The organism is Methylobacterium sp. ARG-1 (assembly GCF_001262595.1).
GTDB classification, from domain to species: Bacteria; Pseudomonadota; Alphaproteobacteria; order Rhizobiales; family Beijerinckiaceae; genus Methylobacterium; species Methylobacterium brachiatum.
In genome coordinates this window covers 55608-109876 of the sequence record NZ_LHCD01000017.1, presented here as the reverse complement: position 1 = coordinate 109876, position 54269 = coordinate 55608, and the positions used below count along the sequence as shown (strand labels likewise).

The following is a 54269-nucleotide window of genomic DNA, read 5'->3' as shown; positions in this document are numbered from 1 at the left end:
AGGGGAGGGGAACGGCCAGGCGGTCGATCATCGTTTTCGGACTTGGCCTTCTGACATCGGGAGCGACGTGCCGCTCGGGCCAGGATATGGAGAGCGAAACCGGCGCTTCTGCGGATGGCTCCGCGAACGGGTTGGTTCGCCGCGGTTCGCTCCGGGTTACGCCGGACTGGTTGACCTCGCCGCCCCGGTGCCGAGATAGCCGATGGACGGACACCGGATGGATCCCATGCAGTACCGCAATCTCGGCCGCTCCGGCCTCAAGGTCTCGCCGATCTGCCTCGGCACGATGATGTTCGGCGGGCCCACCGACGAGGCCACGGCCGGCCGCATCGTCGGGAGTGCCCGGGAGGCGGGCATCAACTTCATCGACACGGCCAATGTCTACACCGAGGGCCGCTCGGAGGAGATCACCGGCCGGGCGATCAAGGGCGACCGCGCCGCCTGGATCCTCGCCACCAAGGTCGCCAACCCGACCGGCCTGGGCGTCAACGACCGCGGCCTCTCGCGCGTCCACGTCATGAAGGCCGCCGAGGACAGCCTGCGCCGGCTCGGCACGGATGTCATCGACATCTACTACCTCCACAGGGAGGACCACGACACGCCCCTGGCCGAGACCGTGCGGGCGATGGCCGACCTCGTGCGGGCGGGCAAGATCCGCCATTTCGGCGTCTCGAACCACCGATCTTGGCGGGTCGCCGAGATCTGCCGGCTCTGCGACGAGATCGGCATCGACCGGCCGGTGGTGAGCCAGCCCTATTACAACGCCTTCAACCGCATGCCCGAGACCGAGCACCTGCCGGCCTGCGCCCATTACGGGCTCGGCGTCGTCCCGTACTCGCCGCTCGCCCGCGGGGTTCTGACCGGCAAGTACGACCCGGACGCCCCGCCGCCGGCCGAATCCCGTGCTGGCCGTCAGGACACCCGGATGATGCAGACCGAGTGGCGTCCGGAGTCCCTGCGCATCGCCCGGACCCTGAAGGAGCATGCCGAGGCCCGCGGCATCACGGCCGGGCAATTCGCCACCGCCTGGGTGCTGAACAACCGCTTGATCACCGGCGTCATCGCCGGGCCGCGCACCGAGGCGCAGTGGCAGGAATATCTCGGCGCCCTCGACTACGCCTTCACTCCGGAGGACGAGACCCTGGTGGACGGCTTCGTGGCCGCCGGGCACCCGACCACCCCGGGCTACAACGATCCGGCCTATCCGCTGGAGGGGCGGATCCCGCGGAACGTCTGACCGGGGAGGGTGATGGAACCCGGCCGGCGCTCACCCGGGCCGCGATCGCAGCCTCTCCCACCCAGCCCTCTCATCCTGAGATGCCCGCGCCAGCGGGCCTCGAAGAGCCCTATAGGGATCGCGCGGCCGGCTGGCGTGCTCTTTTCGAGGGCTCCGCTTCGCCGCACCATCTCGGGATGGGGGCGAGCGTGGTACAACCGGCCCAACAGGTTCTCACGAGGTCGTTCCTGGCACGCGGGTCGAGCGTGAGTTCAGCTTGCCCAGGCTGGCGGCCAACTCGGTCGACGCCTCGGAGACGGCCTTCGCGACGGTGACGAAGCCGCGCTCGTTCAGCGCCTGCGCCAAGTCCGCGAGTTCGATCTCGAGCTGGCGGGTGAGCACGTGCTCGCCGAGGCTCGACAGGGTGCGGTTGGCGACATCGGCGAGCCTGTCCGCCGTCGGCTGCCCGACATGACGGAGTAGGATCGCCAGGGTCTTCACCGCCTCCGTGAGGGTCTGGGACTGGATCGACTCGGAGGCCACCACGATCACGGCTTCGAGGGCGTCGGTCGCGATGATCGGCGCGGCATCCGCGTAGACGATGCAGGATGTCGGATCTTCGAGCGGCCGGGTCTCGTCCGCGCTCCAGTGCGCGATGATGTCCCGCAGGGCCTGGATGACCGAGAGGCCGGGGCTGGGATTGGATTTCGACGTCGAGACCGAGGTCCAGGCGATGGTCGAGAGCTGGTGCAGGCCGTAGGCGGCATCGTGCTGCAGGTCGCGTCCGTCGTCGTAGCTGAGCGCGGCCAGCGTCTCTCCGATGAGGCGCTCGCGCGCTGCCGCGTCGAGCGTCGTGCCGGGCCTGCATCGCAGCCGGAACAGGGGATCGTCGACGGCGCGATACGTCCCGACCGGGATGACGCATTCGACCTCGACCGCCTCGCAGCCATGCCGCTTCACGGCCTCTTCGATGCGCGGGAGGTCGAGGCTGACCACGTAGCCGCTCTCCCGCGAGCGGATCAGCGCGGCCACGGGCCAATCCTGCCGCGCCGTCCTCCGGGTGGCCGCAAGCGTCCGGAGATCGTCGTCGCGGGCCTCCAGAACCCGGTCGTGGATGAACTGGATGATCTGCGCCGGCCGCATCTGATCGATCGTGTTGTAGATCATCACGATGATGAGGCAGAGGGCCGAGGTGGTCAGCAGCAGGGCCAGCGTGGTCCCGAAAACGGGCCGGTGAAAGCCGGTGTTCGTCACCAGCGTCATCAGGACGAAGACCGACAGGCCGACGAAATACCCGAAATAGAACTGGTTCGTGCGCCGGGCCATGAACTGGTCGGTGACCTGCGCGGTCAGGGCGGCCGCCCCCTGTTGGACGGCGAGGAGCAGGAGCGAGAAGGTGATCGAGGTGACGGTGATGATGCTCGATGCCACCGTCGTCAGGAGGCTTCCCAGGGCCGCCCTGTCGCCGAGCAATTCCCCGAGCCAGCGGAAGCCCGCCGGCGCATCGCCCCCAGACCAGGACCGATCCGCCAGATAGACCAGGGCGTTCAGGCCCACAAAGCCGATGACGGTCGCGAGCGGCAGGGCAAGGAACTGCCGGAAGGACCGCCTTACAGCGCTGACGAAGCGGCCCGGGACCGACTTGATCGTCTTCATGCTGCGCTATCACCCGGGATCGATTGCTGTCCGGGTGATGTATAGCAAACTTGACCGAGCCATCGCGCCGGCATCGACCCGGGACGGGCCCCAACCTATCGCATGGTCTCCGGCAGGTGCTGGATCGGGTTCGTGCGCGCGGGCGCACCCTGGCCCTGCACCGTTCCGTCCGATTGCATCACGTCGGTCGAGGATTGGATCGCGCTCGGTGGGGAGACCTGGCTGCTCCCGCGGGCTGCGCCATCACGCTCCGATGCCGGCGGCAGCGTTGCCGGTGTCGGTTGGTCGATCCGGCTGGAGGCCGACTGAGACAGGGCCGGAGCGGTCAAGGCGAAGCTCCCGGACACGGCACCCAGGACGAGGGCCCGCCCGATCCAACGAGCGTACGGTCCGGGAGAGGGGGTTCGGGTCGTCATCGCTCGATCCATCCGTTCGAAGCAGCGCGCCGGCGCCTTTACGTTCGGTCGGAAATGCACCTACGCCACGGGCGTTCCCCCGCCTCGCCGCAACTCCGAGACACCGGAGCCTGAAGCGGCGAAGCGGGTCGTGCGAGCGTCTGTGTGCCACGTTTCCGGCTTGCCGGCGGCGCGTCACAATTCTCCGTGCCGGACATCCGCACGGTCGAGATCTGCGCGTTTGGGACCTCGCCCCAACTGACCCGCCGAGGCGAATGCGGAAGGGTCGCGCGTCCCGGCTCGTCAAGCACAGGTGCACGAGAGCCGGCATTGCGCGATGGCCGCCGAATGCAGCCACGTTCACGCGCCGACCCGACAGATCGCTGATCTACCTTGCGCTCGGGACTGACCGCGGCTATCTATCCATCCAACAGTTCTGATGGCAGTCGAGAGGCTGCGGTTCGGGAGTGGGCCCCACCGGGTCCGCTCTTTTTTTTCGCCGCGTCAGGTTTGATCGCGCGGGGACCGCAGGCCGGGACGTGCCGCCCAGGACGCCGCAAGGGTTGCGCGCTGATATCCATGTCGTCCGAGATCGAAGCGGATCTGTCCGAGAAGCGCCTCGTCCGCGAGAGCGGCGTCGCCGCTCGCGTGGTGCAGGTGATCGAGGGGCCGGTCCAGGGCCTCGGCTTCCGGCTGGTCCGCGTGAAGGTGACCAACACCAATGGCTGCACCGTCCAGATCATGGCGGAGCGGCCGGATGGCACCTTCACGATCGACGATTGCGAGGCGGTGAGCCGGGCGATCTCGCCGGTGCTCGACGTCGACGATCCGGTGGGCACCGCCTACAACCTCGAGATCTCCTCCCCGGGGATCGACCGGCCGCTGGTGCGGGTCTCGGACTTCGCCCGTTGGGCCGGCTACGAGGCCAAGGTTGAGCTGAGCCCGCCGCTCGACGGCCGCAAGCGGTTTCGCGGCATCCTGGGTGCGCCGGACACCGAGAAGCTGACCGTCCCGATCGACCTGCCCGACGTGAAGGAAGGACTGCCGAGCCGGATCGACCTGCCGCTTCGGGATCTCGCCGAGGCGCATCTCGTCCTCACCGACGAGCTGATCCGCGAATCCCTGCGTCGCGGCGGCCCGCCGGCCGACGATGCGGACGAACTGGACGAGGATGACGAGGCCGAGGACGACGCGCCGGCGGCCCCCGCCCGGCCCGCGCCGAAGCCGCAGGGGCCGAAGGGCAAGGCCGCCAAGGCCGACTCGAAGGCCCCGAAAGAGAAGAAACCGCCCCGCACCGGCCCCAAGAAGCCGGTCGTGTCCAAGGCGTCCCGGCTCAAGAGCCGCGACGACCTGCATTGAATTGAGATTTGGGCTTGGCCGCCCGCGGGCGGCCGGCACGAAGACTTGACGGAAGAGAAGGACCGACACCGATGGCCGTCGTCAGCGCCAACAGGCTCGAACTCCTCCAGATCGCCGACGCGGTCGCCCGCGAGAAGGTGATCGACCGCTCCATCGTGATCGACGCGATGGAGGAGGCGATCGCCAAGGCGGCGCGCTCCCGCTACGGCGCGGAGACCGACGTTCACGCCGAGATCGACAACAAGACCGGGGCCCTCCGCCTGTCGCGGCACCTGCTGGTGGTCGATCAGGTGGAGAACGACGCCCGCGAGATCACCCTGGATCAGGCCCGCCGCTACAACCCGGGCGCACTGGTCGGCGACGTGATCTCCGACACCCTGCCGCCCTTCGATTTCGGCCGCGTCGCCGCCCAGTCGGCCAAGCAGGTCATCGTCCAGAAGGTCCGCGACGCCGAGCGCGCCCGCCAGTTCGATGAGTACAAGGACCGCATCGGCGAGATCCTCAACGGCATCGTCAAGCGGGTCGAGTACGGCAACGTCATCGTCGATCTAGGCCGGGGCGAGGGCATCGTCCGCCGGGACGAGATGATCCCGCGCGAGACCTTCCGTCCGGGCGACCGCATCCGCTCCTACCTGTTCGACGTACGCTCGGAGGTCCGCGGCCCGCAGATCTTCCTGTCGCGCTCGCACCCGCAGTTCATGGCCAAGCTGTTCGGCCAGGAAGTGCCCGAGATCTACGACGGCATCGTCGAGGTGAAGGCGGTGGCCCGTGATCCGGGCTCCCGCGCCAAGATCGCGGTGATCTCCCGCGACGGCAGCATCGACCCCGTGGGCGCCTGCGTCGGCATGCGCGGCTCGCGCGTGCAGGCTGTCGTCGGCGAGCTCCAGGGCGAGAAGATCGACATCATCCCGTGGTCCGAGGACGAGGCGACCTTCATCGTCAACGCCCTCCAGCCGGCCGAGGTGGTGAAGGTCGTGCTCGACGAGGAGGCCGACCGCATCGAGGTGGTGGTGCCGGACGACCAGCTGTCGCTGGCCATCGGCCGCCGGGGCCAGAACGTGCGCCTGGCCTCGCAGCTCACCGGCTGGGACATCGACATCCTGACCGAGGCCGAGGAATCCGAGCGCCGCCAGAAGGAATTCGCCGAGCGGACCCAGGTGTTCATGGAGGCGCTCGACGTCGACGAGACCGTCGGCCAGCTGCTGGCGGCGGAAGGCTTCCGCAACGTCGAGGAGATCGCCTACGTCGACATCCAGGAGCTGTCCGGCATCCAGGGTCTCGACGAGGAGACCGGCGCCGAGATCCAGGCCCGCGCCCAGGATCACCTCGCCCGGATCGAGCAGGAGCACGATGCCCGTCGCACCGAGCTCGGCGTCGCCGACGAGCTGCGCGAGATCGAGGGCATCACCACGCCCATGATGGTCGCGCTCGGCGAGAACGACGTGAAGACCGTCGAGGACCTGGCGGGCTGCGCCACCGACGACCTCGTCGGCTACACCGAGGGCCGCGGCCCGGACGCCGTGCGCCACGCCGGCTATCTCGACGGGTTCGAGCTGTCGCGGGCCGAGGCCGAGGGCCTGATCATGGCCGCCCGCCTCAAGGCCGGCTGGATCGAGGCGCTGCCCGAGCCGGAGGCCGAGGAGGGTGCCGAGACCGCCGAAGGGGAGGAGACCGCCGAGCCGACGGCGGCCACCCCGGCCGAGGCCTGAGCGGGAGGCTGCGGCGGACGCGCTCATGGCCGAGGTCGACACGACCCCGCCCGATGAGGGGCAGGATCCGGGACTCGATCCCGGGGGGCTCGACAGCGGCCCCGGCCGGCGCGTGCCGCAGCGGACCTGCATCGTCACGCGCGTCGTCCAGCCGCCCGAGGCGATGATTCGGTTCGTGCGCGGCCCGGACGGCAGCGTCGTGCCGGACCTGCGCGCCAAGCTGCCCGGCCGCGGCGCCTGGATCAGCGCCCGGCGCGACGCGGTCGCCACGGCGGTGCGCAAGAACCTGTTCCCGCGGGCGTTCAAGGGACCGGCCCAGGCCGGCCCCGACCTGCCCGACCGGATCGTCGTCGGTCTGCGCGAGGATTTGCGGCAGGCGATCGCCATGGCCAACAAGGCGGGATGCGTGGTCGCAGGCTTCTCGAAGGTCGAGGCCGCGATCGGCGGCCAGCCCGGCGCGGTGGCCCTGATCCATGCGGCGGAAGCCAGTCCAGACGGCCGTCGCAAGATCGCCGCGGCCTTGTACCGGCGGCACGGTGAGGCCATGTCAAGGATACCGATCATCGACGACCTGTCCGAAGATGAATTGGACATGGCCTTAGGTCGGGATCATGTGATACACGCTGCGCTCGTCGCAGGAGCCGGAGCTGCCGGCTGCCTGTCGCGTTGGCGTCGGCTACGCTCCTTCGAGGGCGCCGCCGCGGCGACCGAGGAGCCCGATCCAGCCCGAATCGGCGGGGTCGACGAAGCCTCACGTTGACGACGCACCAGGACGAATTTGGCCGGCGCCACCGGGTGTCGGTTCACGGGACGATGGAAACCCTCAGGGTTCAGGCTGAATGAGCGACACGAACAACCCGGGCGACAAGACTCTGAACAGGACTTCTCCGAAGCCGCTCTCCCTCAAGCGGCCGATCGAGGCAGGCACCGTGCGTCAGAGCTTCTCCCATGGCCGCTCCAAGCAGGTCGTGGTCGAGACGGTCAAGCGCCGCGGCGTCGGCGCGGCCCCGGCCGCCCCTGCCCGTGAGCCTGCGCCCGCCCCGCGCCCGGCTCCGACCGCCGCTGCGGCCCCGCCGCGCCCGGCCCAGCGCTCGGCGTCGGGTGTCGTGCTGCGCACGCTGAGCGAGCAGGAGAGCGCCGCCCGCGCCGCCGCCCTCGCCGACGCGAAGCGCCGCGAAGCCGAGGCCCGTCAGAAGGCCGAGGCCGAGGCTGAGGCGCGCCGCAAGGAGGCCGAGGAGCAGGCCCGCCGCGAGCGCGAGGCCGCCGAGGAGCGCCGTCGCGAGGAGGAGGCCCGCAAGGCCGCCGCCGCCGAGGCTGCCCGCGCTGCCGAGGAGGCCGCCAAGGCCGCCGCCGCCGCGAATACGGCCGCCGCTGCCGAGGCCGCTGCGCCCACGCCGGCCGCCCCCGCGGCTGCCGCCCCCGCCGCGCCGGCGAGCCCGGCCGCCGCGCCCGCTCGCCCGTCGGCGACCCGTCCGATGCCGGCGCGTCCGAGCACTGTCGCTCCGGTCCGCCAGCCCGAGGCTGCCCGTCCGGCCGCCCCCGCGGCTGCGCGTCCGGCCGCTGCCGCCCCGGCCGCCCCGGCGGCGCGTCCGCCGCTGACTGCCCGTCCCGCCACCGGCGAGCCGCGCAAGACCATCACGGCCGATTCGCGCAAGCCCCGCGACCTTAACTTCATGGCGCGGCCCGCCCCGGCACCCGAGCCCGAGAAGAGCGCCACGCCGACGACCGCCGCGCGTCCCGCCGGCGCTGCCGCCGCGGCGCGTCCCGCCGGCCGCGGTGCGCAGACCAACGAGGACGAATCCGAGACCAAGCGGGTGATCCGCCGTCCCGGCATGCCGCTCAAGATCATCGCGCCGCCCAAGACGCCGAAGTCGCCGGGCGGGGACCGCAACCGCGGCCGCCTGACCATCGCGACGGCGACGTCCGGTGAGGACGAGCGCACCCGCTCGGTCGCCTCGTTCCGCCGCCGCCAGCAGCGCATGAGCGGCCGCGGCCAGGTCGAGCAGAAGGAGAAGCTGTCCCGCGAGGTGACGATCCCCGAGACGATCACCATCCAGGAACTCGCCAACCGCATGTCGGAGCGGGCCGTGGACGTGATCCGTCTGCTGATGAAGCAGGGCGAGATCCACAAGATCACCGACGTGATCGACTCGGACACCGCCCAGCTCATCGCCGAGGAGCTCGGCCACACCGTCCGCCGCGTCGCAGAGTCCGACGTCGAGGAAGGCCTGTCGTCCGACGAGCCGGATCTGGAGGAGGATCTCGATCCTCGTCCGCCCGTTGTCACCATCATGGGCCACGTCGATCACGGCAAGACCTCGCTGCTCGACGCGATCCGCAAGGCGAACGTGGTGGAGGGCGAGGCCGGCGGCATCACCCAGCATATCGGCGCCTACCAGGTCGCGGCGCCGTCCGGCGACATGATCACCTTCATCGACACCCCGGGCCACGCGGCGTTCACGTCGATGCGTGCCCGCGGCGCCAAGGTCACCGACATCGTGGTGGTCGTGGTGGCGGCCGATGACGGCGTGATGCCGCAGACCATCGAGGCGATCCAGCACGCCAAGGCGGCGGGCGTCCCAATGATCATCGCGATCAACAAGATCGATAAGCCGGACGCGAACCCCCAGCGGGTCCGCACGGAGCTGCTGCAGCACGACATCCAGGTCGAGTCGATGGGCGGCGAGACCCTGGAATTCGAGGTTTCGGCCAAGACCGGCGACGGTCTGCCGGAGCTGCTGGAGGGCATCCAGATCCAGGCCGAGATCATGAACCTGCGCGCCAACGAGAAGCGCGACGGCGAGGGCACGGTCATCGAGGCCCAGCTCGACCGCGGTCGCGGTCCGGTGGCGACCGTGCTGGTCCAGCGCGGCACCCTGTTCACCGGCGACATCGTCGTGGCCGGTGCCGAGTGGGGCCGCGTGCGCGCCCTGATCGATGATGTCGGCGAGAACGTGCAGTATGCCGGCCCGTCGGTGCCCGTGGAGGTCCTCGGCTTCAACGGCACGCCCGATGCCGGCGACCGCGTGACCGTGGTGTCGAGCGAGGCCCGGGCCCGTGAGGTCACCGAGTACCGCGCCCGCCAGAAGCGCGAGCGGCAGAATGCCCGTACCGGCGGTGCCAACCGCTCGCTGGTCGACATGATGCGCGACCTCAAGGAAGGCGCCGGCCGCAAGGAGCTGCCGGTTGTCATCAAGGGCGACGTGCAGGGTTCGGTCGAGGCGATCGCGGGTGCCCTGGAGAAGCTCGGCAACGGCGAGGTCGCGGCCCGCATCCTCCTGTCGGGTGTCGGCGGCATCACCGAGTCGGACATCACCCTGGCTCAGGCGTCGAAGGCGGTCGTGATCGGCTTCAACGTGCGCGCCCTCAAGGAGGCCCGCGAGGCCGCCGAGCGGGCCGGTATCGATATCCGCTACTACAACATCATCTACGACCTTGTGGACGACATCAAAGCCACGCTGTCGGGGATGCTGCCGCCGACGCTGCGCGAGGAGCGCCTGGGCGAGGCGTCGATCCAGGAGGTCTTCGAGGTCTCCAAGGTTGGCAAGGTCGCGGGTTGCCGCGTCACCGACGGTATCGTGGAGCGCGGCGCGCATGTCCGCCTCATCCGCGACAGCGTCGTGATCCACGAGGGCAAGCTCAAGACCCTCAAGCGGTTCAAGGACGACGCGAAGGAGGTCACCTCCGGTCAGGAGTGCGGCATGGCCTTCGAGAACTTCGAGAACATGCGCGCGGGCGATGTCATCGAGTGCTACCGGGTCGAAGAGATCCGTCGCACCCTCTGAAATCCCGGACCTCGTCCGGACAGGGCGGTCGCGGCCTCAGCCGCGGCCGTCTTTTCTTTTTCGCGCATCTCTCTTTTGTTGGACGTGAACCGGCCGCCCCGCGGCGTCGGCCCGAGACAGAATGGCCCAGAAACCCACATCCACCGGCCCCTCGCAGCGCCAGCAGCGCGTGGCCGAACTCGTTCGCCACGCCCTCGCGGAGGTGCTCCAGCGTGGCGACATCCAGGATCCGGTGCTCAACACGCATGTCGTGACCGTGCCGGAGGTGCGGATGTCGCCGGACCTGAAGCTCGCCACCGCCTACGTGATGCCGCTCGGCGGCGTCGACGAGGCGCCGGTGATCGCCGCGCTGGACCGCCACCGCAAGGTGCTGCGCCAGGAGGTGGCCCGGCGGGTGAACCTGAAATTTGCGCCCGAGCTGCGCTTCCTGCGCGACGAGACCTTCGACGAGGCGGCCCGCATCGACAAGCTGCTGCGCGACGAGCGCGTCAAGCGCGACCTCGTCCCCGAGCGGGACGGCGACGAGCCTGAGGACGACGAACCGGAGACCGGTCGGGGGCATTGATCCCCGACGGCACACGGACAGGAACGGGGCAACGACCCCGGGGGACACGAGGACATGACGGTTTCCATCGAAGATCATCCGCCGGCCGAGCGCGCGGCCTCCGGTCCGGGCGTCGAGCGCCGGGGCCCGGAGGAGCGCCGTCCGCAGCGCGGGCCGCGGCCAGATCGGCCCAAGCGCCGGGACGTGTCGGGCTGGGTCATCCTCGACAAGCATGTCGGCATGACCTCGACCCACGCCGTCGCGGTGGTGAAGCGCGCCTTCAACGCCAAGAAGGCCGGCCATGCCGGCACCCTCGACCCCCTTGCCTCGGGCATCCTGCCGATCGCGCTGGGTGAGGCGACCAAGACCGTCCCGTTCGTCATGGACGGCCGCAAGGCCTACCGGTTCACCGTGCAATGGGGTGTCGAGACCGACACCGACGATGCCGAGGGCCGGGCGGTCGCCACCAGCGACACACGTCCCGAGCGGGCGGCCGTCGAGGCGGCTCTGCCGGCCTTCGTCGGCGCGATCGAGCAGGTGCCGCCGCGCTATTCCGCGATCAAGATCCAGGGCGAGCGCGCCTACGACCTGGCCCGCGAGGGCGAGACCGTGGAGCTGGTCGCCCGGCCTGTGCAGATCGACCGTCTCGCCGTGGTTGAGCATGACGGCGAGCGCACCGTGATCGAGGCCGAGTGCGGCAAGGGCACCTATGTCCGCGCCCTGGCGCGCGACCTCGGCCGGATGCTCGGCTGCTACGGCCACGTCTCGGCCCTGCGCCGGACCCGGGTCGGGCCGTTCTCGGAAGCCGAATCCTGCGCCGCCGCCGGCCTGACCGAGGGCGGCCCCGAAGCCGCGCTGGCACATCTGCGGCCGGTGGAGACCGCGCTCGACGCGATCCCCGAGGTGGCGGTCTCCCGCGACCTCGGCCTGCGCCTGATGCGCGGCCAGTCGGTGATCCTGCGCGGCCGGGACGCGCCCGTGGAGGGCAAGGCCTTCGCGACCTGCGGCGGCATCCTGGTCGCGGTGGGCGATGTCGAGCGCGGCGAGCTGGTCCCGCACCGGGTGTTCCATCTCGGCGGCACCGCGCCGGTGCGCAACGTCTGACCGGGGAGCCCTGGGGTAGGAGACACGGTCACGCCGCGGCTTATCCGGGCCGCGGTGTGGCCCCGTCCGGTGGGGGCAACAGGTCAGACCGGTCAATTCCCAACTCACCCTGACGCGGAAAGCTCAGTCTTGCTTTCCGGTCGAAGACTCGTCCGCTGCCGCCCCGCACCGGAACCTGGGATCCAGGGCCGCCGACCTGCCAAGCGGTCGAACCGGCAGCGGTTCTGAATTGACGCCATTGGCGTCCCCTCCGGGTCCGGGCTCGCCTGCGGCGCCCAGGAATGACGGCGCGGGCTATCGGGTCTGCGGTATCAACCCTCGGAAGATCGTTCTTCCAACCTGCGTAAACCGTAACCCGGAGGGAGGGGGACGCGCGCTGCATCACAAAACGTGAGTCTCCCGCGGGTCGTAGCGTGGGCCCGCCACATCCGAACGCATTGCCCGACCAGCCCCGTCTGAGCCCGTCGGCGCTCAACCTGAGGCGCGTCGGCGCAGGCGGAACGAACCTCAGCGATGAAGCTTTGGCCCCGGCGACCGGCCCGGGGATACGATGAACGAACGCAGCTGTGATGTGGCGGTGATCGGGGCCGGGACCGCCGGGCTCGCCGCCTACCGGGCCGCCACCGAGGCGGGGGCGAGCGCTGTCCTGATCGAGCGCGGCCCGGGCGGCACGACCTGCGCGCGGGTCGGCTGCATGCCCTCCAAGCTCCTGATCGCGGCGGCCAAGGCCGCCCATGCGGCGCGCAACACCGACCTGTTCGGCATCCGCGTCACCGGCGTCGCGGTGGACGGGCGCGCGGTGCTCAAGCGGGTCCGCGCCGAGCGGGACCGATTCGTCGGTGGCGTCCTCGACGGCGTCGACGCCCTGCCGGAAGCGGCGTGCATCACCGGCAGCGCCCGGTTCGCCGATCGCGACAGCCTCACGGTCGACGATCACACCCGGATCGCCTTCCGCGCCGCCGTGATCGCCACCGGTTCGAGCCCCACCGTCCCGGCACCCCTGCGCGGGCTCGGCGACCGCCTCCTCACCACCGACACCCTGTTCGAGATCCCTGACCTCCCGGATTCGCTGGCCGTCCTCGGTGCGGGCGCGGTCGGCATCGAGATCGCCCAGGCGATGAGCCGGCTCGGAGTCCGCGTCACGGTGATCGATGCCGGCGATACCGTCGCCGGCCTGTCCGAACCGGATCTCGCCCGGCAGGCCGCCGAGATTTTCAGTGCCGAACTGGCGCTGCATCTTGGGGCGAAGCTCGGCTCCGCCACGCGCGACAGGGACGGTGTGCGCCTCGTCTGGACCGACCGGAATGGGCAGCCCCGAGAGACCCGGGCCGACCGGGTTCTCGCGGCGACCGGCCGTGCACCCAACCTGGGCGAACTCGGGCTCGAGTCGACAGGCCTGCGCCTCGGCGAGGGTGGTATGCCGGAATTCGACCGGCGCAGCCTGGTCTGCGCCGGCGCGCCGATCCTGATCGCGGGCGATGCCGATGCCTGGCGGCCGGTGCTGCACGAGGCGAGCCGCCAGGGCAGCATCGCCGGAGCGAACGCGGCGGCGCTGGCCGCCGGGCGCGCTGTTACGTCGCCGGAGCCCTGGACTCGTCTGACGATGGTCTTCACTGACCCGCAGGTCGCTGCGATCGGCGCACCCTACGCGGCCGACGCCCCCGGACGGGTCACCGGCACGGTCGATTTCTCGACCCAGGGTCGTGCCCGGGTCGACGGCGCGAATCACGGCGGGCTTCGGATCTGGGCCGACCGGGAGGGCCGGCTGCTGGGATCGGAGATGCTCGGGCCGGCGGTCGAGCATCTGGCGCATTTGCTGGCTCACGCGATCGGCGACGGGAAGAGCGCCGCGGCCATGCAGGACCAGCCCATATACCATCCTACAGTTGAAGAAGGTTTTTCCACCGCATTGTCTGAAATCACACAGTCGATTTGTCAGTCTTAATCTGGCCCCGACGCCATAGTGATATCGAGCTGATCTTGCCGCGAGCGGAAGCATTGCACTTCGCCCCTGCCCCAGTCATATCAGCCGAGATGAGCGGGGTTCTTTCCTGATGCCGCCGAAGCAGGCCCCCGAACGCGGCGTCGACCTCGACGTGCTCGCGCCCGATGCGTTGGATCGCCTCGACAAGGGCGTGATTGGACTCGATTCGGACGGTACCGTCGTGGTGTTCAGCGAGGGCGCCAGCGCGCTCTCGGGCCTGTCGCGTGAGGCGGTGCTCGGCCGCAACTATTTCCGCGAGGTGATGCCGGGCACGAATGTGCCGAACTTCCGCGGGCGCTTCCTGTCCGGGAGCCGCCGCGGCGCCCTGGACGAGAGCTTCGACTACGTGTTCGGCCGGTTGCCCCAGCCTCTGCGGGCCCGGGTCCACATGCGCCACGGCACCGCCGCCGAGACCGGCCCGGTCACCTGGCTGACCATCGACCCGATCGAGAGCCTCGGCGCCGGCCTGCCCCGCGAGGCCGTGATGGCCGCGATCGGCCGGCGGGTGCGCGCCGAGCCGGTGGATGCCAGCCATTGCGAGCGCGAGCCGATCCACATCCCGGGCTCGATCCAGCCCAACGCCGTGATGCTCGCGGCCGATGCCGAGACCCTGCACGTCCTGGCCTACTCGGCCAATATCGATGAGATTGTCGATCCCCGGAATCCGCCGCTCGCCGGCCGTCCCCTGGACGACGTGCTGCCCCGTGCCTTCGTCGAGGTCATCCGGGCGCGCCTGACCGCCGGCACCCTGGAGAACGGCCAATCCGCCCGCCGCCGGCTCACCCTGACCGGCCGCGCCGCGCCCTATTACGCCGTGGCCCACGCTCATGCCGGGCGGGTGATCGTCGAGCTGGAGCTCGAGCCTGAATCGGCCGACGACTTCCCGACCGCCAGCCAAGTCGATACCGAGCTTGCCGTCGGGCGCCTGCGCGCGGCCGAGACCCTGGTCGAGGCCGCCCAAATCGCCGCCCTGGAGATCCGCGCGCTCACCGGCTTCGAGGCCGTGCTGGTCTACCGGTTCGACGCCGACTGGAACGGTGAGGCGGTGGCCGAGGACAAGGTGCCCGGCTGGTCGCGCAGCCTGCTCGGCCTGCGCTTTCCCGCCTCCGACATCCCGGCCCAGGCCCGCGCCCTCTACACCCGGGCCAAGAACCGCTTCGTGATCGACCGCGACAGCGTCCCGGTCGGCCTGGTGGCGGCGCCCGGCGCCGGCAACGGCCCGATCGACCTCACCTTCGCCCAGCACCGCACGCTGTCGCCGATCCACTTGGAGTACCAGCGCAACCTGGGCGTGAATGGCTCGATGTCGATCTCGATCATGGTCGAGGGCCGGCTCTGGGGCCTGATGATCGGCCATCATCGCCGCCCGCATTACGTCACGCCCGAGACCCGCTCGGCCGCCACGGTGCTCACCGACGCCTTCGCGATGCGGGTGCAGGAGATCGAGTCGCGCCGGCTCTGGGAGGAGCGGCAGGCCCATCTCGCGGTCGAGAGCCGCCTGGTGCGCGAATTGACCCGTTCCGACGATTTCGTGGCCGCCCTGACCGCCGGCAACGCGACCCTGCTCGACCTGTTCAGCGCCACCGGCGCCGGCATCGTGGCGGGCGAGCGGGTGACGCTGATCGGCCGGTCGCCCCCCGCCGACATGGTCGGCCGGATCGCCGCCTGGCTGCGGGGCCGGCTTCCGGCCGGCGAGACCCAATACAGCAGCAGCAACTTCACCGCCGAGTATCTGGAGGCAGCCCCCTACCGGGAAATCGCCAGCGGTCTGCTCGCGGCCTTCGTGGACGAGTCGCGCGAGAATCTGCTGCTCTGGTTCCGGCCCGAAGTGCCCAGCACGGTGACCTGGGGCGGCGACCCGCGCAAACCGGTTCTCGCCGGTAGCGGCCCGGTGGCCCTGCTCCCGCGCCGCTCGTTCGAGCGCTGGGTCGAGGAGCGCACCGGCTTCGCCGCCGATTGGGCCGAATGGCAGGTCCATCTCGCCGGCTCGCTGGCCGAGGCGGTCGAGGGCGTGGTGCTGCGCCAGCGCCGCAAGATCGACGAGCTGACCAGCCTGCTCGCCGAGAAGGAGCGCCTGCTCGAGCAGAAGGACCTGCTGACCCGGGAGATCGACCACCGGGTCAAGAACTCCCTGCAGATCGTCTCGGCCTTCCTGCAGATGCAGCGCCGGCAGATCTCCGACGGCGAGGCCCGGCAGGCCTTCGCCGACACCTCGGCCCGGGTAATGAGCGTCGCGCGGGTGCACGACAGCCTCTACCAGGCCGAGCGCTTCGACGAGGTCGATCTCGGCCAGACCATCGAGAACCTGTGCAACGACCTCGCGGGCCTGGCCGGCGAGGGCCACGCCGTCGATCTCTCGGCCGAGCCCGGCCTGATGGTGCCCTACCGCAAGGCGGTGGCGCTCTCGCTGATCGCCACGGAGCTCGTCACCAACGCGTTCAAATACGCGGCCAACCCCACTGGCGGCGGACGCGTCGAGGTCAGCGTCTCGGCCTCCGGACCCGGCGAGGTCCAGCTCCGGGTCTGCGACGACGGGTCCGGCCTGCCCGACGACTGGGCCGAGGCCAAGGTGCGCGGCAAGGGCACGGGACTCGGGATGAAGCTGATCCGGGCGATGCTCGACCAGATCAACGCCCGTCTCGACGTGGCCAACAACCCGGGCGCGTGCTTCACCATCACTGCGTGATCGAAGCCGCTGCCGTTATTGCGCGCGCAGCGAAGCGAACCAGGGCGGCGCGCTCTCGGATCGTCGCGTGTCCCTCGGTTGCTTCGCCCCGCGCGCAAGGACGCGGTGGGAGCTTAGGCGTCCGCCTCCGCCAGCAGCCGGTCGACGAACTGCGCCAGGCCGGTGCGACGCGCGCGCTTCAGCCGCTCGGCCGAGAGAATGCCCTGGAGCGCCTGAAAGGCCGCCTGCAGGTCCTCGTTGACGATCACGTAATCGTACTCGCTCCAGCGCTGGATCTCGGTCCGGGCGTTGGCCAGCCGCTTCTCGATCGTCTCGGCCGAATCCTCGGCGCGGCGCTCGAGGCGCTGGCGCAGCTCGGCCATGCTGGGCGGCAGGATGAACACAGTCACGACGTCCTGGGCGAGCTTGGCCCGCACCTGGCGGGTGCCCTGGTAGTCGATGTCGAAGATCATGTCCCGGCCCGAGCCCAGGACCTTCTCCACCGGGCGGCGGGGCGTGCCGTAATAATTGCCGTGGACCTCGGCCCATTCGAGCAGGTCGTCGCGGCTGCGCAGGTCCTCGAACGCCTCGCGGTCGATGAAGTGGTAGTGCCGCCCGTCGATCTCGGAGGGCCGGCGCGCCCGGGTCGTAACGGAGATCGACACGTCGAGCGCCCAGGCCGGATCCTGCGCGATCGCCCGGGTCAGCGTGGTCTTGCCCGCCCCCGAGGGCGAGGACAGGATCAGAATCAACCCGCGCCGCGCGATGGTGTCGGAGACGTTCTTCGCCGGTCCGCTCATCCGCGTGGCTCCGTCGCGTGTCGCATATGGGGGTCCCAAGGATTCATTCGATGTTCTGGACCTGCTCGCGGAACTGCTCGACCACGGCCTTCAGGTCGAGCCCGATCCGCGACAGGCTGATGTCGTTGGCTTTGGCGCACAGGGTGTTGGCCTCGCGGCCGAATTCCTGGGCCAGGAAATCCAGGCGCCGGCCGATCGCGCCGCCGACGGCGAGCAGCTCGCGGGCGCTGGCGACATGGGCGTGCAGCCGGTCCAGCTCCTCGCGCACATCGGCCTTGCCGGCGAGCAGCATCGCCTCCTGGTGCAGGCGGTCCGGGTCCAGATTGGTCCCGCCCAACGCCTCGATGGCGGCGGCCAGCCGGGCACGCACCGCCTCGGGCTTGCGCGCCGGGTTGTCCTCGGCGGCCTGAGTTAGCGCGGCCATCCGGTCGACCTGTGCGGTGACGACCTCGGCGAGCTGACGCCCTTCGGCCCGGCGGGCCTCGACCAGGTCGGCCACCACCCGGACCACACCCTCGGCAAGATCCCGCGCGAAGGTCTCAGTCTCGGCCCCCGCCTCGTCCTCGACCTCGATCACCCCGCGCACGCCGAGCAGCCCGTCCATCGTGGCCGGTGCGACGCCCTCGGGCACCGGCACCCGGGCGACTGCCTGGGCGAGGCTCGCCAGCAGGGACTCGTTGATCCGCACCCGGGCGGCCTGCTCCGGCTTGGTCAGCGTCAGGGTCAGCTGGCACTGGCCCCGGGACAGGGTCTTCTGCAGGGCCGTGCGCGCGGTCTCGCCGAGCCCGTCATAGCCCGCCGGCACGCGAATGCGCACGTCGAGGCCGCGCCCGTTGACGCTCCGGACCTCCCAGGCCCATTGCACCGCCCCGGTGGTGCCCGCCGCCCGGGCGAAGCCGGTCATGCTTGCGATCTGGGCCATGTCGACCCCCGTTCTCGTGAAGATCCGGGCCTGTAGCACGGATCGCCCCAGGGGGAAGGGGTGGTGCGATGGAGTCCGATCACCACACGGTCATCGCGACCGGAGCAATCCGGCGATGCGCTGCGTTTTGCGATCGCGCTCTGCCCTGGGTCGCTTCGCTGCGCTCGCACTGAAGGAGCGCGCTATGGCCGCCCTAAGGCGCGTATCCCACCCTCTCACCTCAAGATGAGGGCATGGAAGGGAGATTGCTTCCTCCAATCCCGCTCCCCTGCACCGTCTATCGCCGGCCGCGCGGTACAGTCAGAACCGTGCCCTTTTAGGCAGCCTCGTAAAAGATGACGCGGCTTTCAGGCTTTAGCTGCTGAAGCAGGTCGAAGTCCGAGACGTTGGCCGTGAGAAGCGTGCAGCCCGTTCTAGCGGCGTGCAACAAGAGTGTGCAGTCGTACAGAGCCTTCGTGCGCCGATCACGCGCGTAGCCGCGCAAACGGCACAGGATGCCCGCGACGATCGCGGCGTCGATCAGGACGTCCCGGTCCGGCGAGTAGAGGCGGTGCAGCGGGATACCGTCGAGCAGCGCTCGGATCACCGCGACGTTCTTCGCGGTTTCGGGATGCGCGGGATCGAGAACGCCGATCGCATGCAGGATCTCCTGCATGGCGACGACGCTGTGATGGACCGTGCGCATTCTCAAGAGCGACCGCAGGGCGGTTGGCGTCTGCCCTTTGAGGCCGTGGATGTAGACGCCGGTATCGAGCATCAGCGGCCCGCCCGGCGCTGCCGTCACTCCGATGAAAGGAAGATCGCGCCGGGCGCGCGGACGAATTCCTTTCAGGTCACGACGAAGGCTGAGCTTCTCCGTCGACCGCGAGATTGGGAACACGGTTCAAAAACCGATATCGAGCTCGGGGTCCAGTTGGCCGTGCGCCGCCTCGAACGCATCCGCGAAGGCGTCCTCAAGGGCCAGGTTGGCGAGCGCGACAGTCAGCAGATCCGTGTTGGAGCTGAGGCCCGTCCGCCTCTTCGCTTGCCGGACCAGGCTCGCCGGCAAACGGGCACCGACCTGCTGCATCTCGCCCTGATCGAGACCCGCCGTCGGGAGATGCGCGCGTAAGCTATCGACCATCTGGGCGAGAGCCGCATCGTCGCCCGACACCGGGGTGGCAGGAATATTGTGTGCCTGATGCCGCGCGGCGCGGCGGCCGTCTGGCCTACCCTTTAAAGGCACATCCCCGGTCGTCCGACCAGCCTTCCCGAACGGGGGATCTGCGGTGATCCGGACCATCGCCTCGCCGCCCCAATTAACAGACTTCTGATTCTGCTAACATAACTCCGTATCCCCCGCCGAACAATGCGTTGGGGCCGCTGAAGGCGCCGCCGCCAAGCGCGCGACGACGTCTGCCGCCCCCGCCTATCGCCGCCCCCGCCTATCGCCGCCCGCGCGGGGCCGGCGTCGGGTCGGCCAGCGCCGGCACGGTCTTGGGTGAGCCGAGATCGTAGCTGCGGTTCTTCAGCGGATCGAGGCGCGTGCCCTCGGAGGCGTCGAAGGCGCGGGTGCCCGGCGTGCCGCTGTCGAGGGCGAAGGCCGCGTTGGTGTTGGGCGTGCTGGTTCCCGGGGCGCCGCCCGGCGCGAAGGCCGAGGCGCGACCGGGGACGCTCGGATCAGGGCCGGGCTCGACCTTGTCGACCGCGTCCGGCGGTGCCTGGCGGCTCTTCTCGACCGCGCGCCAGCGGGCGACGTTGCGCTGGTGGCCTTCGAGCGAGTCGGCGAAGGCGTGGCCGCCGCTGCCGTCGGCGACGAAGTACAGGTCCTTGGTCCGGGACGGGTTGGCCACCGCCTCCAGGGCGGCCCGGCCGGGATTGGCGATCGGCCCCGGGGGCAGCCCCTCGATCGCATAGGTGTTGTACGGGGTCGGCCGATCGATCTCGGAGCGCAGGATGCCGCGCCCGAGCGTGCCGCGCCCGCCCACCAGCCCGTACACGATCGTCGGGTCGGATTGCAGCTTCATCCGCTTGTTCAGGCGGTTGATGAACACGCCGGCGACTCGCGGCCGCTCGTCGGCCCGGCCGGTCTCCTTCTCGACGATCGACGCCAGGGTGACCATCTCGGCCGGGGTCCGCACCGGCACGTCGGCGCTGCGCCGGAGCCAGATCTGGTTCAGCACCTCGCGCTGCTTGGCCCGCATCAGGTTGACGATCTGCTGGCGGGTGGCGCCGCGCTCGAACTTGTAGGTGTCGGGCAGGAGCGAACCCTCCGGGGGGATCTCGTTGATCTCGCCGGTGAGGATGTCGTTGTCGTTGAGCCGGGTGACGATCTGCTCGGAGGTCAGGCCCTCCGGGAAGGTGATCGCGTGCTGCACCTGCCGGCCGGTCGTGACCGTGTCGAGGGCGTCGGCGATGCTCGCATGCGCCTTGAACATGTACTCGCCGGCCCGCAGCGCTGGCCGGCCACCGAAGCGGGCGGCGAACTCGAACAGGCCGGTATGGTCGATCACGCCCTCGCGCTTCAACGTCTCGGCGATCTCGCCGGTGCCGCTGTGGGGCGGGATCACCACGACCTTGTCGGTGGCGAGCGGTCCCGGCTCGCGCACCTGGCGCTGGAACAGCGTGATCCCGATCATCGCCGCGATGGCGATCACCACCGCGAAGGTGAGGGCGCCGCTGATGATGCCGACGAGGCCGCTGCGCTCACGCACCGGCTTCTCCGGCGGGGGCGGCGCGGCGGTCGGCTTGATCGCCTCACCCGGGGAGCGCGGCGACAGGCGCTGCGGCAGGGCGGGGCCGTCCGTCGGGTCCTGCGCGATGGTCTCGGGCGCGGGCGTCTTTGAGCGGCGGAAGAACATCGCGTTCCTGTCACGAGCATCATCCCGAGCGCCGGGCGCCGGCTCTCAGGAAGACAATGATGCAAAACCAGCGACCTGACGCGTCGTCCCGGGTCCGAGACCCGAGACGACGCGTCAGGTCCGCGCGACCCGTCTCGCGCCGCGGGCCGGGACCGGCTGCCCGCAACCGGATGCGCGCGTCGAGATCCGCGACCCTAGCCGGGTTTGTGGCGAAATTGCCGTTCTGCGGTGCGAGAGCAGCCCGATCAGACCGGCGGCTGGCAGGTCGCGCAGAAGAAGGTCGAGCGGTTCGCCTGCACGATCCGGGTCACCGAGCCGCGGCAACCCGGGTGGCGGCAGGGCTCGCCGACCCGGTCGTAGACCCGGAACGCGTGCTGGAACGCCCCGGCGGTGCCGTCGGTGTGGGCGTAGTCGCGCAGGGTCGAGCCGCCGGCCTTCACGGCCTCCTCCAGCACCTGCACGATCGCCTTGGCCAGGGCGTTGGCCTTGGGCGTCGGCCGCCCGTCGGGCTTGACCAGGAGGCCGGCGGGGGTCTCCGGATGAAGCCGGGCCCGGTGCAAGGCCTCGCAGACATAGATGTTGCCCAGGCCCGCGATCAGGCGCTGGTCGAGGAGCGCGGCCTTGAGCGGCGCGATCTTGTGGCGGAACAGGCCGGCGATCACCGCCCCGGTCAGCCCGTCGAGGGGCTCGACCCCCATCCGGGCGAAGTGACGGCTGCTCGCCAGGGTCTCGCTCGGAACGAGGTCCATGAAGCCGAAGCGGCGGGCGTCGTTGTAGGTGATGGTGGCGCCGGAGCTCATCGCCATCACGACGTGGTCGTGCTTGGGCGTGCCCTGCGCGCCCTCTAGATAGAAATCCCCGGGCGACAAGTTGCGGCCGTCGGGCAGGGCGACGTCGAACCGGCCGCTCATGCCGAGATGCATGATCAACGTCTCGCCCGAATCGAGTCCGGCTGTGAGGTACTTCGCCCGGCGCGCGAGAGCGGTGACGGTCCGCCCCTCCAGCCGCGCCGCGAATCGTTCGGGGAACGGGAAGCGCAGATTCGGCCGACGCAGGGTGACTCGGCTGAACCGCGCACCGACCATCGCGGGCACCAGGCCGCGCCGCACCGTCTCGACCTCGGGAAGCTCCGGCATGGTGTTCCGAGACTTTTTCGTTGGACCGCATGTTCACACGGTCCGGATATCGAATTCTTCGGCGGGAACGGCAACGGCGCGGTTTGCCGCCCTGTCCGGCGAAGGGCCCGCGAAGGCTGGCGCTCAACGGCGCCGCAATCGGACGTACAGTGCGCCGCCGCCGCCGTGATGCCGGGCCGCCTCCTCGAAGCCCAGCACGATGCCGCGCAGCTCGGCACCGCGCAGCCAATGCGGCACGCTGCGCCGGAGCACCCCCCGCTCGGCGAAGGCGTCGGGATAGGCGGACCCGCCCTTGTCCGCCCCGCCCTTGCCGGTGACCACCAGCACGTAGGCATGCCCGGCGGCCCGGCACCGGAGCAGGAATCCGGTCAGCGCAGCATGGGCTTCGGCCTGGACCATGCCGTGCAGGTCGATCCGCGCCTCGACCGCAAGCCGCCCCCGGCGCAACCCGACCTTGGCCTGGCGCTCCAGCCCCGATGGCGGCGTATGGCTTTGCGGCGGCGCCTGGTAGGGCGCGGCGGTGACCTTGAGGGCAGCGGCCGCCGACGGCTTGGGCGGCGGCTTCGGGCGGGGCTTCTTGGCAACCGGACTCGCCGACGGTTTCAGGATCGGCGCGGCCAGCGGCGGCATGGTCGCGGTCGGTGCCGGCGGCGCCTCGGGCGGCAGCGTCGCCCGGCCGGCCAGCGGCGTCACCAGCTTGGCGATTTCGCTCCAGAGCCTCGCCTCCCCGGCGCTCAGCCGGCGCGTGCGGCGCGGCGGCCTCACGGCGCGACCCCGGGGGCGGGCTTGGGCAGCAGTACCACGAAGCCGACGGCGTCGCGCAGGTTTCCGGCCGCGATCCCGGCCTGCGCCCCGGTCCCGACGAACAGGTCGCCCCGGGCCGGCCCGACGATCGCCGAGCCCGTATCGGCGGCGATCACCAGGCGGCCGGCCTCGCCCGGCGCGGCACCGGGGAGTTGCCCGACGAGCCAGAACGGCAGGCCGTAGCGCCACAGCCCGCCATCCACCGCGAGGCTGCGCCCGGGCGTCAGCGGCGCGTTGGCGGCTCCGGGCGGACCGAGCGCCGGATCCTCCACCGGGGCGAGGCGGAAGAAGATGTAGGAGGCATTGGCGCGGATCAGGCGCCGGGCGGTTTCTGGATGCGCGCGCAGCCATGACGTCCAGCGGGCGAGCGTCAGCCCCTCCAGCGGCAGATGGCCTTCCTGCACGATCAGCTTGGCCACCGCCGTGTAGGGCTGGCCGTTGCGCCCGTCGTAGAGCACGCGGACAGCCCGCCCGTCGGGCAGGCGGACGCGGCCCGAGCCCTGGACCTGCAGCACCAAGAGATCGACGGCGTCGCGCAGCCACAGGATCGGCCGCGCCTGCGCACCCAAAGCTCCATCCTCGATGGCTGCCCTGTCGGGGTAGGGCGCAAACCCCTCAGCGGTGGGGCGCGCCGCCCGCAGGGCCGGGTCGAGGCCGGGCCGGGTCTCGCCGGGCGCAAGCGAGACGAGATCGGCGGGCCTGGCGAGCACCGGGGTTGGGAAAGCCGGCCCCTGGCTGAGCGCGCCTTCGAGTTCCGGCTCGAAATAACCCGTCAGGAAGCCAGGCCGCTCGGCCCCCGGCCGGACCACCCGGAAGGCTTCGAACCGCTGCCGGAAGAACGCCTCTGCCGCTTCCGGCGCGACATCCACTGCCGCAGCGCAGGCCGCCGACAGGGCTGCCGGGTCGCCGGCCACGCCAGCCGGCTGCGGTGTGGGCGGCGTCGGCGCCGCGCACACCCGCCGGAACCCTTCAAGCGCCGCGGCAGGATCGGGGCCGGGAAAGCCCGGCAGGCTCTCGAACGGAACGGGAGTCAGGACCGCGCCGCCGACCTCGGCGGGGGCGGCCGGTGCCGAGCTGGCTAGGAACGTCGCGACCAGGACGGTGAAGAGGGCGGTCGGGAGCCGTCCGGACCAGGCACGCAGGTTGGGCACGGCAACGGAATCACGAAATCAGGCGCCGGCCTCGGTGGCCACGAGTTGCCAGTTCGGATCGCGCGAGCCGAGCGTGCGCGCGAAGGTCCAGACGTCCGGTACCTCGACGACGGTCTCGGCGCTGCCGTCGATGACCTTGCCCTCGGCGTTCCGGGTGGCGGTGATGAGGTTCGAGAGGAAGCGCACGGTGATCTGCGCCACGCGGTTGCGCACCTCGATGGCGACGATCTCGGCTTTGTCGATCGACACGAAGGTGGTCTCCAGCGTCTGCCGGTTGCGCTCACGCTCGGTGATCGCCCGCTCGAACGCCTCGCCGACTTCCTTCGAGAGGAGCCCCCGCAGGGTCTTCCGGTCGCCCTTGGCGAAGGCGATCATGATCGTCTCGTAGGCCGACTTGGCCCCCTCGATGAAGGCGCGTGGGTCGAAGCCGGGCTCCGCCTGCACCGCCGCCTCGAGGCCGCGGGCGATCTCGGAGCCGGGCTCCGCGATGCCCCGCCAGTCGCGCGCCGTCGCAGAGGCCGGGGGCGGCGCGGCCTGGACCCGGTCGGCGCCGGGCAGGCGCACGACGTTGTCGCCCTCGGAGCGGGCCTGCGGCTCGGTGCGGCTTCGATCCACCGGCTTGAACGGCGAGCGCTCCGCGCCGGTCTTCTGGCCGAGAACCGAGCGCAGGCGCCAGATCACGAAGACTGCGAGCGCGAGGAAGATGATCGTCGTAACGTCGAAGCTGTCCTGCATCACCGATCCGATGGTGGCCGCGGCGGGACCTCGTGCCCCTTGCCGAGGTCGTGCGCGGTGCGGCGCCGGCAAAGCGCTCGCGGGTCTAGGCGACTCATAACTGACCAACGCGCAAGGAGCGAGCCGGTTATACCGGTGCGGAACGCCGCGATCCCCACGCGTCAACCGATATGGGGGTCGGACACCGCCGCCGCCAGCGCCACGCCAGCCTGCTGCTTGTCCGTGCTCGGCGCGCGTGTTAGCGGCGCTGCCTTCCGGGCCGCTCCGCGGCGCCGTTCAGCGGCTCCCGCCGCGACAACCCGGGCCGGCCGTGCCGGCCGATCGAGAAGGATGATCCGCATGGCCGACTCTCCGGCAGCCAACGGCAACGGCGGCGGCATGCCGCAGGGCGACGCGCCGACGATCAACGCGCTGGCGCAGTACACGAAGGACCTGTCCTTCGAGAACCCGAACGCGCCGCGCTCGCTCCAGCCCAAGGAAGGCCAGGGCCCGCAGATCAGCATCCAGGTCAACGTCACCGCTCAGCAGCTCTCGGATACCGATTTCGAGGTCGAGCTGACGTTGGAAGGCGACGCGAAGATCCAGAACGAAGTGCTGTTCGCGTTCGACGTGAAGTATGCGGGCGTCTTCCGGATGGTCAACATCCCGGCCGACCAGCTGCATCCCGCCGTGATGATCGAGTGCCCGCGCCTGCTGTTCCCGTTCGCCCGCCAGATCGTCGCCGAGGCGGTGCGCAACGGCGGCTTCCCGCCCCTGTACATCGACCCGATCGATTTCGTCGCGCTCTACCGCCAGAAGGCCATGGAAGCGCAGGGCGCCAGCGGCCCGCTCGCCTCCTGAGTCTTTGAGAGACTGTCCCGGCGCGCCCGTCAGCGGCCGCCGGGACCACGATAGGCCGCCGCTAGCGTGCGCAGCGCCTCCGCGGCCCGCCCGGTCAGATGCCGGGACCGCAGCACGATCCAGGTGAGCGGCAATTCGGGAAGGCCCAGCCGCGCCCCGACCTCTACGGCGCCCGGTGGCACGGTACTCGGTGCCAGGGCGGCGACGGCGAGGCCCGCCGTGACCGCGGCGCCGACCGCGAGCACGCCGCCGCCGACGAACACCTCCGTCCAGGGCAGCCCGGCCGCGTCGAGGGTACGGGCCGCCGCCGCCCGGACGTTGCAGGGCCCCGACAGGCCTGCGAGCCGCAGGGGCTCGCCCGGCGGAGGGGCCGGGAAGTCCGGTGCCGCGAACCAGCCCAGGCGCTCCGGCGCCAGGACGGTTCCGCCACGCTCGGGCATCTCCTCGGTCCGCAACAGCACCGCATCGTAGCCGCCCTCGCCCGGGGACTCGAAGGCGGAAGCGAGGTCCCTTGAGGGGACGATCCGCACCTCGGTGATCAGACCCGCCGTATCGAGGCCGAGACGCCGGAGCAGGGCCGGCAGGTTCGGACCGGCGACATGATCGCTGATCCCGAGGCAGAGCCGCGCCGGCACGTCGCCCGCGATCTCCGACAGGGCGCTCTCATGCGCCTCCAGCAGCCGCCGGGCCGCCGGCAGGAACAGCTCACCCTTCCGGGTCGTGGCCACGTGCCGGGGCGTCCGGTCGAGCAGGCGCGCCCCGAGCCGATCTTCCAACCGCTTGAGCCGGAGGCTGATCGCCGCCTGCGAGGTGTCGAGGGCTTCGGCCGCCCGGGTGAAACTGCCCAGATCGACCACTCGCACGAAGGCCAGAACGCCGTCGAGATCGAGGGGGCGGGGCACCATCATAAGCATCCGATATGAGAGATAGAGCCCACGATATCTGGTTCATATGGCTGACCCCTGCAACATTGCTGCCGCAACTAAGGAGGGGACGATGCTCGTGGCCCGTTACCGGCACCGCTTGCCGGGTGATTATCCGATGGACCGAATTCGTGCGCGGGTGGCCGAACGGGCGCCTGCCTGGGACGCGATACCGGGCCTCATCTTCAAGGCCGTCACCATCGAGGAGCATGCGCGCGGAGCGGCGGCGAACGCCTACAGTTCCTTCTATCTCTGGCGCGACGCCGGTGCCGCCGCCGACTTCCTCTCCGGGCCGGGCTTCCGGGCCGTGATCGACGGTTTCGGCCGGCCGCAGGTTGAAACCTGGCTTCCGTTCTCCGTGACGCTCGGCGCCGCCGCAACCACGCTCGCCCTGTCCGAGGAGACGCGGCAGATCGGCCCCGACGAGGATCTGGCCCGCTTGCGAGAGACCGAGCAGGTCCGGGGACGGGACATCGCCAGGCACCCGGATGCCCTGGCCACTCTGGTCGGCCTCGACCCCGCCGCGTGGCGGCTGACGCGCTTCACGCTGGAGGCCGACCGCGTCGATGCACGGTCCGGCACCGAGGTCGCACATCTCGCCGCCCCCGGCCTCGCGGCCCTGCGCGGTCTCTGAGCGCGGTAGACGTCGATGCCCATCATCCGCATTTCCCTGCGCGCCGGCACGCCTCCGGCAGAGCGCACCACCCTCGTGGAGGGCGTCTACGCAGCCCTGCGCGAGACCTTCGCCGTAGCGGAGGGCGATCTGTTCGCCTTCGTGCATGAGCACGAGGCGGCGAACTTCCACGACGGGCCGGACGATCTCGGCATTCATCGCAGCGACGACCCGGTGGCTATCCAGATCACCGCCAACGCCACGCGGACCACGGCCCAGAAGCGCGCGCTCTACGCAGCCATCGCCTGCAATCTCGGGCGCGGGCCGGGCGTGAAGCCGGCCAACGTGCTGGTCAACTTGGTCGAGGTGGTTCCCGAGAACTGGTCGTTCGGCGATGGGCCGATGTTGGACGGGCCGGCCGATCCGTGACGGCGAGAGGCGGGCGAGTCGAGCCGGGCTTGACCGTACGCGGGACGACGTTCAGGTGCGGGACCCGCCGCCAGACCTGGATCGCATGAGTCCCACCGCACATCTCGCTTTGATCAACCTGTTCACCGGGGACATCCAGGGCGGGCTCGGCCCGTTCCTGGGTACCTGGCTGGCGCAGGCAGCCTCTTGGAGTCCGGCGCGGGTCGGCTTCGTCATTACCCTGGTGGGAATCGGGACGCTGTTCCTGAGCGGCCCGTTCGGGGCTCTGGTCGATCGCTTCCCGCGTCCGCGCCTGCTGGTGGCGCTGGCCTGCGCGGCGATCCTGGCGGGGACGCTTCTGCTCCTGCCGGCGCGCAGCTTTCCCGCGGTGCTCGTGGCGCAGCTGCTGGCCGCCGCCGGCGGCACGCTGCTGCTGCCGGCCGTCGCGGCGCTGACCCTGGGGATCGTCGGCAAGGACGGGTTCCCCAAGCAGCAGGGCCGCAACCAGGCGTTCAACCATGTCGGCATCCTGGTTGCCGCCGGTGGCATCAGCCTCGGCACCGGCACGTTCGGCCCGGCCATCGCCTTCTGGGTGCTGGGCGGCATGGCGGTCGCCGCGATCGTCGCGACGCTGACGACGCCGGCCGGCGCCTGGAACCGGCGCCGCGCCGTGGGCTGGAAGGAGGACGAGGACGAGGAGCCGCAGCGCAGCGGCATCCGTCAGGTTCTCGGCAACCGGCGCCTGCTGGTTCTCACCGTGGCGCTGACGCTGTTCAACCTCGGCAATGGCGGCATGCTGTCCCTGCTCGGTCAGAAGCTCGTCGCCACCGCCGCCGACGCCACGACCTGGACCGCCCGCTACGTCATGGTGGCACAGCTCGTGATGGTGCCGGTGGCCCTGTTCGCCGGCTCCCTGGCGGATCGGCGCGGACGGCGCCAGCTGCTGATGGTGGCGTTCGCGGTGTTGCCAGTCCGGGCTCTGCTGTCGGGTCTGATCGACGATCCGGTCTGGCTCATCAGCGCAGAAATTCTGGACGGCGTCGCCTCGGGCATCGTCGGGGTGGCGGTGCCGGTGGTCGTCGCCGACCTGACCTGGGGGTCCGGACGCACCCAGACGGCGCTCGGCAGCGTCAACGCCGTACAGGGCGTCGGCGGCGCCCTGTCGGGCTGGTACGGCGGCCTCTCCTACGGGCTGTTCGGCTGGACCGGCGCGTTCCTCGCCCTCGGCGTGCCGGCGCTCATTGCCCTGGCGCTGGTGATCTGGCTCGACGCCACCCCCGAGCCCGGCCGCCGCAGGCGCCGGCGAGAGCGGCAGGGGGCTGCGATCCAGGGGGCGTAGGGCCGTGGGCGCGCATGTCGGTGCGCAAGCTCATGGCGTGGAGGAAAGGCGATGGCGTATCGGTCGCCCCTGTCGCTCGTGGCCATCACCTCAAACGACCTGGGTGAGGTGAACGCCGTCTTCGACGACCTGACGGCCTATTCCATGCAGGTGGATGGCGTGCCGAAGCGCGAGGACGCTGCCTTCGCGTTCGTGACGGCGCGCCCGTCGGGATGCGAGCTTCGCAATAAGCACGCGTTCCTGGCAATATGCAGCGGTGCGGTGATCGGCCTTCTCGATCTCATCGACGGCTATCCGGCTCCGGGGACGGCCTTCATTGGACTTTTGGCAATCCGGCAGAGCGCACAGGGAGCCGGCTTCGGCCGGGCGTTATACCAAGCGGCGGCGCACTTCGCTCGCGAGGACCTCCGGGCCCGAACCCTGCGCTTGGCCGTGGTCGAAACCAATCCGGTGCTGGGCTTCTGGGCGCGGATGGGTTTCGAGCCGACAGGCGAGATCAGACCGTTCCACGGTGAGCGCCTGACATCCCAGGCCGTTCTGATGGAAAAGCAGCTTTGAACACACGGAAGCCCGGCCTCTGAGGCCGGGCTCGATGTAGAAATCCGGAAGGGGCCTGAAACGCCTAGCCGATATGCGGGCTGCCGGTGGCGGCGGGGAAGCGGTCGGCCAGGGCGCGGCGGAGCTTTTCCAGGGCGCGGTTCTCGATCTGGCGGACGCGCTCTTTCGAGATGCCGAGACGCTGACCCAGGGCCTCCAGGGTCGCCTGATCCTCGGCGAGGCGGCGCTCGCGCAGGATCCGCAACTCGCGCTCGGACAGCACCGTGAGCGCCTGCTGCAGCCAGCTGAGGCGTCGCTCGCCGTCGACCGTGGCACTCACGGTCTCGTCCGGCAGCGCGGCGCCGTCGACGAGAAAGTCCATACGCTCGGATGAGGCGTCGTTGTCCTCGCCGACCGGGGCGTTCAGCGACATGTCGGGGCCCGAGAGACGGGCATCCATCAGGGCCACGTCGTCGCGCGAGACGCCGATGGCGGTCGCGATGCGGCGGTGGATCTCGTCGCCGACATGTTCCTCGGTGGATTGCATCAGCCGGGCGCGCAGCCGGCGCAGATTGAAGAACAGGGCCTTCTGAGCCGAGGACGTGCCCCCGCGCACGATCGACCAGTTGCGCAGGATGTAATCCTGGATCGAGGCGCGGATCCACCACGTCGCGTAGGTCGAAAACCGGACATCCCGCTCCGGCTCGAAGCGCGCGGCGGCTTCCATCAAGCCGACATGCCCCTCTTGCACGAGGTCGGCCATCGGCAGACCGTAGTGACGAAAACGCCCCGCCAGGGCGATGACGAGGCGCATATGGGCTGAAATCAGGCGGTGCAGCGCCCGCTCGTCGCGGTTGTCCTTCCAGCGGACGGCGAGGCCGCGCTCTTCTTCCCGTGCCAGGAAGGGCGCCTCCATGGCAGTCCGAATGAACTGCCGACGAATTCCAGCGATATCAGCCATCCCGCCTGCCTCTTGTTGCCGAGTGCTGTTGCGGCGCCGAACGGAGCGTCCAACCCGCAGGGCGTCACCGAACGGCGGCGCCAGGCAACCGACAACGGAAGGCAAAACGCGAAAGTTCCGCCGCATCCCTTCGCAGTGCGACAGCCGGACGGCCACGTTTTCGTGTTCCGTCTAGATGACATGGGTTTCGGCGCCCCGCCGTCCAGTCCCCGACCCTCCGAAGCGGTGTGGAAAAGGCGCCGGCTGGTTCGGCCACGATCGATCGCACCCGGCGCGAGGGCATAAAAAAACCCGGCCACCGGGGCCGGGCTTTGCAAAATCTTGAAGGGATGGACGCCTCAGGCGGCCACTTCCTGGATGTCGTCGCCTTCACCCTCGGCTTCCGCCTCCGGCTCGGCCTCGCTCTTAGCGCGGCGCGGCGACTTCGCCAGGCTCTGCTCGATGAGCTTCAGCGCCTCGGTCTCGGTGATGCGGTTGACCGAGGAGATCTCGCGCACGATCCGGTCGAGGGCAGCCTCGTAGAGCTGACGCTCCGAGTAGGACTGCTCGGGCTGAGCCTCCGAGCGGAACAGGTCGCGCACCACCTCGGTGACCGCGAGCAGATCGCCCGAGTTGATCTTCGCTTCGTATTCCTGGGCCCGGCGCGACCACATGGTCCGCTTGATCCGGGCGCGGCCGGTCAGCACGTCCAGAGCCTTCTTCACCAGATCGGGCTCGGCGAGCTTGCGCATGCCGACGGAGTTGGCCTTCGCGGTCGGGACGCGCAAGACCATCTTGTCCTTCTCGAACGAAACGACGAACAGCTCAAGCTTGTAACCCGCGATCTCTTGCTCCTCGATCGCGGTGATGCGACCGACGCCGTGGGCCGGATATACGACGGCCTCACCGGTCTTGAAGCCTTGCCGGCCTGCGGTCGTCGTCTTCTTGGCTGTGGTCATGCGAGAAGGGCCTCCACTGGCGCGCGACGCTCCGCGCCGCGCAAAACCGTGTTCTTCCGGGCGGGATACCCGGTTTGCCTCGCCGTTCCCGGGATGACCCGCCCCAGAGGACGAGCACCCGGGCGTTCCCCGGCGCGACCGTGCAAACACCAGAACATCCGCCGAAGTCACCCTCGGCGGTCGTTCGCGTACCACCACTCCTAATTCACGAAAGCGAAAGGCGTTTCGGCCGGAGGGAGCACGTCTGGCGCGAGCGACGGCAGGCGGATTGTGTATCACAATCCGGCGCGCAGATCAAAGCATCCCTGAAGAAGCGCGCGCAGTCCGGGCGTCGCCTCAAAAGAGTTTTACACCGGCTCGGCCGGAGAGAAATGACATGCTTGCGGCCCAGGGCTTCGCAGGACGCACGTCGTAAACGGTTTGGATCGCGATCGACAGGGACCCGGTAACCCGACGACAGATCGCAACATCGTGAGGCGATCCGTTATCCAGTCTGTGCAGCGTCACGGCGGCTTTAAAGCCCCGGCGCCGCATCGACGACCAGCCCTGCAGCCGGTCCTAGTCGCCGGAGCCGGGGTTGGCCGAGAAATGCGCCTCGAGCTTGCCGGCGACGCCGTCCCACTCCTTGGCGTCGGCCGGAGCGTCCTTCTTCTGGGTGATGTTGGGCCAGCTCTTCGCGTAGTCGGCGTTGAGCTTGAGCCACGTCTCCAGATTCGATTCCGTGTCGGGCTTGATCGCCTCGGCGGGGCATTCCGGCTCGCAGACGCCGCAATCGATGCACTCATCCGGATGGATGACGAGCATGTTCTCGCCCTCGTAGAAGCAGTCCACCGGACACACCTCGACGCAGTCCATGTACTTGCACTTGATGCAGTTGTCGGTGACGACGTAGGTCATCGGCTGTCTTCGTCCTAAAAATTCTGGTCTGCCCGGGCGGAGCCTCGAAGGCCCGCACGCCCCGGTGGCGCTGCGATCGTGCGCCGCAAAACCCGGCGTCGAACCGGGTCTTTCGGAAGCCGATGGCTCTAGACCCTGCCTTCCGGGCTGACAAGCGCGCCGGTGTCCCAGGGCGCCTGCGATCGGGTCCTCGACCGGCTGCTGTGGCGCTGGCTCATCACTCGAGTGGGTCGACCGCGATCGGGATGCCGGCGAGATCCTCGTAGAGAAGCCGCGCCTCCGGAGCCGGCCCCCGGCGCTCGCCGAGGCCGCGCACGCGCACCGCCAGGGTCGCATGCGGCGCGGCCACCGTCACGACATCCCCGATCACGATGCCCTTGGCCGGGTTCTCGGCCCGGATTCCGTTCACCCGCACGAAACCGTCCTCGGACAGGCGCGCGGCCAGGGATCGGGTCCGCGCGAAGCGCGCGAACCACAGCCATTTGTCGAGCCGCTGCCGACCCTCCCGCATGCGGGCGCGTCAGCGCTTCCCGCCGTCGCCGGCTTCGAGCTGCGCCTTCAGCGCGGCCAGCTTGGCAAACGGCGAATCGGGGTCGGGAGCCCGCTCGCGCCGGGGCGGACGCTGGTCGGGCCGTGGCGCCGAATGACGCTGCTCGGCGTTGCGCTGGTCGTCCCGGCGCTCCGGACGGCCCCCCTCGAAACGGTCCCGACGGGGACCCCGATCACGTCCGGTGCGCGGACCGCCCTCGTTGCCGGGGCGCTCGCCGTCCTCGGCGCGCCGCTGCTCGGGCCGCGCGCCTTCCGGGCGACCCGGACCCTGGTGCTGACCCTGCTGGCCACCGTCGCGTCCACGACCCGCCCCGCGCGGACGGTTCTGCGGCCGGGGATTGGCCGGTCGCTGGTGGCGCTGCAGGCGCCAGACCTCGATCAGGACCTGCTCCACCGGGGCTTCGCCCTCGGCACCAGCAGGCGCACCCTCGGCCGCTTCCGGCTCGTTCGCAGCAGCCGTTTCGGCGGGCGGAGGCACATCTGCCTCAGATGCTTCGGCAGCCTGCGCAGCCTCGGCCGGAGCCTCTTCCGGCACGGGCTCGGCTTCGGCTGCCGCCGCCGCGACGGGCTCGGCCTCCGCCGGGGCCTCGGCGATGGAGGCACCTTCGGCCTCCGGGCTGGATTCGGCCGAGACGGCCGGCTCGGTGCTTTCAGCGGCGTCCGTGCTGTCGGGAGCCGAAGCCGCATCGCCGGAGGCGTCCGCGACCTGGGCAACGGCGTCCGCCTCTTCGGCGCCGGCCTCGCCCCCTGCTTCCTGGCCCGTCGTCTCCGCCTCACCCTCCTGGGCGGCGCCCGACGGCGGGGTGACCACGACCGGTGCGGTCGCGGCGGCGGGGACCAGCGGCACCGTGATGGCCGGGCCGGGGCGAGCTTCCAGCGTGTAACCCAGGGACTTCAGGATCGAGGCGAAATCCTCGCCCGAGCAGCCGACCAGCGAGGTCATGCCGACCGTGGCGACGAACGCGTCGCCGTCGGCCGTGCCGTCCGGCGGGGCGCCCGGCGTCGTGCCGGGGCGATAGGCGATCGCCGGGCGAATCAGGTCGGCCAGCCGCTCCAGAATGTCGACCCGCACCGCCCGCTCGCCGCTGACGCGGAAGCCGGCCGCCCGGTAGAGCCCCTTGGCGATCTCGCGATCGACCTTGATCGAGGTCCGGCCGGAACCGGCCAGATGGGCGATCTCATCGAGGCCGCGCTGGTCGAGCCCGCCGTTGCGCAGGGCCCAGAGCTGAGCTGCCAGCGTCCGCGGCGCCGGCTTCAGCAGGGCCGGCAGGAAGATGTGGTAGGCGCCGAAGCGCACCCCGTGCCGGCGGAGCGCCCCGCGCCCCTCTTGGTCGAGGCTGCGCATCTCCTGAGCGACCTTGGAGCGCTCTAGCACGCCCAGGGCCTCGACCACCTGATAGCCGATGCCCTTGGCGAGGCCGGTGAGGTCGCCCGCGGTCTCGAGCTCCATCAGCGGGCCGAGCAGGCGCACGATCATGGCCTTCAGCCAGGCATCGAGGCGCGCTTCGACCTTCTCGCGATGCGCGCCGGTCAGGCTGTCATCGGCGAGGAGGCGAATCTGCGGCGCGAACAGCTTTTCGCCGGGGGTCAGCTTCGCCACCGGGGCGCCGGTCCAGCGAATCATCCCGTCATGCGCGAGCACGAGCGTGGAATCGGCCGTCGTCGCGAAGCGGTCGGCCCGGGCCTCGATCTCCCCGGAGAGCGCCTTCTCGGCGGCGCTCCTCAGAGTCTTGGCCTCGTGCCCCTCCGCGCTCGCATCCGGGACGAATAAGAATCCATGCAGGTGACCGACATGCTGACCCTCGACGGTGACGTCACCGTCGGCGGAAATTTGGGCTTCGAGCATCGTGTTCTCTCTCAGGCGCCGCATCAGGACGCTTGTGCGCCGGTCGACGAAGCGGCTCGCGAGGCGTTCGTGCAGGGCGTCTGACAGCCTGTCCTCTACCCGACGTGTCTCGCCCTGCCAATGTTCAGGGTCGCGCAGCCAATCGGGGCGGTTGGCCACGAAGGTCCAGGTGCGTCCCTGGGCGATCCGCCGGGACAGCGTATCGATGTCGCCGTCGGTGCGGTCGATCATCGCCATCTGCTCGGCGAACCACGTGTCGGGGATGCGTCCGGCCATGCCCTTCATGAGGAAGCGGTAGAGCTGCGCCACGAGGTCGGCATGCACCTGCGGGTGGACCTTGCGGTAATCCGGCACCCCGCAGACGTCCCAGAGCCGTCGCACCGTGGACTGGCTCCGCGCCATGTCGCGGATGTCGTCCTCGCGCATCAGGATCTCGAGGGCCTGCTGGTCCTGCCCCATCGGCGCGCGGGTGAGGCCGGATTCGCGCGGGTGCTCGTCGAGGCTCGCCTGAAGCGCCTCCAGCGTCCCGAAGCTGAGATCCGGGTTGCGCCATTGCAGGATGCGCAGCGGGTCGAAGTCGTGATTCTCCAGCCGCTCGACCATCTCGGGCTCGAAGGGCGGGCAGCGGCCCGTGGAGCCGAAGGTCCCGTCGGCGAGGTGGCGCCCGGCGCGCCCCGCGATCTGGCCCATCTCGGCGGGGGTCAGCTTGCGGAACCGGGTGCCGTCGTATTTCCAGTTCGCCGCGAAGGCGACGTGGTCGACGTCGAGATTGAGCCCCATGCCGACCGCGTCGGTGGCCACGAGGTAGTCCACGTCGCCCGCCTGGTACATCTCGACCTGGGCGTTGCGGGTGCGGGGCGAGAGGGCGCCCAGCACGACCGCCGCGCCCCCGCGCTGGCGCCGGATCAGCTCGGCGATCGCGTAGACCTCCTCGGCCGAGAAGGCCACGATCGCGGTGCGCCGGGGCAGGCGCGAAAGCCGCTTCTCGCCCGCGAAGCTCAACTTGGACAGGCGCGGCCGCGTCGTGGTGTGGACGTTCGGGATCAGCCCCTGGACCAGCGGCAGCATGGTCGAGGAGCCGATCAGCAGCGTCTCCTCCCGGCCCCGCACGTAGAGCAGGCGATCGGTGAAGACGTGGCCGCGGTCCATGTCGGCGGCGAGCTGGATCTCGTCGATGGCGACGTAGGCGACGTCGAGGTCGCGCGGCATCGCCTCGATCGTGCAGATCCAGTAGCGCGGCCGATCCGGCTTGATTTTTTCTTCCCCGGTCACGAGGGCGACCTTTTCGGGCCCGACCTTGGCGACCACGCGCAGGTAGACCTCCCGGGCGAGCAGCCGCAGGGGCAGCCCGATCATGCCGGTCGGGTGCGCGAGCATCCGCTCGATCGCGAGATGCGTCTTGCCGGTGTTGGTCGGTCCGAGGACCGCCGTCACGCCGCGGGCACGGACGTCGCGCGGCAGGGACCGGCGGGGGAGGGGGCGGAGCGGCGCGTCGATGGTCGGCGGTTCCTTCGGACGGGAAGGCCGGCGCGGCGCCGTCTGGCGCGGGCAGGGGGTTCGGGCGGCCGGTCGCGTCAGGGACGATAGGGCCGCGTTGATCCTCCCCCATATGGGATATCACCCGGGCCGCTGCCAACCTGCGGCATAATCAGCGGATAGACCTCGATCTGCGTCGCCGGGGATCCGGGCTGGGGCGCGAGATCTGCGCAGAGGGTGTCGGGGACCGAGACCAGCGGACCGTGCCGCGGCGGCCGGTGCTCGATTACCTGCGCCGATGAGAAGGCGTCGCCGCCGCAACCGGGATCGGCCGATCCCGCGGTCAGGGGTTGGGCCGCGGCCGGCCAAGCGCGTGTGAGCGCCGCGAGGGCGAGGGCGAGGGCAATTCGGGGGCGGTGCGGGCGCATGTGTGGATGATGGCAGGGTCGGTGAAAGATTCCACCGCCAAATCGACCAGCTTGATGGGCTCCCGGAGCTGGGTCGCCAATATCCGTTTTCTCAGAGTGGATCGAGGCAGGGCGACGGTCGAGCCGAGCGCCCTGCGAGTCATCGATCGGAGGCGGAACGGCCCGTTCCTGCCTAAGGTGAAACAACAACGCCGTGCGCGATAAACACCTAAGCGCCGGCGCGAGATTCCTCATTGCCGCCCGGTTTAAAAGCGGCCGCCGTTCCCAAATGTATTCCGGGCTGTTATAGTAATGGCAGGCTATAATTTTTTGAGCGCTTTGCGGGCGCGCTGGGTTCGGCATCAAGCCAATGTTCAATTTTGAGATGCCAGGATATCAATGCCGGTGGAAATGAATGCTGAAAGTAAAACTGTTTCGGTGGTCATAGCCACATATAATGGCTCGGCATTCGTTCGTGAGCAGCTCGAGAGCGTCGTCGGCCAGAGTTTCAGGCCAATCGAGATCATTGTCGCGGATGACGGATCGACGGATCCGACGTTGGAAATCGTTAGGTCGATTGCTGCATTCTCCTCGATACCGATAAAAATTAAAGTCAATAACTCCAATCTCGGGTTTCGCGACAACTTCCTGAAAGCCGCTTTGTCTGCCAAGGGCGATTTCGTTGCGTTTTGTGACCAGGATGATATTTGGGATTTTGAAAAACTCGAGCGTGTCGCAGCGTATTTCCCGGCGCAAAATATTTCCATGATCGTGCATGCAGCCGCGAGCTTGGACCAATCAACCGGTAAGCTGGTAAAATTCACTCAGGGCATTCAACGCACCGGCATCAAGCCGCCGCTCAGTTACGATCCCTGGCTGACCTTCTTCGGATTTTCGATCGTTTTCCGCCGGGAACTCCTCCATCTGGCCGATATCGAGGGGCGGTTCCGGGACTTCATCGTGCCCAAGGAAAAGATCGCCCACGACCGGTGGATCGTGTTTCTCGGCCAGGTGGTGGGCGCGACGGCAGAACTGAACCTGCCGCTGGTCACCTACCGGCAGCACGCGACAAACCTGTTCGGGGACGGCCGCCGCAGCCACAAGGCGCAGGCCCACGATCCGATCAAGGAGCTCGACGACTACATCTCCGCTACCGCCGACATGATCGCGGTGATCCGCGATCTCCCCGACGCGACGGTGGCCGCTTTCCCGCTCTTCGATCGCGGAAAAGCGATCCACTTTTTCCAGCGGGCCCTGCATCAGCTGCAGCAGAGGAAGCAGGTCTACGTGTCGCGCAGCCGACCCCGGGGCGTGTGGGCGGTGATCCGGAACATCCGTGGCGGGGTCTATCGGTCCGTCCACCACGATGCGATTCGGTGGCGCTCAATCGCGCGCGATCTGAAATACTGCGCGATCCGCTCGTAGCTCCTGCCGGTTACGGCGCCGCTGGGGGCAGCCCGAGATAACCGAACACCGCGCGCAGGACACGCTGCTCCAGCGCGTCGCCCGCCCGCTCGCCGCGCTCGCCCGCAGCATCCACCATGCCCCGCAGGAGCGCGAACAGGTCGCCGGCCGCAACCTGCGCCTCGACCGGCGGCGCGGGTTCGAGGCGTCCCAGCAGCGCCAGCAAGGCGCCCGAGATCGCCCGGGTGACCGCATCCAGGCTGTCGGCGAGCTGGAGCCGGTTCTCCTCCCGGTCGAGCAGCAGGGCGAGGCGCGGCCGGGACATCTGGTGGGCGACGGACGCCTGCACGATCCGACGCAGGCCGAGCTCCGGCGTCGCCGCCCCGGCCGCGTCCTGCACTGCCGCGATCAGCAACCCGGTCTCCCGCGCCAACAGGGCTGCGGTCAGCGCCTCCTTGCCCGGGAAGTACTGGTAGACCGAGCCGACCGAGACGCCGGCCCGCTCGGCCACGGCATTGGTCGTGTAGCCGGCCAGGCCGCGCTCCTCCAGAACGCGAGCCGCACCTTCGAGAATCGTCCGCACCGTCTCGGCGGAGCGGGATTGTTCCGGGTTTTTCCGGGGCTTGAGCGCCGGCTCCCGCGCCGTCCGGTCAGTCATGAACGCGAGTTCGCCCCCGGGCCGCCCGGGGGCATCATCGCCGGGTCCCAACAGACCCACGGAGCTGTCACATCCATGTCCGACCAGACTTTCAATTCCAAGCTCACCGTCTTCATGCTGGTGAAGACGTCACCCGAATGGCTCGCTCTCTCGATCGACGAGCGCTTCGCCCGGTTGCGCGAGGTGTTCGAGCCGATCCTGCGTCGCCACGCGGACTCCGTGAAGCTGCGCTTCTACGACGCCGAATTCTACACGACCCGCATCACCGATCTCTGGGTGTGGGAGGCCAGCGACCACCACGCCTACGAATGCGTCGTCGAGGCTTTACGCGAGACGGCGTTCTGGGACCGGTGGTTCGCGATCGTCGAGATCATCCCGGCCGTGGAGAACGCGTACGCGACCCATTACGGCCGGGCGCCGCTCGCCGCCTGAACCGGCCGGTTCAATCGGCACCTTCGACCAGCACGACCTCGCCGATCCCGGCCGGCAGGCGCTTCGCCTTGGCGGCCTCGTATTCCGGCGAGACGTAATAGGCCCGCGCGGCGTCGTAGGATTCGAATTCCAGCACGACGTTGCGCGGCCGGGCCTCGCCCTCGAGCGCCTCGTAGCGCCCGCCCCGCACCAGGGGGTTGGCGCCGTAGAGCCGCATCGCCGCGGAGGCCATCTCGGCATAGGCCGCGTAGGTCTCCGGATCGGTGACCGTCATCCGGACGATGATGTAGCCCTTCGGCATGGTCCTGCGCCTCCCTGGCTGTCGCTCTTGCCCCGCACGGGTGCCCGGAAAGAGGCCGGCGGTCAAAGCCGGATCCTGCGCTGGGTGCTCACTGCGCGGGGAGGCTCGCCTGGGCGACGCTGGCGCCTGCGGTCTCGGCGGCGCCCTGGGTCCAGCGCGTCGCCTCGATGATGTTGGTGCCGATGGTGGTGAGCACCGAGATGCGCAGGGGAATCAGGGCCCGCGTCCCCTCGACGGGGGCGAGCCAGACCGACATCTCGCGGTTATCCTCCATGAACTTCACCCCGGGGCGGTCCGGCCGGTGCCCGGCCACCGCCTGGTAGCGGGCGGTGCAGACCAGGACCGGTCCGACATAGCCGGGCTTCTGCACCGGGCGGGTCTCGGCGTAGCTCAGCACGACGTTGAACCGGGTGGCGCCGTCGAACACCGGCAGGGTCCGGTTGCAATTGGCCGGATCGAGCAGCTCGCCCCGCCCCTGGGCCGGCATCAGCAGCGCGCTCACCGGATCCATGATGCCCCGCTTGTGGGCGGCCGTGACCGGCACCCGGTCCTGCATGTCCACCAGCGGCGGCGTGATCTCGGCCTGCACGACGTTGCCGTGCGCGAGCGCCATGCGCACCGCGATCCCCGAACTGGCCGTATGGGTGGCGATCGAGAAGGCGGCGGGCTGCGGCGCCACCGAGAAATTGCCGGAGGCCCGGGCCGAGCCCTTGCCACCGGTGATCGCCCCAACGAGGCCGGTCAGCGTCGCCGAGACGTCCATCAGGTAGCGATCGCGCTCAAAGCTGCCCGCGAGCCGCGCGGTCCCGATCGGCAGGCCGGCGAGGTTGATGCTGTAATCCACCGTTACGGTGGCGGGCGCCGCGGCGGCCCGCCGCGCGCGGGCGGCCGCATCGGCCGGGGCACCGAGCGCCGCGACGGCGAGCACGGTCCCGAGAAGGCGCGTCGTCAGCGGCTTGATCGTCCGACGGACAGGCGTGGCGCTCATGATCCGGATCGCATCCCAGGAAACGCGGGCGAAAAATATCTTGTGCGAGACGATCTCGCGAGACGAGGTCTCGACGTGCGGTGCCGGCGCGGCGCCGGCCTTCGTCGAGCCGATGACGGTTATATCCCGGCATCGTGGTTAACAGACCGTTGGGTGCCCGACCCCCGCTCGGGGCACCTTCGACCCGGCGGAGCTTGACGCATCGGGGGCAGGTCGCCTATAGGCTCGCGCCTTCAACAGGACTCCGCTGGACCTGGAATACGTATCGGGCGCCGCCCGCTGCGACGATGATCGCGCCGCTTGCGATCGGGTCTTCTCGGGCGGAACGAGACGGGAATTTTAGTCATCATGGCGCGCCGCTGCGAACTCACCGGCAAGGCCGTTCAGGTCGGCCACCTTGTGAGCCACTCGAACCACAAGACCAAGTGCCGGTTCCTGCCGAACCTGTGCAACGTCACGCTCCAGTCGGACGCGCTGGGCAAGCGGGTGCGCCTGCGCATCACCGCGCACGCCCTGCGCTCGGTCGAGCACCGCGGCGGCCTCGACGCCTTCCTGGTGAAGGCCGGCGAGGGCGACCTGTCGCAGACCGCCCGGCTGCTGAAGCGCGAGATCCACAAGAAGCTCGCCGAGACCCCGGCCGTCGCGGCCTGAGCCTTCCGGGCTTTCACTGAAGAGACGCGAACCGCCGGGCCCGTAGAGGGTCCGGCGGTTTTCGCTTGCGCGGATTCCAAGGGATCGCCCGCCGTCATGCGTCCGGGCGTGCGATCCGCACCAGCCATTGCCGGATGATGGCCTGCTCCGCGCCTGTGAGATCCCCCAGCATGTCCGCCTCCAGGGCGTAGACGCGCCGCTTGGCGGCGTCGAGGAGTGACTGCGCCGCATCTGTCAGCGCGATTTTCTGGATGCGGCCGTGGATCTGGTGCGGCACGCGCGCGATCAGCTCGGCCTTCAGCAGATTCGCCACGATGACGCTCATCGTCTGTGGAGTCAGGAGCGCGAGGCGCGCGAGATCCGCATTGCTGTGGCCGGGATAGGCCGCCAGCATCGTCAACACCGAGAATTGCGGCAGGGTCAGGCCGAGATCGTCGAGAGCGCGCTCGACGCGATTGCGGTGCGTCTGCGCGGCCTGACGGAGGAGATAGCCCAGATGGCCCTCCATCCCGCGCTTGCCTTCCCCAGCCTCAGGCAGTTCGCTCATGGTCCCTAGCCTTGCAGTTTGTCAGGGCACTGATAACATGTTCGTGTTCTTACGTTAATGCGTTGAGTCGGGGGCGACCATGGGCCATGCGGAATCATTGACAGGTGTACCGATCTCCTATGACGCGTTCCGAACTGCGCTGCCCGCCGCCCACACGGCCCTCCTGACACTCAGCAAGGCGATCACCGACACCGGTTTCGATCAGCGGCTCACCGAGATCGTCAAGATCCGCGTCTCCCAGCTGAATGGCTGCACGTTCTGCGTCGCCCACCATCTCGACGCGGCGCGGCGGCTCGGGATTGCCGACGCCACGCTCGATCTCATCGCGGTCTGGCACGACAGCCCGGCCTTCTCCGCGCGGGAGCGTGCCGCTCTGGCCTGGGCCGAGCGGCTGACCGCCATGGCCAGTCCCGAACCGTCAAACCGCACGGAGCCGCCGACGGCGCTGTTCGGTCAGGACGAGATCATGCGCCTCGCCGTGGTGATCGCGACGCTCAACGCTTGGAATCGCATCGCCGGCGGCCTGCACTTCGCGCCTCCGGCCCGGACCGCCTGACGGAGCCCGGCGATGCAGCCCCTCCGCGACACGACCTTCGCCGACGTGACCGACGCCGAGGCCGTGGCGGCCTGCTACCTGCTCCTGCGGCAGCTTCGGCCGCACCTGTCCGGACCGGAGGAGCTGGTCATGCGCTGGCAGAGCCAGGCCCGCGCGGGCTATCGGCTGATCACCCTCCTGCACAGAGACAGGCCGACGGCCGTGGCGGGCTTCCGGATCCAGGAAAATCTCGTCCATGGCCAGCATCTCTACGTCGATGATCTGGTCACCGAAGCGGCGGCCCGGGGCGGCGGCTTTGGAGGCGCGCTCCTACAGCACCTGATCTGGCTCGCGCGCGCGGACGGGTGCGCGAAGCTCCTGCTCGACACGCCGCTCGCCAACGTGCTCGGCCACCGCTTCTACTATCGGCAGGGGCTGGTCGCCGGCGCGCTCCGCTTCAATATCGCGGTGGACGAGCGCTGACGGCCGCGCGGCGCGATCAGCGCCGCCCGCCCGCCGCCCGCAGCATGCGTCCAACCGGAGCCGGCGCGCCGTCCTCCTCGAACAGCTCGGCCAGCTTCTCCGTCATCGCGCCGCCCAGTTCCTCGGCGTCGATGATCGTCACGGCCCGGCGGTAATAGCGGGTCACGTCGTGGCCGATGCCGATGGCCAGGAGCTCCACCGGCGAGCGAGTCTCGATCTCCTCGATCATCCAGCGCAGGTGCCGCTCGAGGTAGTTGCCAGCATTGACCGAGAGGGTCGAGTCGTCGACCGGCGCACCGTCGGAGATCACCATCAGGATCTTGCGTTGCTCCGGCCGCCCGAGCAGGCGCTTGTGCGCCCAGTCCAGGGCCTCGCCGTCGATATTCTCCTTGAGGAGACCCTCGCGCATCATCAGCCCGAGATTCTTCCGGGCCCGGCGCCAGGGCGCGTCGGCGGATTTGTAGACGATGTGGCGCAGGTCGTTCAGGCGACCCGGGTTCGGCGGCTTGCCGGCGGCGAGCCAGGCCTCTCGGCTCTGGCCGCCCTTCCAGGCCCGGGTGGTGAAGCCGAGGATCTCGACCTTCACGCCGCAGCGCTCCAGGGTCCGCGCCAGGATGTCAGCACAGGTCGCCGCCACGGTGATCGGCCGGCCGCGCATCGACCCGGAATTGTCGAGGAGCAGCGTGACCACGGTGTCGCGGAAATTGGTGTCCTTCTCCTGCTTGAAGGAGAGCGGCTGGTAGGGGTCGATGACCACACGGACGAGCCGGGCCGGATCGAGCTGGCCCTCCTCGAGGTCGAAGTCCCAGGCGCGGTTCTGCTGGGCTAGGAGCCGGCGCTGCAGCCGGTTGGCGAGACGGCCGACGACGCCCTGGAGGTGCGAGAGCTGCTTGTCGAGATAGCTGCGCAGGCGCGACAGCTCGTCGGCGTCACACAGCTCCTCGGCGTGGATGATCTCATCGAACCGCGGGTTGAACACCCGGTATTCGGGCCCGCGCGCCTCGTTGCCCTGGCGCGTCGGCGGCCGCGACGCTTCGGAGGCCTCCTCGGATTCCGCGTCCTCGGATTCGTCGGGCAGCTCGCCCGACGGCGCGTCGGCGGATTCCTGCGCGCCCTCCTCGATCTCGTCGGAGGCTTCCTCCGAGGTCTCGATCTCGGCACGCTCGCCCTGGCTCTTCTCCTCGGAATCGCCCTCGCTCGGGTTCTGCTCGTCGTCCTGGGCGTCGTTCTCGTCGTCGTTCTCGTCATCCTCGGCGTCGAACGGCGTCTCGTCCGACATGTCGAGGGAGGTCAGCAGGTCGCGCACGGAGCGGGCGAACTTGCGCTGGTCCTCGATCGAGCCGATCAGCCCGTCGAGGTTGGGGCCGGCCTTGGCCTCGATATGCTCGCGCCACAACGCGACGATCTTGGCGGCCGCCTCAGGGGGCTGCTGTCCGGTCAGGCGCTCGCGCACCATCAGGGCGACGGCGTCCTCCATGGGGGCGTCGGCCCGGTCGGTGATGGTCTCGTACTTCCCGCCGCGATGGTAGCGGTCCTCCAGCATCGCCGTGATGTTGCTGGCCACCCCCGTCATCCGCCGCGAGCCGATCGCCTCGACCCGGGCCTGCTCCACCGCGTCGTAGACCGCGCGGGCGGCGGCATTCTCGGGGGCAAGCCGGCGATGCACCGCGATGTCGTGGCAGCCGAGCCGCAGCGCCATGGCGTCGGCATTGCCGCGCAGCACCGCCACGTCCTGCGCCGAGAGCTTGCGGGGCGGCTCGGGCAGCCGGGCCTTGTCGCCGGTCAGCGCCGGCCGGTCGGTGGCGTAGGTCACCTCGACTTCGGACCGGCGGGCGATGGCGCGCAGGCACCCGGCCACCGAACGCTTCAGGGGCTCGGCCACGGATTCGCGACGCTCACCGGGCTTGCGGTTGGAGATGGACATGCGGGGCTACGTCTTCACCGAATCGAGGTCGAAGGGGCGCTCAAGCAGATCGTCCCAGGTGTAGGGACAGTCCGGCGGGAACTCGTCGGGGGGGAGGAGGGTCTCGTTGGCAGCCCAGTCCCGTGCATCCGGGTAGGCTTCAGCCAGGGCTTCATCGAGCCGGGACTCGAGGCCTAGGCTGCCCTTGAGAAGCCGATCGAAGCGTCGGCGCTGCTCGCGGATCGAGAAGATCCAACTCGGGGTGCGATGCTCGGGATGCTGATCCCACTTGAGCATGTGCATAATCAGCACGCGCAGGCAGCTATAGAGCCTAGAATCTTCGCGCTTCGACACATCCTCGAGCTCCTCGGCAACCAGTTCGACATCGACTTCGTCGAACCGGCGCGCGCGCAGCAGCGCGACCTGTTCCTGCACCCAGGTGTACAGGTCATCCTCGTAGCGCGTGCGGCCCCGCGCGGACGGGGCAGCCGCCTCCATCGCTTCGCTTCGGGCCGGACGCGCCACGTATTCCTCCATGCGGTCAGCTCAGGGCGACGTTCAGCGCGCTCTCGGGCAGTTCCTTGCCGAAGGCGCGCTGGTAGAACTCGGCCACCAGGGTCCGCTCGAGCTCATCGCACTTGTTCAGGAAGGTCACCCGGAACGCGAAGCCGACATCCTTGAAGATATCGGCGTTCTCGGCCCAGGTGATGACCGTGCGCGGACTCATGACGGTGGAGAGGTCACCGTTCATGAACGCGTTGCGGGTCAGGTCCGCCACGCGCACCATCCGGTTGACGATATCGCGGCCCTGGTCGTTGCGGTAATGCACCGCCTTCGAGAGCACGATGTCGACCTCGCGGTCGTGCGGCAGGTAGTTCAGCGTGGTCACGATCGACCAGCGGTCCATCTGGCCCTGGTTGATCTGCTGCGTGCCGTGATAGAGGCCCGACGTGTCGCCGAGGCCCACGGTGTTGGCGGTGGCAAACAGCCGGAAGGCCGGGTGCGGGCGAATCACGCGCTTCTGGTCGAGCAGCGTCAACCGGCCCGACAGCTCCAGCACGCGCTGGATCACGAACATCACGTCCGGCCGCCCGGCATCGTACTCGTCGAACACCAGGGCGACGTTGTTCTGCAGGGCCCAGGGGAGGATGCCGTCCTGGAAGGCGGTGACCTGCTTACCGTCCTTCAGCACGATCGCGTCCTTGCCGACGAGATCAATGCGCGAGACGTGGCTGTCGAGGTTGATCCGCACGCAGGGCCAATTCAGCCGCGCGGCGACCTGCTCGATATGGGTCGACTTGCCGGTGCCGTGATAGCCGGTAACCATCACGCGGCGGTTGCGTGCGAAGCCGGCCAGGATCGCCAGCGTCGTCTCCCGGTCGAAGATGTAGTCCGGATCGAGATCGGGGACGTGTTCCTCCCGTTCGGCATAGGCCGGAACCTTGAGGTCGAGGTCGATGCCGAAGACCTCGCGGACGGAAACGGTGCGGTCGGGCAGCGCGGCGGGCGTGTCGTCAGAGAGCATTCGGGACCTCGTGAGGCGCGGGAACTCCGGCCCGAGGGCATGGAGCTTCCGCACGGAAGTAACGTCGAGCCGGGCATCCGCCGCGGGGCGGACTCAATCTTTAAACGGCAGCGCTGTGCGGCGCCACCGACCGGCACGAGCCTCATATAGGGCTGCGCCGGGCAATTTGCCTTATCCTAGAGCGCTCGACGACGAAGGGGGTTCCGCTGCGGCCTCAGGGCGCTCCAGCGATCAGACCTGCATCGTTCGTGCCGCTCAGCAGAGACCGGCGGCACGCAGAACGTCGTGGGCACGGATGATGTCCCGCAGCCGCTCCTCGAACGAGCGGTCGCCGCCGTTGGCGTCGGGGTGGAAGCGCTTCACCAATGCCTTGTACTGCGCCTTGATGGCGGGCCCGTCCGCGCCTTCTTCGAGCCCCATCACGTCGAGGGCACGGCGCACCGTGGCGGTGCGGCGCGGCTTCTCCGGCTCCGGCTGGCGGGCGCGGCGGCGTCCCTCGACGCCGGCACCGCGCAAGATGCCGAGCGGATCGACATAGGCCCAGTCGCGGGTCGGCTCCTCGGCCGGCTTGCCCTGGCCGGCCGGGTTCACCCCCATGGCCCAGGTCGGGCGATGCCCGATGATCGCGTCCTTCTGATAGGCCTGGACCGCGGCATCGTTCATGCCGTCGAAATAGTTGTAGCTCGCGTTGTAGGCGCGGACGTGATCGATGCAGAACCGCCAGTACTGGCCTTCCGCCTTGCGGCCCTTCGGCGCCCGGTGCAGGCCCGGCTGCGTGCAGCCCGGACTCTCGCACGTGCCATCGGCCGCAGGCTTCGGCTCGTCGCAGGACGGTTTTCTGATCCGGATGCTGTCGAACAGGCGCGAGTTGAGATCCATGACGGGCCGATTATGAGGGGGCAAACCAGAGACACAAGGGCACCGGGCCTGATGACGCATGCGCGGGATCGGGCTTGACGGATGCCGACGATATCAGGTGAGGGCGCGATGGCTGACGGGACTGGTGAAGACGGCACCCTTCGGGGCTGGATCGAGGCGAAGCTGCGCGCGGAACTCGCGCCGGCACGGCTCGACGTGATCGACGAATCACACCTGCATGCGGGCCATTCCGGCGCGCGGCCCGGGGGCGAGACCCATTACCGGCTCGACATCGTCGCCTCGGCGTTCGAGGGCAAGAGCCGCGTGGAGCGGCACCGCCTGGTGAATGCCCTGCTGGACGATGCGTTCAAGCGCGGGCTGCATGCCCTGGCTTTGCGCGCCCGGACCCCGGCCGAGGCCGCCTGAGCCCGGCGTTGCCGGCCCGGCGCGGCCGACCGCCGGTACGAGAGGATATGGCGATCGTGGCTCCGGTTCGCACCCACAGGATCGCCGCTTCTGCGCCGGAACCCGTGTTCCAGCGCACCTGCGGTCGGCCTCGGTCGAGCGCGTTCCGCGACGCGGGCCGGAGGTCGCCATGCCCCTGCGGGTGAACGCGCGGATCACCATCGAGGATGACGAGATCGAGCTATCGTTCATGCGCGCTTCGGGGGCGGGCGGGCAGAACGTCAACAAGGTCGAGACGGCGGTCCAGCTGCGCTGGTCGATCCTGGCCTCGCCCTCGGTCGATGAGCGGGTCAAGGCGAACCTGTACAAGCTCGCCGGCCGGCGTCTGACCAAGGACGGCGTGCTGGTCCTGTCCGGGCAGCGCCACCGGACCCAGGAGCGCAACCGGGCCGATGTGCTGCAACGGCTGGTCGAGCTCGTGACCGAGGCGGCCAAGCCGCCGCCGCCCATTCGCCGCGCGACCAAACCGACGAAGGGTTCGAAGGAGCGGCGCATCGGCGCCAAGAAGAGCCGCGCCGTGATCAAGCAGGGGCGGGGCAGCTACCGGGATTCCGACAGCTGAACCGCCCTGTCGCCGTCACGGGCGAGCCACCGGGGCGGCCTCAGTGGATCGCGTCGATCACCTCCGCCTTCGGGCTGGCATCGGGGGCCGGCGCCGAGCCGGCGACCAGGGTGCTGCCGGGCTTGGCGATGGTCAGGGCGATCGCCACCAGGGCCAGGATCGCGGCGAGGCCGGCCGGGAACAGGAAGGCGGATTCGCCGTAGCGCATATCCAGAAGGCCGCCGACGACCGCGCCGGTGCTGAGGCCGGCCCAGAGCGGCGCCTGGATCCAGAACGAGGGCGCCACCGTGCCGAGCAGCAGGTTGGCGCAGCCGGTGCCGAAGCGAACCACGGCGCCGGTGACGTAGGTCAGCGCGAGCGAGCGACCGCCCTCATCCTGCAGGGTCGCATTCTGTAGCCCCAGGGCCAGCACGATCGGGTAGGCGTGCAGCGGGTAGGCGAAGGTGCCCCAGGGCATCAGCAGGCCGCCGGCGAGGAGCAGCGCCTGCAGCGTCAGCAGGACGGCCAGCCGCCAGCGTCCGACCCAGGCCGCGATCAGCGTGCCCAGGAAGGCGCCGAAGCAGAACAGGCTGATGGTGCTGGCGACCCGGGTGACGTTCTCCCAGTCGCCGTTGGACACCGCCACGCCGAAGCGCGTGGTGTTGCCCGACATGAACGACATGAACAGCTGTGAGAATTCCAGGAAGCCGATGGAATCGGCGCAGCCTGCCAGCGTCGCCAGCGCGATGGCGAAGGCGATGCGCGTTCGGGGATCGGCCGGGAAGGAGCGATCCACGGGCGGGTCGGGCTTGCGCTCAGGTGCGCGCCCATCGTTCCCGCCGCCGAAATCCGCCATGCCTGTCCCCGATTCCATCGCCGCGCCGCGCGCAGCCGACAGACAATGGACGAATGCCCAAGCAGTTTCATGCCCGGCGAATCATTGGCGTGTGCGGTGCAGCACGACGATCCGGCCCGGGACCGGCCGACCGCCTTCGCGCCGCACATCGGCGGGGCGCAGCAACAGGATCTCCAGGCCGGAGCCGGACGCCGCCTCCGTGATGTGGGAATCCGCGTGGGCGTAGCGCCCGTCGGCGCCCAGGCGCGCACCGTCGCCGTCATGGGACTGGACGGTGAAGGCCGCGAGGCCATCCGGTCGCAGGGCCCGGGCGACCCGCTCCAGGACCGGGCCGAGATCCGCCACGTAGATCAGCACGTCCGCGGCGAGGCACAGATCGGCGGAGGCCGGTGGCTCGCCCGCCAGGAACGCCATGAGATCGCCCTCGGCCAGGCGGTCGTAGAGCGGCTGGCCGTGATGCCTCTTGGCTCGGGCAAGGGTCAGCATGCCGGGCGACAGGTCGACCCCAGTGAGATGTCCGACCCGGTCACGGATCGCCGCGCCCATCAGGCCCGTGCCGCAGCCAAGATCGAGCGCTGCATCGAACCGCTCCGGCACGGTCGGCAGGGCATCCCGGACGAGCTGCGGGCCGACATAGCCCAGCCCGTCCACGAGGTGGCGCTCGAAACGCGGCGCGTAGCCGTCGAACAGGGCCCGGACATAGGCCGATGACAGCGCTGGCAGGCCGGCACCTTCGCCGAGGCGGACCAGATGCGCGCGCACGCCGAGGGTGTCGTCGGGGTCGATGTCGAGGGCGCAGGCGTAGGCCCGCGTCGCCGCCGCCCGTAGAGCCGGGTCGCCGTCCTGCACGGCCAGCCCTTCCCGGGCGCGGCCCAGCAGCAGCCAGGCCGGCGCGTAGCGGGGCGCGATCTCCAGCACCTGCTCGGCGAGATCGGCCGCCCCGGCATGGTCGCCATCCGCCAGGCAGGCTTCCGCATAGCGATAGCGGCGGTCGGCGAGGAGGTCGCCGGAACTGTGTTGCGTGGCCATGCGTCTGCCGGGTCGGGGCCGCCTATATACCGGGGCCACCGGCGGACTCCACCGGCAGCAACGGACCCGATGCCGACACGCGCGAGCGATCTCCTCACCCTGACCCGCGAGGGCCTCTACTGCCCGCTCGGGGGCTTCCACGTCGATCCGACCTGGCCGGTGGAGCGCGCGCTCATCACCCACGGCCATGCCGACCATGCTCGCGCCGGCCACGGACACGTGCTGGCGACGCCCGAGACCCTGCGGATCATGGCGGTGCGCTACGGCGAGGATTTCTGCCGCCAGCGTCAGGAGGCGAAACTCGGCGCGGCTCTGCGCGTCGGCGACGTCACGGTGCGCTACGCCCCCGCCGGCCACGTGCTCGGCTCGGCCCAGATCGCCATCGAGCGGGACGGCGTCCGGGTCGTCGTGTCGGGCGACTACAAGCGGGCGCCGGACCCGACCTGCCTGCCCTTCGAGGTGGTGCCCTGCGACGTGTTCATCACCGAGGCGACCTTCGGCCTGCCGGTCTTCACCCATCCGGATACGCGCGACGAGGTCCGCAAGCTCATGGCCTCCGTGGCCCTGTTCCCGGAGCGGGCCCACATCGTCGGCGCCTACGCGCTGGGCAAGGCGCAGCGGGTGATGGCGCTGCTGCGCGAGGAGGGCTGGGATCGGCCGATCCACCTGCACGGGGCGATGGAGAAGCTGACGGAGCTGTACAAGCGCGAGGGCATCCCCCTGGGCGAGACCCCGAAGGTCGTGGCCGCCGACCGCAAGGACCTGCACGGCGCGATCGTGCTCTGCCCGCCCAGCGCGATGCAGGATCTGTGGTCGCGCAAGTTTCCCGACCCCGTGACCTGCTTCGCCTCCGGCTGGATGCGGGTCCGCGCCCGCGCCCGCCAGAAGGGCGTCGAGCTGCCGCTGGTCATCTCCGACCATTCCGACTGGCCGGACCTGTGCCGCACGATCCGCGATACCGGCGCCGGCGAAGTCTGGGTGACGCACGGCCAGGAGGATGCCCTGGTCCATTGGTGCGGGACGCAAGGCATCAAGGCCAAGCCGCTGCACCTGCTGGGCTACGGCGACGACGGCGAGGCGGAGCCGGCCTCAACCGACGCCGCCGAGCCGGAGGTGGCCGCGTGAACGACTTCGCCCATCTCCTCGACCGCCTCGCCTACGAGCCGCGCCGCAACGCCAAGCTGCGGATGCTCCAGGATTTCTTCGCGCGCACCCCGGATCCGGAGCGCGGCTACGCGCTCGGCGCCATGACCGGCACGCTGAGTTTCCGCGAGGCCAAGCCGGCCCTGATCCGCGGCCTGGTCGAGGAGCGCATCGACCCGGTGCTGTTCCGCCTGTCGCACAATTACGTCGGCGATCTCGCCGAGACCACGGCGCTGATCTGGCCCGGGCCGGGGCCGGTGGCGCCGCGCGAGCCCGGACCCGGCCACAACAACCCGCCCCCGCATGTCCCGACCCTCGCCGAGGTCGTCGAGACCCTGGCGACGATCCCGAAGCGGGAGCTGCCCCAGCATCTGGCCGAATGGCTCGACGCCCTCGACGAGACCGGGCGCTGGGCGCTCCTAAAGCTCGTCACCGGCAACCTGCGCGTGGGCGTCTCGGCGCGGCTTGCCAAGACCGCGGTCGGCGCGCTGGGCGGCTACGAGGCGGATGCGGTCGAGGAGGTCTGGCACGGCCTCACGCCGCCGTTCGAGACGCTGTTCGCCTGGGTCGAGGGGAGGGCCGAGCGGCCCGAGACGCTCAATCCGGCGCCGTTCCGGCCGCCGATGCTGTCGCATCCGATCGAGGAGGAGGCCGATCTCGACAAGCTCGAGCCGGAGGCGTTCTCGGCGGAGTGGAAATGGGACGGGATCCGCGTCCAGCTCGTCGGCGGACGCGACCGGGCCGGCGCCCAGGTCGCCAAGGTCTATTCCCGCACCGGCGAGGACATCACCGGGGCGTTCCCGGATCTCGCCGAGGCGATCGGCTTCACGGGGACGCTCGACGGCGAGCTGCTGATCCTGCGCGAGCGGCGGGTCCAGAGCTTCAACGTCCTGCAGCAGCGTCTCAACCGGAAGGCCGTGACCGCCAAGCTCCTCGAAGAATTCCCCGCCCATGTCCGGGCCTACGACCTCCTGACCCTGGATGGCGACGACCTGCGGGCCGAGCCGTTCGCGACCCGCCGGGAGAAGCTGGAGGCCCTGGTCACCCGCCTCGACCATGCCCGGATCGATATCTCGCCGCTGGTCCCCTTTGCGGATTGGGAGGCGCTCGCCGCCGCCCGGGCCGACCCGGCCTCCGTGGGCGCCGGCGAGGATGCGGACGCGATCGAGGGCGTGATGCTCAAGCGTCTCAACAGCCCCTACCTGCCGGGTCGCCCGAAAGGCCCCTGGTGGAAGTGGAAGCGCGAGCCCCATATCGTCGATGCGGTGATGATGTACGCGCAGCGCGGCCACGGGAAGCGCTCGTCGTTCTACTCGGACTACACGTTCGGGGTCTGGCGGGAGGTCCCCGAGGGCGGGGACGAGCTGGTGCCGGTGGGCAAGGCCTATCACGGCTTCACCGATGCCGAGCTCGCCAAGCTCGACCGCTATGTCCGCAACAACACCACCAAGCGGTTCGGGCCGGTGCGCGAGGTCGCACACGGGGTGGAGACCGGGCTCGTGCTGGAGATTGCCTTCGAAGGCGTCCAGCGCTCGACCCGGCACAAGTCCGGCGTGGCGATGCGCTTCCCCCGGGTCAGCCGGATCCGCTGGGACAAGCCGCCTGCGGAGGCCGACCGGATCGACGTGCTGGAGCGGATCCTCGCCCGCGGCGAGCGCGAGATCGCACCGGGTGCAACGCTGACGGAGACGGATGCATGAGGCGGGACAAGATCGGTTCAGTCGAGCCCCTGGTATCGGGCGCGGTGGCGCGCCACGCGAGCGGCCGCCTGACCATCGCGACCCAGGGGCAGGGCTTCACGGACTTCACCGGGACGGTGGCCGAGTTCGTGCGGGGCAGCGGCATCCGGGACGGGCTCGTCACGGTGTTCTGCCGGCACACTTCGGCCTCGCTGACCATCCAGGAGAATGCCGACCCGGACGTGCAGACCGACCTGATGGCGGCCCTCGACAGCTTCGCGCCGCGCGGCGCCCCTTACGTCCACGGCGCCGAGGGACCGGACGACATGCCGGCCCATATCCGAACCCTGGTCACGGATTCGGCCCTGAACATCCCCCTGGTCGAGGGCAGGCTGGCCCTGGGCACCTGGCAAGGAATCTACCTGATCGAGCACCGCGACCGGCCGCACCGGCGCGAGATTGTTTTGAGTGTCATCGGCGCCTGAGCCCGGAGAACCATCTTCGATCCGATCCTGGCCGCGGTCGGGCAGCAACATTCGCTGACACACCGCCGATTAACCGTGCTGCACGTCTATAGGCCTGTCTAGGACCGGTTTTCCGGCCAGTCTCGGGACGGGAGACCCCGATGGGCTTGTACGACGCGCTCTCGAATTCGGTGGCCGGTGCCTCGGCGCAGGCCTTCGCGCTCAACAACATCTCCGGGAACATCGCCAACACCCAGACGGCGGGGTTCAAGACCACGGAGACGAGCTTCGCCGACATGCTGGCCCAGACCACGGCCAAGGCGCAGTCGAGCGGCGGCGTTACGACCAGCACGCGGGACACCCTCGGGATCCAGGGGACGATCCAGTCCACCGGAATCGCGACCAACCTCGCGATCTCGGGCAACGGCTATTTCGTGGTCCGGTCGAACACCGGCACGCCGGAGAGCCCGAGCTTTACCGGCGAGACCGCCTATACGCGGCGCGGCGACTTTGCCCCGGATTCGAGCGGCTACCTAGTCAACGGCGCGGGCTATTACCTGTTCGCCGGTCCCTCGGCGACTGCGCCGGTCCAGGTCCCCATTGGGGCGGACACCCTGGCGAGCCTGACGGTTTCGCCTGCGGGCACGCTCACCGGCACGGCCGCGGATGGCAGCACGCAGCCGCTCGGTTCGTTGACGCTCGCCCAGTTCGGCGGGCAGGATAACCTGACCTCCCTCGATGGCGGCACCTACGTGGCCAACGGCCGGTCCGGCGCGCCGAGCTTCGGGCTCGCGGGCGCGGCCCTGACGGCCGGGTCGGTAGAGCAATCGAATGCCGGCATCTCGGACCAGTTCTCCAAGATGATCGAGACTCAGCAGGCCTACACGGCCAACACCAAGGTGATGAGCGCCGCCGACCAGATGCTGCAGGACGCCATCGCGATGGATGTCTGAGGCCGGGCGTGCCGCCCTACAGGAACTTCAGCGGGTCCGTCTCGGGTGGGGGCGGGGCCACGTCGTTGCGGTTCCACCAGCCGCCGCCGAGCGCCACGAACAGGGCCGCGCTGTCGGCGTACTGGGTGGCGCGGGCACCCGCGGAGGTGACGAGCGCCGAGAGGTAGCCCTGCTGGGCGATCAGCACCTGCGTCGAGGTGACGGCGCCCGCCGTGTACTGCTTGCGGATCAGCCCGAGGCTCTGATTGGTGGCGCTGACCGCGGCGTCGGCGGCGGCTACCGCCTTGGCGTCGGCCTGGAGCGCCCGCAGCGCGT

55 protein-coding genes (2 of these 55 cut by a window edge) are annotated in these 54269 nt (G+C 69.8%); 26 read left to right on the top strand and 29 right to left on the bottom strand.

The window, feature by feature from the left end; translation table 11 throughout:
- A protein-coding gene (locus tag AKJ13_RS17335) for a protein-methionine-sulfoxide reductase heme-binding subunit MsrQ (protein WP_050734461.1) crosses the window boundary here: on the bottom strand, nucleotides 1–31 show its 5' end (the start). 908 nt of this gene lie to the left of the window's left edge; the window shows 31 of its 939 coding nt (coding positions 1–31); it begins with the start codon at nucleotides 29–31; its stop codon lies beyond the left edge, outside the window.
- Between the two features lie 195 nt (nucleotides 32–226).
- Here AKJ13_RS17335 and AKJ13_RS17330 point away from each other — a divergent pair, with 195 nt between their 5' ends.
- Nucleotides 227–1237: an aldo/keto reductase gene (locus AKJ13_RS17330; RefSeq protein ID WP_050734473.1), complete on the top strand. Its 1011-nt coding sequence runs from the start codon at nucleotides 227–229 to the stop codon at nucleotides 1235–1237.
- Between the two features lie 213 nt (nucleotides 1238–1450).
- Here AKJ13_RS17330 and AKJ13_RS17325 read toward each other — a convergent pair whose 3' ends face one another.
- Complete coding sequence (locus AKJ13_RS17325; RefSeq protein WP_050734460.1) at nucleotides 1451–2872, bottom strand: DUF2254 family protein; 1422 nt, start codon at nucleotides 2870–2872, stop codon at nucleotides 1451–1453.
- A 132-nt stretch (nucleotides 2873–3004) separates the two neighbouring features.
- On the opposite strand from AKJ13_RS17325, the gene AKJ13_RS31925 reads away from it, so the two are divergent.
- From AKJ13_RS31925 to AKJ13_RS17280, 9 genes are all read left to right on the top strand, one after another.
- The gene (locus AKJ13_RS31925) at nucleotides 3005–3181 is read left to right on the top strand and encodes a hypothetical protein (RefSeq protein WP_160320614.1); all 177 of its coding nucleotides are present in this window, start codon (nucleotides 3005–3007) and stop codon (nucleotides 3179–3181) included.
- A 665-nt stretch (nucleotides 3182–3846) separates the two neighbouring features.
- On the top strand, nucleotides 3847–4626 hold the full coding sequence (rimP, locus tag AKJ13_RS17315) for a ribosome maturation factor RimP (protein ID WP_050734458.1): 780 nt from the start codon (nucleotides 3847–3849) through the stop codon (nucleotides 4624–4626).
- Nucleotides 4627–4697: 71 nt separating this feature from the next.
- Nucleotides 4698–6335, top strand: coding sequence for a transcription termination factor NusA (gene nusA / locus AKJ13_RS17310; protein ID WP_050734457.1), 1638 nt, complete (start codon nucleotides 4698–4700; stop codon nucleotides 6333–6335).
- Nucleotides 6336–6360: 25 nt separating this feature from the next.
- Nucleotides 6361–7095 carry an RNA-binding protein gene (locus tag AKJ13_RS17305; protein WP_007559693.1) on the top strand — a complete coding sequence of 245 codons (735 nt, stop codon included), beginning with the start codon at nucleotides 6361–6363 and terminating at the stop codon, nucleotides 7093–7095.
- Between the two features lie 79 nt (nucleotides 7096–7174).
- Complete coding sequence (gene infB, locus AKJ13_RS17300; RefSeq protein WP_050734456.1) at nucleotides 7175–10120, top strand: translation initiation factor IF-2; 2946 nt, start codon at nucleotides 7175–7177, stop codon at nucleotides 10118–10120.
- Nucleotides 10121–10241: 121 nt separating this feature from the next.
- Nucleotides 10242–10685: a 30S ribosome-binding factor RbfA gene (rbfA, locus tag AKJ13_RS17295; protein WP_050734455.1), complete on the top strand. Its 444-nt coding sequence runs from the start codon at nucleotides 10242–10244 to the stop codon at nucleotides 10683–10685.
- A 54-nt stretch (nucleotides 10686–10739) separates the two neighbouring features.
- On the top strand, nucleotides 10740–11768 hold the full coding sequence (truB, locus tag AKJ13_RS17290) for a tRNA pseudouridine(55) synthase TruB (RefSeq protein WP_050734454.1): 1029 nt from the start codon (nucleotides 10740–10742) through the stop codon (nucleotides 11766–11768).
- Between the two features lie 550 nt (nucleotides 11769–12318).
- Complete coding sequence (locus AKJ13_RS17285; protein ID WP_050734453.1) at nucleotides 12319–13713, top strand: dihydrolipoyl dehydrogenase; 1395 nt, start codon at nucleotides 12319–12321, stop codon at nucleotides 13711–13713.
- A gap of 109 nt (nucleotides 13714–13822) precedes the next feature.
- Nucleotides 13823–16438 (top strand): histidine kinase dimerization/phosphoacceptor domain -containing protein, encoded by a 2616-nt coding sequence (locus tag AKJ13_RS17280; protein WP_050734452.1) that lies wholly within the window; start codon nucleotides 13823–13825, stop codon nucleotides 16436–16438.
- A 113-nt stretch (nucleotides 16439–16551) separates the two neighbouring features.
- Here AKJ13_RS17280 and gmk read toward each other — a convergent pair whose 3' ends face one another.
- The 9 genes from gmk to AKJ13_RS17235 form a co-directional block, all read right to left on the bottom strand.
- Complete coding sequence (gene gmk, locus AKJ13_RS17275) at nucleotides 16552–17217, bottom strand: guanylate kinase (RefSeq protein ID WP_050734451.1); 666 nt, start codon at nucleotides 17215–17217, stop codon at nucleotides 16552–16554.
- Nucleotides 17218–17260: 43 nt separating this feature from the next.
- On the bottom strand, nucleotides 17261–18139 hold the full coding sequence (locus AKJ13_RS17270) for a YicC/YloC family endoribonuclease (protein ID WP_050734450.1): 879 nt from the start codon (nucleotides 18137–18139) through the stop codon (nucleotides 17261–17263).
- Between the two features lie 316 nt (nucleotides 18140–18455).
- Nucleotides 18456–19019: a DNA-binding protein gene (locus AKJ13_RS17265; protein WP_244471639.1), complete on the bottom strand. Its 564-nt coding sequence runs from the start codon at nucleotides 19017–19019 to the stop codon at nucleotides 18456–18458.
- Nucleotides 19020–19022: 3 nt separating this feature from the next.
- The gene (locus AKJ13_RS17260; protein WP_244471638.1) at nucleotides 19023–19421 is read right to left on the bottom strand and encodes a hypothetical protein; all 399 of its coding nucleotides are present in this window, start codon (nucleotides 19419–19421) and stop codon (nucleotides 19023–19025) included.
- A gap of 142 nt (nucleotides 19422–19563) precedes the next feature.
- Nucleotides 19564–20979 carry an endolytic transglycosylase MltG gene (gene mltG, locus AKJ13_RS17255; protein ID WP_050734448.1) on the bottom strand — a complete coding sequence of 472 codons (1416 nt, stop codon included), beginning with the start codon at nucleotides 20977–20979 and terminating at the stop codon, nucleotides 19564–19566.
- Between the two features lie 245 nt (nucleotides 20980–21224).
- Nucleotides 21225–22115, bottom strand: a complete 891-nt coding sequence (gene mutM / locus AKJ13_RS17250; protein ID WP_050734447.1) for a bifunctional DNA-formamidopyrimidine glycosylase/DNA-(apurinic or apyrimidinic site) lyase — start codon at nucleotides 22113–22115, stop codon at nucleotides 21225–21227.
- Nucleotides 22116–22238: 123 nt separating this feature from the next.
- Nucleotides 22239–22880, bottom strand: a complete 642-nt coding sequence (locus tag AKJ13_RS17245; RefSeq protein WP_050734446.1) for a Smr/MutS family protein — start codon at nucleotides 22878–22880, stop codon at nucleotides 22239–22241.
- Nucleotides 22877–24070, bottom strand: a complete 1194-nt coding sequence (locus AKJ13_RS17240) for an MltA domain-containing protein (protein WP_064774640.1) — start codon at nucleotides 24068–24070, stop codon at nucleotides 22877–22879. Before AKJ13_RS17240 ends, AKJ13_RS17245 begins: the two co-directional genes overlap by 4 nt.
- Nucleotides 24071–24088: 18 nt before the next feature.
- Entirely contained in the window at nucleotides 24089–24805 is a 717-nt protein-coding gene (locus tag AKJ13_RS17235) for a Tim44/TimA family putative adaptor protein (RefSeq protein WP_050734445.1), read from the bottom strand.
- A gap of 339 nt (nucleotides 24806–25144) precedes the next feature.
- On the opposite strand from AKJ13_RS17235, the gene secB reads away from it, so the two are divergent.
- Nucleotides 25145–25645 carry a protein-export chaperone SecB gene (gene secB, locus AKJ13_RS17230; protein ID WP_007559667.1) on the top strand — a complete coding sequence of 167 codons (501 nt, stop codon included), beginning with the start codon at nucleotides 25145–25147 and terminating at the stop codon, nucleotides 25643–25645.
- 29 nt (nucleotides 25646–25674) lie between these two features.
- Here the strand turns inward: secB and AKJ13_RS17225 are convergent, their stop codons facing one another.
- Nucleotides 25675–26550 (bottom strand): LysR family transcriptional regulator, encoded by an 876-nt coding sequence (locus AKJ13_RS17225; RefSeq protein ID WP_144426284.1) that lies wholly within the window; start codon nucleotides 26548–26550, stop codon nucleotides 25675–25677.
- A gap of 46 nt (nucleotides 26551–26596) precedes the next feature.
- Here AKJ13_RS17225 and AKJ13_RS17220 point away from each other — a divergent pair, with 46 nt between their 5' ends.
- The 4 genes from AKJ13_RS17220 (at nucleotide 26597) to AKJ13_RS17205 (ending at nucleotide 29486) form a co-directional block, all read left to right on the top strand.
- The gene (locus AKJ13_RS17220) at nucleotides 26597–27202 is read left to right on the top strand and encodes a DUF4865 family protein (RefSeq protein ID WP_348270947.1); all 606 of its coding nucleotides are present in this window, start codon (nucleotides 26597–26599) and stop codon (nucleotides 27200–27202) included.
- Between the two features lie 15 nt (nucleotides 27203–27217).
- Nucleotides 27218–27610 (top strand): tautomerase family protein, encoded by a 393-nt coding sequence (locus AKJ13_RS17215; RefSeq protein WP_050734442.1) that lies wholly within the window; start codon nucleotides 27218–27220, stop codon nucleotides 27608–27610.
- An 85-nt stretch (nucleotides 27611–27695) separates the two neighbouring features.
- Nucleotides 27696–28928 carry an MFS transporter gene (locus AKJ13_RS17210; protein WP_007559663.1) on the top strand — a complete coding sequence of 411 codons (1233 nt, stop codon included), beginning with the start codon at nucleotides 27696–27698 and terminating at the stop codon, nucleotides 28926–28928.
- A 51-nt stretch (nucleotides 28929–28979) separates the two neighbouring features.
- Nucleotides 28980–29486, top strand: a complete 507-nt coding sequence (locus tag AKJ13_RS17205) for a GNAT family N-acetyltransferase (RefSeq protein WP_050734441.1) — start codon at nucleotides 28980–28982, stop codon at nucleotides 29484–29486.
- Nucleotides 29487–29550: 64 nt separating this feature from the next.
- On the opposite strand, the gene AKJ13_RS17200 is transcribed toward AKJ13_RS17205, so the two are convergent.
- The 6 genes from AKJ13_RS17200 to AKJ13_RS32700 form a co-directional block, all read right to left on the bottom strand.
- On the bottom strand, nucleotides 29551–30426 hold the full coding sequence (locus AKJ13_RS17200; protein ID WP_007559662.1) for an RNA polymerase factor sigma-32: 876 nt from the start codon (nucleotides 30424–30426) through the stop codon (nucleotides 29551–29553).
- A 338-nt stretch (nucleotides 30427–30764) separates the two neighbouring features.
- Nucleotides 30765–31364 (bottom strand): CarD family transcriptional regulator, encoded by a 600-nt coding sequence (locus tag AKJ13_RS17195; protein ID WP_007559661.1) that lies wholly within the window; start codon nucleotides 31362–31364, stop codon nucleotides 30765–30767.
- A gap of 558 nt (nucleotides 31365–31922) precedes the next feature.
- The gene (fdxA, locus tag AKJ13_RS17190) at nucleotides 31923–32261 is read right to left on the bottom strand and encodes a ferredoxin FdxA (RefSeq protein WP_007559660.1); all 339 of its coding nucleotides are present in this window, start codon (nucleotides 32259–32261) and stop codon (nucleotides 31923–31925) included.
- Between the two features lie 217 nt (nucleotides 32262–32478).
- On the bottom strand, nucleotides 32479–32772 hold the full coding sequence (locus AKJ13_RS17185) for an RNA-binding S4 domain-containing protein (protein ID WP_050734440.1): 294 nt from the start codon (nucleotides 32770–32772) through the stop codon (nucleotides 32479–32481).
- 9 nt (nucleotides 32773–32781) lie between these two features.
- Nucleotides 32782–36033 carry a helicase-related protein gene (locus tag AKJ13_RS17180; protein WP_050734470.1) on the bottom strand — a complete coding sequence of 1084 codons (3252 nt, stop codon included), beginning with the start codon at nucleotides 36031–36033 and terminating at the stop codon, nucleotides 32782–32784.
- A 197-nt stretch (nucleotides 36034–36230) separates the two neighbouring features.
- Nucleotides 36231–36560, bottom strand: coding sequence for a hypothetical protein (locus AKJ13_RS32700; protein ID WP_082316998.1), 330 nt, complete (start codon nucleotides 36558–36560; stop codon nucleotides 36231–36233).
- Nucleotides 36561–36950: 390 nt separating this feature from the next.
- Between AKJ13_RS32700 and AKJ13_RS17175 the strand changes: the two genes are divergently transcribed.
- Complete coding sequence (locus AKJ13_RS17175; protein WP_050734469.1) at nucleotides 36951–37964, top strand: glycosyltransferase; 1014 nt, start codon at nucleotides 36951–36953, stop codon at nucleotides 37962–37964.
- Between the two features lie 10 nt (nucleotides 37965–37974).
- Here the strand turns inward: AKJ13_RS17175 and AKJ13_RS17170 are convergent, their stop codons facing one another.
- Complete coding sequence (locus AKJ13_RS17170) at nucleotides 37975–38601, bottom strand: TetR/AcrR family transcriptional regulator (RefSeq protein WP_050734439.1); 627 nt, start codon at nucleotides 38599–38601, stop codon at nucleotides 37975–37977.
- Between the two features lie 75 nt (nucleotides 38602–38676).
- On the opposite strand from AKJ13_RS17170, the gene AKJ13_RS17165 reads away from it, so the two are divergent.
- Nucleotides 38677–39033 (top strand): darcynin family protein, encoded by a 357-nt coding sequence (locus AKJ13_RS17165; protein ID WP_050734438.1) that lies wholly within the window; start codon nucleotides 38677–38679, stop codon nucleotides 39031–39033.
- Nucleotides 39034–39043: 10 nt separating this feature from the next.
- On the opposite strand, the gene AKJ13_RS17160 is transcribed toward AKJ13_RS17165, so the two are convergent.
- Both AKJ13_RS17160 and AKJ13_RS17155 read right to left on the bottom strand, forming a co-directional pair.
- Nucleotides 39044–39334 carry a DUF1330 domain-containing protein gene (locus AKJ13_RS17160; protein WP_050734437.1) on the bottom strand — a complete coding sequence of 97 codons (291 nt, stop codon included), beginning with the start codon at nucleotides 39332–39334 and terminating at the stop codon, nucleotides 39044–39046.
- Between the two features lie 88 nt (nucleotides 39335–39422).
- Entirely contained in the window at nucleotides 39423–40322 is a 900-nt protein-coding gene (locus AKJ13_RS17155) for a DUF3108 domain-containing protein (RefSeq protein ID WP_144426282.1), read from the bottom strand.
- 348 nt (nucleotides 40323–40670) lie between these two features.
- Between AKJ13_RS17155 and rpmB the strand changes: the two genes are divergently transcribed.
- Nucleotides 40671–40973 carry a 50S ribosomal protein L28 gene (gene rpmB / locus AKJ13_RS17150; protein WP_007559647.1) on the top strand — a complete coding sequence of 101 codons (303 nt, stop codon included), beginning with the start codon at nucleotides 40671–40673 and terminating at the stop codon, nucleotides 40971–40973.
- Between the two features lie 94 nt (nucleotides 40974–41067).
- Here the strand turns inward: rpmB and AKJ13_RS17145 are convergent, their stop codons facing one another.
- Nucleotides 41068–41520, bottom strand: a complete 453-nt coding sequence (locus AKJ13_RS17145) for a MarR family transcriptional regulator (protein ID WP_050734436.1) — start codon at nucleotides 41518–41520, stop codon at nucleotides 41068–41070.
- 97 nt (nucleotides 41521–41617) lie between these two features.
- Here AKJ13_RS17145 and AKJ13_RS17140 point away from each other — a divergent pair, with 97 nt between their 5' ends.
- Nucleotides 41618–42076, top strand: coding sequence for a carboxymuconolactone decarboxylase family protein (locus tag AKJ13_RS17140; RefSeq protein WP_244471636.1), 459 nt, complete (start codon nucleotides 41618–41620; stop codon nucleotides 42074–42076).
- 12 nt (nucleotides 42077–42088) lie between these two features.
- Nucleotides 42089–42538: a GNAT family N-acetyltransferase gene (locus AKJ13_RS17135; protein WP_050734434.1), complete on the top strand. Its 450-nt coding sequence runs from the start codon at nucleotides 42089–42091 to the stop codon at nucleotides 42536–42538.
- Between the two features lie 16 nt (nucleotides 42539–42554).
- Here AKJ13_RS17135 and cobT read toward each other — a convergent pair whose 3' ends face one another.
- From cobT to AKJ13_RS17115, 4 genes are all read right to left on the bottom strand, one after another.
- Nucleotides 42555–44462, bottom strand: a complete 1908-nt coding sequence (gene cobT, locus AKJ13_RS17130) for a cobaltochelatase subunit CobT (protein ID WP_050734433.1) — start codon at nucleotides 44460–44462, stop codon at nucleotides 42555–42557.
- 6 nt (nucleotides 44463–44468) lie between these two features.
- Complete coding sequence (locus AKJ13_RS17125; protein ID WP_244471635.1) at nucleotides 44469–44978, bottom strand: DUF29 domain-containing protein; 510 nt, start codon at nucleotides 44976–44978, stop codon at nucleotides 44469–44471.
- A gap of 4 nt (nucleotides 44979–44982) precedes the next feature.
- Complete coding sequence (gene cobS, locus AKJ13_RS17120) at nucleotides 44983–45966, bottom strand: cobaltochelatase subunit CobS (RefSeq protein WP_007559639.1); 984 nt, start codon at nucleotides 45964–45966, stop codon at nucleotides 44983–44985.
- Between the two features lie 255 nt (nucleotides 45967–46221).
- Entirely contained in the window at nucleotides 46222–46845 is a 624-nt protein-coding gene (locus AKJ13_RS17115) for a DnaJ domain-containing protein (RefSeq protein ID WP_007559637.1), read from the bottom strand.
- 108 nt (nucleotides 46846–46953) lie between these two features.
- On the opposite strand from AKJ13_RS17115, the gene AKJ13_RS17110 reads away from it, so the two are divergent.
- Both AKJ13_RS17110 and arfB read left to right on the top strand, forming a co-directional pair.
- Nucleotides 46954–47250: a BolA family protein gene (locus AKJ13_RS17110; protein ID WP_050734432.1), complete on the top strand. Its 297-nt coding sequence runs from the start codon at nucleotides 46954–46956 to the stop codon at nucleotides 47248–47250.
- 169 nt (nucleotides 47251–47419) lie between these two features.
- Nucleotides 47420–47851, top strand: a complete 432-nt coding sequence (arfB, locus tag AKJ13_RS17105) for an alternative ribosome rescue aminoacyl-tRNA hydrolase ArfB (protein WP_050734431.1) — start codon at nucleotides 47420–47422, stop codon at nucleotides 47849–47851.
- Between the two features lie 40 nt (nucleotides 47852–47891).
- Here the strand turns inward: arfB and AKJ13_RS17100 are convergent, their stop codons facing one another.
- The gene (locus AKJ13_RS17100) at nucleotides 47892–48686 is read right to left on the bottom strand and encodes a YoaK family protein (protein ID WP_007559630.1); all 795 of its coding nucleotides are present in this window, start codon (nucleotides 48684–48686) and stop codon (nucleotides 47892–47894) included.
- Between the two features lie 81 nt (nucleotides 48687–48767).
- A complete protein-coding gene (locus AKJ13_RS17095) occupies nucleotides 48768–49715 on the bottom strand; it encodes a methyltransferase domain-containing protein (RefSeq protein WP_050734430.1) in 948 nt (315 codons plus the stop codon).
- A gap of 69 nt (nucleotides 49716–49784) precedes the next feature.
- Between AKJ13_RS17095 and AKJ13_RS17090 the strand changes: the two genes are divergently transcribed.
- From AKJ13_RS17090 to AKJ13_RS17075, 4 genes are all read left to right on the top strand, one after another.
- The gene (locus AKJ13_RS17090) at nucleotides 49785–50840 is read left to right on the top strand and encodes a ligase-associated DNA damage response exonuclease (RefSeq protein WP_050734429.1); all 1056 of its coding nucleotides are present in this window, start codon (nucleotides 49785–49787) and stop codon (nucleotides 50838–50840) included.
- Nucleotides 50837–52558 (top strand): cisplatin damage response ATP-dependent DNA ligase, encoded by a 1722-nt coding sequence (locus AKJ13_RS17085; protein WP_050734428.1) that lies wholly within the window; start codon nucleotides 50837–50839, stop codon nucleotides 52556–52558. Before AKJ13_RS17090 ends, AKJ13_RS17085 begins: the two co-directional genes overlap by 4 nt.
- A complete protein-coding gene (locus AKJ13_RS17080) occupies nucleotides 52555–53022 on the top strand; it encodes a secondary thiamine-phosphate synthase enzyme YjbQ (protein WP_050734427.1) in 468 nt (155 codons plus the stop codon). Before AKJ13_RS17085 ends, AKJ13_RS17080 begins: the two co-directional genes overlap by 4 nt.
- Before the next feature lie 140 nt (nucleotides 53023–53162).
- Nucleotides 53163–53954, top strand: coding sequence for a flagellar hook basal-body protein (locus tag AKJ13_RS17075; RefSeq protein WP_050734426.1), 792 nt, complete (start codon nucleotides 53163–53165; stop codon nucleotides 53952–53954).
- A gap of 16 nt (nucleotides 53955–53970) precedes the next feature.
- Here AKJ13_RS17075 and AKJ13_RS17070 read toward each other — a convergent pair whose 3' ends face one another.
- Nucleotides 53971–54269, bottom strand: the end of a protein-coding gene (locus AKJ13_RS17070) for an efflux transporter outer membrane subunit (protein ID WP_200905652.1). 1240 nt of this gene lie beyond the right edge of the window; the window shows 299 of its 1539 coding nt (coding positions 1241–1539); the start codon falls outside the window, past its right edge — the gene reads right to left on this strand; the stop codon is at nucleotides 53971–53973.

Excerpts from the sequence above, each read along its gene's own strand:
- AKJ13_RS17330 (WP_050734473.1), top strand. The coding sequence starts at position 227 with ATGCAGTACCGCAATCTCGGCCGCTCCGGCCTCAAGGTCTCGCCGATC.
- AKJ13_RS17325 (WP_050734460.1), bottom strand. The coding sequence starts at position 2,872 with ATGAAGACGATCAAGTCGGTCCCGGGCCGCTTCGTCAGCGCTGTAAGG.
- rimP (WP_050734458.1), top strand. The coding sequence starts at position 3,847 with ATGTCGTCCGAGATCGAAGCGGATCTGTCCGAGAAGCGCCTCGTCCGC.
- nusA (WP_050734457.1), top strand. The coding sequence starts at position 4,698 with ATGGCCGTCGTCAGCGCCAACAGGCTCGAACTCCTCCAGATCGCCGAC.
- AKJ13_RS17305 (WP_007559693.1), top strand. The coding sequence starts at position 6,361 with ATGGCCGAGGTCGACACGACCCCGCCCGATGAGGGGCAGGATCCGGGA.
- infB (WP_050734456.1), top strand. The coding sequence starts at position 7,175 with ATGAGCGACACGAACAACCCGGGCGACAAGACTCTGAACAGGACTTCT.
- rbfA (WP_050734455.1), top strand. The coding sequence starts at position 10,242 with ATGGCCCAGAAACCCACATCCACCGGCCCCTCGCAGCGCCAGCAGCGC.
- truB (WP_050734454.1), top strand. The coding sequence starts at position 10,740 with ATGACGGTTTCCATCGAAGATCATCCGCCGGCCGAGCGCGCGGCCTCC.
- AKJ13_RS17285 (WP_050734453.1), top strand. The coding sequence starts at position 12,319 with ATGAACGAACGCAGCTGTGATGTGGCGGTGATCGGGGCCGGGACCGCC.
- AKJ13_RS17280 (WP_050734452.1), top strand. The coding sequence starts at position 13,823 with ATGCCGCCGAAGCAGGCCCCCGAACGCGGCGTCGACCTCGACGTGCTC.
- gmk (WP_050734451.1), bottom strand. The coding sequence starts at position 17,217 with ATGAGCGGACCGGCGAAGAACGTCTCCGACACCATCGCGCGGCGCGGG.
- AKJ13_RS17270 (WP_050734450.1), bottom strand. The coding sequence starts at position 18,139 with ATGGCCCAGATCGCAAGCATGACCGGCTTCGCCCGGGCGGCGGGCACC.
- AKJ13_RS17260 (WP_244471638.1), bottom strand. The coding sequence starts at position 19,421 with ATGGTCCGGATCACCGCAGATCCCCCGTTCGGGAAGGCTGGTCGGACG.
- mltG (WP_050734448.1), bottom strand. The coding sequence starts at position 20,979 with ATGTTCTTCCGCCGCTCAAAGACGCCCGCGCCCGAGACCATCGCGCAG.
- mutM (WP_050734447.1), bottom strand. The coding sequence starts at position 22,115 with ATGCCGGAGCTTCCCGAGGTCGAGACGGTGCGGCGCGGCCTGGTGCCC.
- AKJ13_RS17235 (WP_050734445.1), bottom strand. The coding sequence starts at position 24,805 with ATGCAGGACAGCTTCGACGTTACGACGATCATCTTCCTCGCGCTCGCA.
- secB (WP_007559667.1), top strand. The coding sequence starts at position 25,145 with ATGGCCGACTCTCCGGCAGCCAACGGCAACGGCGGCGGCATGCCGCAG.
- AKJ13_RS17225 (WP_144426284.1), bottom strand. The coding sequence starts at position 26,550 with ATGGTGCCCCGCCCCCTCGATCTCGACGGCGTTCTGGCCTTCGTGCGA.
- AKJ13_RS17220 (WP_348270947.1), top strand. The coding sequence starts at position 26,597 with ATGGCTGACCCCTGCAACATTGCTGCCGCAACTAAGGAGGGGACGATG.
- AKJ13_RS17215 (WP_050734442.1), top strand. The coding sequence starts at position 27,218 with ATGCCCATCATCCGCATTTCCCTGCGCGCCGGCACGCCTCCGGCAGAG.
- AKJ13_RS17210 (WP_007559663.1), top strand. The coding sequence starts at position 27,696 with ATGAGTCCCACCGCACATCTCGCTTTGATCAACCTGTTCACCGGGGAC.
- AKJ13_RS17205 (WP_050734441.1), top strand. The coding sequence starts at position 28,980 with ATGGCGTATCGGTCGCCCCTGTCGCTCGTGGCCATCACCTCAAACGAC.
- AKJ13_RS17200 (WP_007559662.1), bottom strand. The coding sequence starts at position 30,426 with ATGGCTGATATCGCTGGAATTCGTCGGCAGTTCATTCGGACTGCCATG.
- AKJ13_RS17195 (WP_007559661.1), bottom strand. The coding sequence starts at position 31,364 with ATGACCACAGCCAAGAAGACGACGACCGCAGGCCGGCAAGGCTTCAAG.
- fdxA (WP_007559660.1), bottom strand. The coding sequence starts at position 32,261 with ATGACCTACGTCGTCACCGACAACTGCATCAAGTGCAAGTACATGGAC.
- AKJ13_RS17185 (WP_050734440.1), bottom strand. The coding sequence starts at position 32,772 with ATGCGGGAGGGTCGGCAGCGGCTCGACAAATGGCTGTGGTTCGCGCGC.
- AKJ13_RS17180 (WP_050734470.1), bottom strand. The coding sequence starts at position 36,033 with ATGCTCGCGCACCCGACCGGCATGATCGGGCTGCCCCTGCGGCTGCTC.
- AKJ13_RS32700 (WP_082316998.1), bottom strand. The coding sequence starts at position 36,560 with ATGCGCCCGCACCGCCCCCGAATTGCCCTCGCCCTCGCCCTCGCGGCG.
- AKJ13_RS17175 (WP_050734469.1), top strand. The coding sequence starts at position 36,951 with ATGAATGCTGAAAGTAAAACTGTTTCGGTGGTCATAGCCACATATAAT.
- AKJ13_RS17170 (WP_050734439.1), bottom strand. The coding sequence starts at position 38,601 with ATGACTGACCGGACGGCGCGGGAGCCGGCGCTCAAGCCCCGGAAAAAC.
- AKJ13_RS17165 (WP_050734438.1), top strand. The coding sequence starts at position 38,677 with ATGTCCGACCAGACTTTCAATTCCAAGCTCACCGTCTTCATGCTGGTG.
- AKJ13_RS17160 (WP_050734437.1), bottom strand. The coding sequence starts at position 39,334 with ATGCCGAAGGGCTACATCATCGTCCGGATGACGGTCACCGATCCGGAG.
- AKJ13_RS17155 (WP_144426282.1), bottom strand. The coding sequence starts at position 40,322 with ATGAGCGCCACGCCTGTCCGTCGGACGATCAAGCCGCTGACGACGCGC.
- rpmB (WP_007559647.1), top strand. The coding sequence starts at position 40,671 with ATGGCGCGCCGCTGCGAACTCACCGGCAAGGCCGTTCAGGTCGGCCAC.
- AKJ13_RS17145 (WP_050734436.1), bottom strand. The coding sequence starts at position 41,520 with ATGAGCGAACTGCCTGAGGCTGGGGAAGGCAAGCGCGGGATGGAGGGC.
- AKJ13_RS17135 (WP_050734434.1), top strand. The coding sequence starts at position 42,089 with ATGCAGCCCCTCCGCGACACGACCTTCGCCGACGTGACCGACGCCGAG.
- cobT (WP_050734433.1), bottom strand. The coding sequence starts at position 44,462 with ATGTCCATCTCCAACCGCAAGCCCGGTGAGCGTCGCGAATCCGTGGCC.
- AKJ13_RS17125 (WP_244471635.1), bottom strand. The coding sequence starts at position 44,978 with ATGGAGGAATACGTGGCGCGTCCGGCCCGAAGCGAAGCGATGGAGGCG.
- cobS (WP_007559639.1), bottom strand. The coding sequence starts at position 45,966 with ATGCTCTCTGACGACACGCCCGCCGCGCTGCCCGACCGCACCGTTTCC.
- AKJ13_RS17115 (WP_007559637.1), bottom strand. The coding sequence starts at position 46,845 with ATGGATCTCAACTCGCGCCTGTTCGACAGCATCCGGATCAGAAAACCG.
- AKJ13_RS17110 (WP_050734432.1), top strand. The coding sequence starts at position 46,954 with ATGGCTGACGGGACTGGTGAAGACGGCACCCTTCGGGGCTGGATCGAG.
- arfB (WP_050734431.1), top strand. The coding sequence starts at position 47,420 with ATGCCCCTGCGGGTGAACGCGCGGATCACCATCGAGGATGACGAGATC.
- AKJ13_RS17100 (WP_007559630.1), bottom strand. The coding sequence starts at position 48,686 with ATGGCGGATTTCGGCGGCGGGAACGATGGGCGCGCACCTGAGCGCAAG.
- AKJ13_RS17095 (WP_050734430.1), bottom strand. The coding sequence starts at position 49,715 with ATGGCCACGCAACACAGTTCCGGCGACCTCCTCGCCGACCGCCGCTAT.
- AKJ13_RS17090 (WP_050734429.1), top strand. The coding sequence starts at position 49,785 with ATGCCGACACGCGCGAGCGATCTCCTCACCCTGACCCGCGAGGGCCTC.
- AKJ13_RS17080 (WP_050734427.1), top strand. The coding sequence starts at position 52,555 with ATGAGGCGGGACAAGATCGGTTCAGTCGAGCCCCTGGTATCGGGCGCG.
- AKJ13_RS17075 (WP_050734426.1), top strand. The coding sequence starts at position 53,163 with ATGGGCTTGTACGACGCGCTCTCGAATTCGGTGGCCGGTGCCTCGGCG.